The sequence below is a fragment of the Anaeromyxobacter sp. Fw109-5 genome (genome assembly GCF_000017505.1).
Taxonomy (GTDB): domain Bacteria; phylum Myxococcota; class Myxococcia; order Myxococcales; family Anaeromyxobacteraceae; genus Anaeromyxobacter.
Genome location: NC_009675.1, coordinates 3097452 through 3154486 on the forward strand (window position 1 = coordinate 3097452; position 57035 = coordinate 3154486).

General features: G+C 74.7%; 47 protein-coding genes (1 of these 47 only partly in view). 14 read left to right on the forward strand and 33 right to left on the reverse strand.

The features are described 5' to 3' along the window. The first annotated feature begins 12 nt into the window (after nt 1-12). From ANAE109_RS13715 to ANAE109_RS13735, 5 genes are all read left to right on the forward strand, one after another. Nucleotides 13-513: a hypothetical protein gene (locus ANAE109_RS13715; RefSeq protein ID WP_041448348.1), complete on the forward strand. Its 501-nt coding sequence runs from the start codon at nt 13-15 to the stop codon at nt 511-513. Between the two features lies 1 nt (nt 514). Beyond that, entirely contained in the window at nt 515-1147 is a 633-nt protein-coding gene (gene coaE, locus ANAE109_RS13720; RefSeq protein ID WP_012097474.1) for a dephospho-CoA kinase, read from the forward strand. A 7-nt stretch (nt 1148-1154) separates the two neighbouring features. After that, nucleotides 1155-2276, forward strand: coding sequence for an SDR family oxidoreductase (locus ANAE109_RS13725; protein WP_012097475.1), 1122 nt, complete (start codon nt 1155-1157; stop codon nt 2274-2276). Between the two features lie 122 nt (nt 2277-2398). After that, complete coding sequence (locus ANAE109_RS13730; RefSeq protein ID WP_012097476.1) at nt 2399-2806, forward strand: MaoC family dehydratase; 408 nt, start codon at nt 2399-2401, stop codon at nt 2804-2806. Nucleotides 2807-2808: 2 nt separating this feature from the next. After that, complete coding sequence (locus ANAE109_RS13735; protein WP_012097477.1) at nt 2809-3288, forward strand: MaoC family dehydratase N-terminal domain-containing protein; 480 nt, start codon at nt 2809-2811, stop codon at nt 3286-3288. Nucleotides 3289-3347: 59 nt separating this feature from the next. On the opposite strand, the gene ANAE109_RS13740 is transcribed toward ANAE109_RS13735, so the two are convergent. The 13 genes from ANAE109_RS13740 to trmFO all read right to left on the reverse strand — a co-directional run bounded on the left by ANAE109_RS13740 (nt 3348) and on the right by trmFO (nt 17935). Further along, nucleotides 3348-3554 (reverse strand): DUF1059 domain-containing protein, encoded by a 207-nt coding sequence (locus ANAE109_RS13740; protein ID WP_012097478.1) that lies wholly within the window; start codon nt 3552-3554, stop codon nt 3348-3350. Between the two features lie 281 nt (nt 3555-3835). Next, nucleotides 3836-5191, reverse strand: coding sequence for an argininosuccinate synthase (gene argG, locus ANAE109_RS13745; RefSeq protein ID WP_012097479.1), 1356 nt, complete (start codon nt 5189-5191; stop codon nt 3836-3838). Nucleotides 5192-5265: 74 nt separating this feature from the next. Further along, on the reverse strand, nt 5266-5901 hold the full coding sequence (locus ANAE109_RS13750; protein WP_012097481.1) for a DUF2845 domain-containing protein: 636 nt from the start codon (nt 5899-5901) through the stop codon (nt 5266-5268). Nucleotides 5902-5980: 79 nt separating this feature from the next. Then, nucleotides 5981-6781, reverse strand: a complete 801-nt coding sequence (locus ANAE109_RS13755) for a tetratricopeptide repeat protein (RefSeq protein ID WP_012097483.1) — start codon at nt 6779-6781, stop codon at nt 5981-5983. Next, nucleotides 6778-8649: a molecular chaperone DnaK gene (gene dnaK, locus ANAE109_RS13760; RefSeq protein WP_012097484.1), complete on the reverse strand. Its 1872-nt coding sequence runs from the start codon at nt 8647-8649 to the stop codon at nt 6778-6780. Before dnaK ends, ANAE109_RS13755 begins: the two co-directional genes overlap by 4 nt. Further along, nucleotides 8646-9611, reverse strand: a complete 966-nt coding sequence (locus tag ANAE109_RS13765; RefSeq protein WP_012097486.1) for a J domain-containing protein — start codon at nt 9609-9611, stop codon at nt 8646-8648. The genes dnaK and ANAE109_RS13765 overlap by 4 nt, the downstream gene beginning before the upstream one ends. Nucleotides 9612-9729: 118 nt before the next feature. Continuing rightward, a complete protein-coding gene (argF, locus tag ANAE109_RS13770) occupies nt 9730-10659 on the reverse strand; it encodes an ornithine carbamoyltransferase (RefSeq protein ID WP_012097487.1) in 930 nt (309 codons plus the stop codon). 17 nt (nt 10660-10676) lie between these two features. Next, nucleotides 10677-11885, reverse strand: a complete 1209-nt coding sequence (locus tag ANAE109_RS13775) for an acetylornithine transaminase (protein ID WP_012097488.1) — start codon at nt 11883-11885, stop codon at nt 10677-10679. 76 nt (nt 11886-11961) lie between these two features. Next, the gene (hslU, locus tag ANAE109_RS13780; protein WP_012097489.1) at nt 11962-13359 is read right to left on the reverse strand and encodes an ATP-dependent protease ATPase subunit HslU; all 1398 of its coding nucleotides are present in this window, start codon (nt 13357-13359) and stop codon (nt 11962-11964) included. Between the two features lie 2 nt (nt 13360-13361). Continuing rightward, nucleotides 13362-13907, reverse strand: coding sequence for an ATP-dependent protease subunit HslV (gene hslV / locus ANAE109_RS13785; protein WP_012097490.1), 546 nt, complete (start codon nt 13905-13907; stop codon nt 13362-13364). A 69-nt stretch (nt 13908-13976) separates the two neighbouring features. Further along, nucleotides 13977-14912 carry a tyrosine recombinase XerC gene (gene xerC, locus ANAE109_RS13790; protein ID WP_012097491.1) on the reverse strand — a complete coding sequence of 312 codons (936 nt, stop codon included), beginning with the start codon at nt 14910-14912 and terminating at the stop codon, nt 13977-13979. Nucleotides 14913-15044: 132 nt separating this feature from the next. After that, nucleotides 15045-16628 (reverse strand): hypothetical protein, encoded by a 1584-nt coding sequence (locus ANAE109_RS13795; RefSeq protein ID WP_012097492.1) that lies wholly within the window; start codon nt 16626-16628, stop codon nt 15045-15047. Continuing rightward, complete coding sequence (gene trmFO, locus ANAE109_RS13800; RefSeq protein ID WP_012097493.1) at nt 16580-17935, reverse strand: methylenetetrahydrofolate--tRNA-(uracil(54)-C(5))-methyltransferase (FADH(2)-oxidizing) TrmFO; 1356 nt, start codon at nt 17933-17935, stop codon at nt 16580-16582. The genes ANAE109_RS13795 and trmFO overlap by 49 nt, the downstream gene beginning before the upstream one ends. Before the next feature lie 203 nt (nt 17936-18138). Here trmFO and ANAE109_RS13805 point away from each other — a divergent pair, with 203 nt between their 5' ends. Further along, the gene (locus tag ANAE109_RS13805; RefSeq protein WP_012097494.1) at nt 18139-18528 is read left to right on the forward strand and encodes a TraR/DksA family transcriptional regulator; all 390 of its coding nucleotides are present in this window, start codon (nt 18139-18141) and stop codon (nt 18526-18528) included. Nucleotides 18529-18597: 69 nt separating this feature from the next. Here ANAE109_RS13805 and topA read toward each other — a convergent pair whose 3' ends face one another. From topA to pgeF, 5 genes are all read right to left on the reverse strand, one after another. Then, complete coding sequence (topA, locus tag ANAE109_RS13810) at nt 18598-21039, reverse strand: type I DNA topoisomerase (RefSeq protein ID WP_012097495.1); 2442 nt, start codon at nt 21037-21039, stop codon at nt 18598-18600. A 14-nt stretch (nt 21040-21053) separates the two neighbouring features. Next, entirely contained in the window at nt 21054-21917 is an 864-nt protein-coding gene (gene dprA, locus ANAE109_RS13815; RefSeq protein WP_012097496.1) for a DNA-processing protein DprA, read from the reverse strand. A gap of 210 nt (nt 21918-22127) precedes the next feature. Then, nucleotides 22128-23435, reverse strand: coding sequence for a LysM peptidoglycan-binding domain-containing protein (locus ANAE109_RS13820; protein WP_012097497.1), 1308 nt, complete (start codon nt 23433-23435; stop codon nt 22128-22130). Next, entirely contained in the window at nt 23432-24322 is an 891-nt protein-coding gene (locus tag ANAE109_RS13825) for a hypothetical protein (protein ID WP_012097498.1), read from the reverse strand. The genes ANAE109_RS13820 and ANAE109_RS13825 overlap by 4 nt, the downstream gene beginning before the upstream one ends. 33 nt (nt 24323-24355) lie before the next feature. Next, the gene (gene pgeF / locus ANAE109_RS13830; protein WP_012097499.1) at nt 24356-25135 is read right to left on the reverse strand and encodes a peptidoglycan editing factor PgeF; all 780 of its coding nucleotides are present in this window, start codon (nt 25133-25135) and stop codon (nt 24356-24358) included. Between the two features lie 27 nt (nt 25136-25162). Between pgeF and ANAE109_RS13835 the strand changes: the two genes are divergently transcribed. Beyond that, complete coding sequence (locus ANAE109_RS13835; RefSeq protein ID WP_012097500.1) at nt 25163-26632, forward strand: diguanylate cyclase; 1470 nt, start codon at nt 25163-25165, stop codon at nt 26630-26632. 57 nt (nt 26633-26689) lie between these two features. Here the strand turns inward: ANAE109_RS13835 and ANAE109_RS13840 are convergent, their stop codons facing one another. Further along, nucleotides 26690-30802: a response regulator gene (locus ANAE109_RS13840; protein ID WP_012097501.1), complete on the reverse strand. Its 4113-nt coding sequence runs from the start codon at nt 30800-30802 to the stop codon at nt 26690-26692. A 238-nt stretch (nt 30803-31040) separates the two neighbouring features. Here ANAE109_RS13840 and ANAE109_RS13845 point away from each other — a divergent pair, with 238 nt between their 5' ends. Then, nucleotides 31041-31598 (forward strand): hypothetical protein, encoded by a 558-nt coding sequence (locus ANAE109_RS13845; protein WP_012097502.1) that lies wholly within the window; start codon nt 31041-31043, stop codon nt 31596-31598. Between the two features lie 42 nt (nt 31599-31640). Then, the gene (locus tag ANAE109_RS13850) at nt 31641-32381 is read left to right on the forward strand and encodes a metallophosphoesterase (RefSeq protein ID WP_012097503.1); all 741 of its coding nucleotides are present in this window, start codon (nt 31641-31643) and stop codon (nt 32379-32381) included. 18 nt (nt 32382-32399) lie between these two features. Here the strand turns inward: ANAE109_RS13850 and ANAE109_RS13855 are convergent, their stop codons facing one another. The 3 genes from ANAE109_RS13855 to ANAE109_RS13865 all read right to left on the reverse strand — a co-directional run bounded on the left by ANAE109_RS13855 (nt 32400) and on the right by ANAE109_RS13865 (nt 37113). Next, the gene (locus tag ANAE109_RS13855; RefSeq protein WP_041448349.1) at nt 32400-33320 is read right to left on the reverse strand and encodes a MoxR family ATPase; all 921 of its coding nucleotides are present in this window, start codon (nt 33318-33320) and stop codon (nt 32400-32402) included. A gap of 479 nt (nt 33321-33799) precedes the next feature. Beyond that, nucleotides 33800-36055, reverse strand: coding sequence for a glycogen debranching N-terminal domain-containing protein (locus ANAE109_RS13860; protein WP_012097505.1), 2256 nt, complete (start codon nt 36053-36055; stop codon nt 33800-33802). Then, a complete protein-coding gene (locus ANAE109_RS13865; protein ID WP_041449196.1) occupies nt 36034-37113 on the reverse strand; it encodes a glycosyltransferase in 1080 nt (359 codons plus the stop codon). Before ANAE109_RS13865 ends, ANAE109_RS13860 begins: the two co-directional genes overlap by 22 nt. 215 nt (nt 37114-37328) lie before the next feature. On the opposite strand from ANAE109_RS13865, the gene ANAE109_RS13870 reads away from it, so the two are divergent. Both ANAE109_RS13870 and ANAE109_RS13875 read left to right on the forward strand, forming a co-directional pair. Further along, nucleotides 37329-38441, forward strand: a complete 1113-nt coding sequence (locus ANAE109_RS13870; RefSeq protein WP_012097507.1) for a type IV pilus twitching motility protein PilT — start codon at nt 37329-37331, stop codon at nt 38439-38441. Next, complete coding sequence (locus ANAE109_RS13875) at nt 38438-39343, forward strand: PilZ domain-containing protein (protein ID WP_012097508.1); 906 nt, start codon at nt 38438-38440, stop codon at nt 39341-39343. The genes ANAE109_RS13870 and ANAE109_RS13875 overlap by 4 nt, the downstream gene beginning before the upstream one ends. A 29-nt stretch (nt 39344-39372) precedes the next feature. On the opposite strand, the gene ANAE109_RS23500 is transcribed toward ANAE109_RS13875, so the two are convergent. The 9 genes from ANAE109_RS23500 to ANAE109_RS13920 all read right to left on the reverse strand — a co-directional run bounded on the left by ANAE109_RS23500 (nt 39373) and on the right by ANAE109_RS13920 (nt 51101). Then, on the reverse strand, nt 39373-40287 hold the full coding sequence (locus ANAE109_RS23500; RefSeq protein WP_012097509.1) for a M48 family metallopeptidase: 915 nt from the start codon (nt 40285-40287) through the stop codon (nt 39373-39375). Between the two features lie 125 nt (nt 40288-40412). Continuing rightward, a protein-coding gene (gene prfB / locus ANAE109_RS13885; RefSeq protein WP_143827970.1) for a peptide chain release factor 2 occupies nt 40413-41532 on the reverse strand; the annotation gives its coding sequence in 2 pieces (ribosomal slippage) (nt 40413-41462 and nt 41464-41532; 1119 coding nt in all). A gap of 25 nt (nt 41533-41557) precedes the next feature. Then, nucleotides 41558-43318: an apolipoprotein N-acyltransferase gene (gene lnt, locus ANAE109_RS13890; protein ID WP_083776885.1), complete on the reverse strand. Its 1761-nt coding sequence runs from the start codon at nt 43316-43318 to the stop codon at nt 41558-41560. 57 nt (nt 43319-43375) lie between these two features. Continuing rightward, nucleotides 43376-43645 (reverse strand): ribbon-helix-helix protein, CopG family, encoded by a 270-nt coding sequence (locus tag ANAE109_RS13895; protein WP_012097512.1) that lies wholly within the window; start codon nt 43643-43645, stop codon nt 43376-43378. Next, the gene (gene ybeY / locus ANAE109_RS13900; RefSeq protein WP_012097513.1) at nt 43642-44220 is read right to left on the reverse strand and encodes an rRNA maturation RNase YbeY; all 579 of its coding nucleotides are present in this window, start codon (nt 44218-44220) and stop codon (nt 43642-43644) included. Before ybeY ends, ANAE109_RS13895 begins: the two co-directional genes overlap by 4 nt. Continuing rightward, nucleotides 44217-46472, reverse strand: a complete 2256-nt coding sequence (locus tag ANAE109_RS13905; protein WP_143827971.1) for an HD family phosphohydrolase — start codon at nt 46470-46472, stop codon at nt 44217-44219. Before ANAE109_RS13905 ends, ybeY begins: the two co-directional genes overlap by 4 nt. A 182-nt stretch (nt 46473-46654) precedes the next feature. Beyond that, nucleotides 46655-47725 (reverse strand): PhoH family protein, encoded by a 1071-nt coding sequence (locus ANAE109_RS13910; protein WP_012097515.1) that lies wholly within the window; start codon nt 47723-47725, stop codon nt 46655-46657. 90 nt (nt 47726-47815) lie between these two features. Further along, the gene (locus tag ANAE109_RS13915; RefSeq protein ID WP_012097516.1) at nt 47816-49003 is read right to left on the reverse strand and encodes a DUF4388 domain-containing protein; all 1188 of its coding nucleotides are present in this window, start codon (nt 49001-49003) and stop codon (nt 47816-47818) included. Between the two features lie 10 nt (nt 49004-49013). After that, complete coding sequence (locus ANAE109_RS13920) at nt 49014-51101, reverse strand: M48 family metallopeptidase (RefSeq protein WP_143827972.1); 2088 nt, start codon at nt 51099-51101, stop codon at nt 49014-49016. A gap of 50 nt (nt 51102-51151) precedes the next feature. On the opposite strand from ANAE109_RS13920, the gene mazG reads away from it, so the two are divergent. Together mazG and rpsT are read left to right on the forward strand one after the other, a co-directional pair. Continuing rightward, on the forward strand, nt 51152-52009 hold the full coding sequence (gene mazG, locus ANAE109_RS13925; protein WP_012097518.1) for a nucleoside triphosphate pyrophosphohydrolase: 858 nt from the start codon (nt 51152-51154) through the stop codon (nt 52007-52009). A 487-nt stretch (nt 52010-52496) separates the two neighbouring features. Continuing rightward, nucleotides 52497-52769: a 30S ribosomal protein S20 gene (rpsT, locus tag ANAE109_RS13930; protein WP_012097519.1), complete on the forward strand. Its 273-nt coding sequence runs from the start codon at nt 52497-52499 to the stop codon at nt 52767-52769. A 51-nt stretch (nt 52770-52820) separates the two neighbouring features. Here the strand turns inward: rpsT and lptE are convergent, their stop codons facing one another. Both lptE and leuS read right to left on the reverse strand, forming a co-directional pair. Then, on the reverse strand, nt 52821-53270 hold the full coding sequence (gene lptE, locus ANAE109_RS13935) for an LPS assembly lipoprotein LptE (RefSeq protein ID WP_234945148.1): 450 nt from the start codon (nt 53268-53270) through the stop codon (nt 52821-52823). A gap of 102 nt (nt 53271-53372) precedes the next feature. Further along, nucleotides 53373-55889, reverse strand: coding sequence for a leucine--tRNA ligase (gene leuS / locus ANAE109_RS13940; RefSeq protein ID WP_012097521.1), 2517 nt, complete (start codon nt 55887-55889; stop codon nt 53373-53375). 135 nt (nt 55890-56024) lie between these two features. On the opposite strand from leuS, the gene asnS reads away from it, so the two are divergent. Beyond that, nucleotides 56025-57035: the 5' portion of an asparagine--tRNA ligase gene (asnS, locus tag ANAE109_RS13945; RefSeq protein WP_012097522.1), read on the forward strand. Its footprint extends 294 nt past the window's final position; the window shows 1011 of its 1305 coding nt (coding positions 1-1011); the start codon lies at nt 56025-56027; the stop codon falls past the right edge of the window.

Below are 57035 nucleotides of genomic sequence, written 5' to 3' on the forward strand. Positions count from 1 at the left end.
GTATAATGCCTCATGCGTCTCGTCCACCCTGCTCTCCTGGTCCTCGCCGCCCTGGCGCCGTCGATCGCGCAGGCGCGCCCCTGGCAAGGCATCCAGCCCGGCGTGAGCACCCAGCGCGAGGTCCTGGAGCGCTTCGGCGAGCCCGCGACGCGCGCCAAGCGCGGCGCCCGGACCGTCCTCGCCTACCACGGCGAGCGCGCGCCGGCGGGGACGCGCCAGGCGCAGTTCCACGTGGACGGCTCCGAGCGCGTCCAGGAGATCACCGTCTTCCTCACCGCCCAGCTCGACGCCGAGACCGTGGAGGGGACCTACGGGAAGCCCCCGCAGCGCACGTTCGTCGAGGACACGTTCCAGAAGGTCTGGCTCTATCCGGCGAGCGGGGTGGCCGTGTACTTCGGCAAGGACGGCAACGTCGAGGCGATCACGTATTCGGCGGGCAAGCCGGCCCGCGCGTCACCCGCTGCCGGCGCGGCCGCGGCCCCCGAGGGCGGCGCGTCGCAGGCGCGGCCGTAGCGTGCGCGTCGTCGGGCTCACCGGCGGGATCGCCACCGGCAAGAGCACCTTCGCCGCGGCGCTGCGCGCGCGGGGGGTCCCGGTGGTCGACGCGGACGCGCTCGCGCGAGCGGTGGTCGCGCCCGGCACCCCCGCGCTCGCCGAGATCGCGCGCGCCTTCGGGCCGGACGTCCTGGACGCCGCGGGTGCGCTCGATCGCCGCAAGCTCGGCGCCATCGTCTTCGCCGATGCCGGCGCCCGCCGCAGGCTGGAGGCGATCACCCACCCCGCCATCCGGGCCGCCATGGTGGACGAGACCGCGCGGCTCGCGCGCCTCGGGCACGACCTCGTCTTCTACGACGCCCCGCTCCTGTTCGAGGTCGGCCTCGACGCGGCCCTCGACTGCGTCGTGGTCGTGTGGGCCCCCCGGGACGTCCAGCGCGCGCGGGTGGTGCGGCGGGACGGGATCTCCCCCGCCGAGGCGGACGCCCGGCTCGCCGCGCAGCTCCCCGTGGACGAGAAGGCCGCGCGCGCCGACCTCGTGGTGGACAACGCCGACGAGGAGGACCTCGGTCCGAAGGCCGAGCGGCTCCTCGACGACCTCCGGCGGGGGCTCGGGCGGAGGCTTCCCAACGCCGCGCCCGTGCGTTATTGACCGCGCGATGTCCTCGCCCGAGCGCGTGCAGCTCGTCACCGGCTACCCCGGCTTCATCGGCAAGCGGCTCGTCCGCCGGCTCGTGCAGGCCGAGGCCGACGGCGCCCGGCTCGTGCTGCTCGTCCAGCCGAAGCACGCCGCGGCGGCGCGCGCCGAGCTCGCGTCGCTGGGGGCGCGCCGCGCCGAGGTCGTCGAGGGCGACGTCGAGCACATGCACCTCGGGCTCTCGGGCGCCGAGTTCAAGGCGCTCGCCGCCGGCGTGACCGAGGTCTGGCACCTCGCCGCGATCTCCTGGCTCGGCGCCGACCCGCGCTACGTGAAGCGCGTGAACGTCGAGGGCACGCGCAACGTCCTGGAGCTGGCCCAGCGCGCGCCGCGCCTCCGGCGCCTGAACCACTTCTCGACCGCCCTCGTCTCGGGCGACCGGAGCGGCGTCATCCTCGAGGACGAGCTGGCCATGGGCCAGCGCTTCCACAACGCCTACGAGGAGAGCAAGCACCAGGCCGAGCTGCTCGTGCGCCGCGCCCAGGCGGAGCTGCCCGCCACCATCTACCGGCCGAGCATCGTGGTGGGGGACTCGCGCACCGGAGAGATCGACCGCTTCGAGGGGCCGTACGCGCTCGCGATCCTGCTGGTCGCGTCCCCCCTCGCCGTCCCCCTGCCGCTCCCGGCCGGCGGCGCGGCGCCGCTGAACGTCGTGCCCATCGACTTCGTCGTCGAGGCGGCGCTGTCCCTCGCGCGGAACCCGGCGGCGGCCGGCAAGACGGTGCACCTCGTGGATCCCGCTCCGCTCTCCGCGCGCCGCGTGTACGAGCTCATCGCCGCGCGCACCGGGAAGCGGCTGGCGTCCCTGTCGCTCCCCTCCCGCGCGTTCCAGGCCTTCCTCCAGCTCCCGGGCCTGGAGCGGCTCGCGCGGGCGCAGCGGCCCGCCATCGACTACCTGAGTCACCTCGCCATCTACAACTGCCGGAACCAGCTCGACCTGCTCGACGGCACCGGCATCCGCTGCCCGCCCATCACGGGGTATCTCGAGCGGCTCATCGAGTTCGTGCAGAACACCTTCGCGCGGCGGCGCGAGGAGGCCGCGGGCGGCCGGGAGGCGGACGATCCGCTCGACCCGCGCGAGTGACCGAGACCGGGCGGCGCGCGCGAAGCGCGTCCGCAAGTCACCCAGCCCCTGACGCGCGGCGTCAGGGACGCGGGCGGGGCCCGAGACTTGTGCTGCCGGCCGCTCTCCCTTACAGGGATGGAATGAAACGCCTCCAGGACTTCACCGTGGGCGATACCTTCGAGCTCGTCCGGGAGGTCGACCCGTACCGGCCGGTCTACTACGCGGGTGCCTCCGGGGACTACAACCCGATCCACATCGACCCGGCGGTGGGGCGCGCCGCCGGGTACCAGGGCGTCATCCTCCAGGGGATGTGCACCTTCTCGTGGCTGTCCGACACGTGCGTCGGGTACCTGGGGGATCCCGCCCGGCTCCTGCGCCTGCGGGCGCGCTTCACGAAGCCGGTGCAGGTGGGCGACGTCATCCGGATCGAGGGACGCTGCGTCGCCGTGGAGGGCGCCGCGGTGAAGCTGGAGCTCTCCGCGCGCAACCAGCGCGGCGAGGACGTGCTGAAGGGCGCGGTGGCCGAGGCCCGCGTCGGGGAGAGGTGAGCGTGCCCGTCGACAGGAAGCACCTCGGCCGCCGCTACGGGCCGTTCCGGTTCCAGGTGAGCGTCGAGCAGATCCGGGACTTCGTCGCCGCCACCGGCGGCGGCGTCCCCGGCCACGCGTTCCCGAGCCCGCCCGACCGCTACCATCACCCGTGGACCTGGGACGAGGAGGCCGCGAAGGCGTCGCCCCACGGCGGCATCGTCGCCCCCCCGGCGTTCGCGACCACGTTCGCCATCGAGCCCTTCGCGCGCGCCTGCTCGGACCCGGAGCTCGCCGTGAACGTGCTCCGGCTCGTCCACGGGGAACAGGAGTTCGAGTTCCACGAGCCGGTCCGTCCGGGCGACGTGCTCGAGACCGAGGGCGAGATCACCCGCCTGCAGGAGCGTGGAAACCTCGACTTCGTCGAGGTGACCACCACCACGCGCAACCAGCACGGCCGCCTGGTCGTGAAGGGCGTCTGGACGGCCATCATCAGGAACTGAGCCCGGCTCGGCGTGGCCGCGGGCGGGAGGCGCGGCCACGGCCGGTCGCGGACCGGGGATCAGCGCCGGGCCATCGACTGGCGGTGCGCCTCGCTCGACTCGTCGTGGATGAGCCCCCTCACCGTCTCGGTGAGCTCCTGGGTGACGGTCATCCCGTGCGCCTGCTGCGCGTGGCGCCCCGCCTGCTTCACGATCTCGTTCTCGTCCTCGCCCCGCGCCACGAAGTCGCAGTTCAACCCCACGTCTCGGCAGTGTAGGTCCTTCACGGGCCACCTCCTGTGGTCGGTGGCGCATACCGGCGCCGCGCCGCGGTGGCGACCGCACGACGGGTTCCCCCGCTGTCGTGCTCGCGCGGCCGCACGGGCGCACGCCGGGGAGGTCGCCGGTGGCCGCGGCAGGCGCCGCGCGCGCGAAGCGACGGAGGCCCGCCTGGACGCGGGCGCGGCAGAGGCAACCCGCCCAGCGGCCGCGTTCGGCCCGCCGCGCTCGGGGAGCCGAGCGGGCGGTGGTGCGGGAGCTCATCGCCGGGCGGAGGATGGCGGCGACGTCACTCCTCGTCTTCGCCGGCGCCGAGCAGCGCCGAGATGCTCGGCCCGCCCTTGGCGGCGCCCAGCGCCCGCACCGCGTCGAGGTGGTGCAGGAGCAGCGCGCGGTTGTCGCCGACGTTGAGGTTCTGCAGCTCGAGCGCGCCGATCCGATCCTCCGGCGTGAACGCCGGCTCCTCGACCCGCTCCATGGAGAGCTTCTCCGGCGCGTAGCTCATGTACTGCGCCTTGGTGGCGAGGAGGGTCCAGTCGTCGCCGCGCCGCAGCTCGAGGGTGACCGAGCCGGTGACCGCCGGCGCGATCCAGCGCGACAGGGCGTCGCGGAGCATCATCGCCTCGGGGTCGAACCACTTCCCCTCGTAGAGGAGCCGGCCCAGGCGGCGGCCGAGCGAGAAGTAGAGGTCGAGGGTGTTCTCGTTGTGGATCGCGGAGAGGAGCCGCTCGTAGACGAGGTGCAGCAGCGCCATCCCGGGCGCCTCGTAGATGCCGCGGCTCTTGGCGTCGATGACGCGGTTCTCGATCTGGTCGCTCATCCCGAGGCCGTGACGCCCGCCGATGCGGTTCGCCTCGAGGAACAGCTCGTACTGCGACTCGTACCGCTTGCCGTTCAGCTCGACCGGGAGGCCGTGCTCGTAGACGACCGTGATCTCCTCCGCCTTCACGGCGACCTCGGGCTTCCAGTGCGCGACCCCCATGATCGGGTTCACGATCCGCATCCCGGTGTCGAGCCGCTCCAGATCCTTCGCCTCGTGCGTGGCGCCGAGCACGTTGGCGTCGGTCGAGTAGGCCTTCTCCGTCCCCATCTTGTAGGGGAGGTTCCGGCGCTCGAGGTACTCGCTCATCTCCTTGCGGCCGCCGAACGCGGTCACGAAGGCCTGGTCGAGCCACGGCTTGTAGATCTTCAGATCCGGGTCGACCAGGATGCCGTACCGGTAGAAGCGCTGGATGTCGTTGCCCTTGTGCGTCGAGCCGTCGCCGAAGACGTGGACGCCGTCCTCGCGCATGGCGCGCACGATCGCCGTCGTGGTGACGGCCCGGCCGAGCGGCGTGGTGTTGAAGTACTTCTTGCCGCCCGAGGAGAGGTGGAAGGCGCCGCACTGGATGGCGGCGATCCCCTCGCGGACCATGGCGTCGCGGCAGTCGATGAGCCGCGCCTTCACCGCGCCGTGCTGCAGCGCGATGGGCGGGATGTCGGCCGGGTTGGCCTCGTCCGGCTGGGCGAGGTCGGCGGTGTAGGCGTGGACGGCCATGCCCTGCTCGGAGAGCCAGGCGACGGCGCAGCGCGTGTCGAGGCCGCCGCTGAAGGCGATGCCGAGCGCGGTGCCCTTGGGCGGGAGGGACTTGTAGATGCGGCTCATGGTCCGAGCGACGTAGCAGAAAACTTCGTCCCGTTCCAGCGCCGCAGGGCCGCCGCGGCCCGGCGCTCGGCCGGCTAGCGCTGGTACCCGTATCCTCCGCGCTCGACCGATACGACCTTTCCCCCCTCGAGCGTGACGATCTGGGTGAACCGGCGCGGTCCGAGGTCGTACGTCCAGACCTCGACCTCGACGGACGGCCCGGCGGTGATCGTCTCGCCGTCCGCGTGGATCGGCTCCACCTGACGGACGTCCTTGGAGGCCGGCTCGCCACACCTCGCGAGCAGATCGAGCGCGAGGGCTCCCACCCGGAAGCTCGACGAGTCGCACGAGGCGGGCGCGCGCTCCCGGGCGGACTCGAGGCGCCCGGGGGCGTAGCCGTAGCCGCCGCGCTCGATGCCGACGACCTTGCCGCCCTCCAGGGTGACGACGTACAGGAAGCGCTGCGGCCCGAAGTCGTACGTCCAGGCGCGCACCGTGGCGGCGACGCGCACCCCCGAGCCGCCTCGATCCTCCTCGCGCGCGACCGTGGCGCGCTCCTCCGTGCGGCTGTGCCGCAGGGCGGGCTCACCGCACTTGCCGCGGAGGTCGAGCTCCGAGTCGCCGAGCGAGACGATGCCGCCGTCGCATCTCAGCGAGGTCTCCGCGGCACGCGACGCGGTCGCCACCGCGATCGACGCGGCGATCAGGGCCCGGACGGTGGAAGCTCTCATGGCCGGAGCTTATCACCCGTGGCGACGAGCGGGTTCACCTTCCGGCGAAGTCGCCTCCGCGAGCGGCCGCGCCCGGGCGCTACACCGCGATGACCCCGTCCGCGAGCAGGCGCGCGAGGATGCGCGCCGTGTCGAGCCGAGGCAGCCCGGAGAGCGCGAAGAGCGCCTCGTAGTCCACGGTCCCGTCGATCTGGGCGAGCAGGAACCCCGCGCGGTGATCGAGGTTCAGCCAGAGGACCTCCTCGGGCCGGACCGCGAGGCGCGGGACGCCCGACGTCGCGCCGAGCTTCGACTCGTACATGGCGACGAGCGTCGACTCGTTCTGCGCGAGGTACGCACGCGCCTCGGGGTGGTCCGGCTCGACCTGGAGGACCTTCTCGATGAGCTCGAGCGAGCCGGTGAAGTCTCCGAGCGCCAGCAGCTCCTTGGCCGCGGCGAGCCAGGCGCCCACCTCGTCCCGCTCGCCGGCCGCCGCGGAGGCCGCGGGGATCCCCTCGGGGACGAGCGACTGCAACCCGGACTTCTCCGAGACGGCGGCGAGGTCGAGCCCGCCGCCCGCCTCCACCACGTAGGTCGCCGACGCGGCCGGGCCTTCGTCCCACGGGGAGGGCGCGAACTCGTGCGCGGGCTCGGGCCGGAGCTGCGCCGGGAAGGGCCGCGGGGTCACCGTGCGCCCGCCGGGGGGCGGCGTCACGGCGCGGTGCGTGCCCGGGAGCGGGGTCGAGGAGGGAGTGACCGCGTGGATCCGGACGATGTAGCCACGCGCCTTGGCGTTCCCGGGGTCCAGGGTGAGGACCTCCTGGAAGGCCGCGAGCGCGTCCTTCACGCGCCCGGCGAGGTACGCCTTCACGCCGCGATCGATGAGCTCCGCCACCGTCATCGCTCGGCGCCCCCCGCAGGCCCGCCGCCCGTGGCGAGCCCCTGGTACAGCGCCAGGGTGCGCTCGAGGGGCTCGACCTCCGCGGCGAGCGCGTCGCCGTCCCGCCCTTCCATCGCCGCCCTGGCGCGGGCGAGGACCGCCTCCGCCTTGCGCAGGGCGTCGCCCCCGAAGCGGGTCCGCTCGAGCGCGCCCCGCGCCGCGGGCCCGAGCGCCTCGATCTCCCGCACCATCCGGGAGACCCACTGGCGCCGCTCCTCGATCTCGCGGGTGGAGTGCTTGCGCTGGAGCTGCTCGTCGAGCTGCTCGTCCAGGATCCGCCGCAGCTCCTCCTCCGTGAGGCCCGAGGTCGCGGTCACGGTGATCGACTGCCGCTGGCCCGTCGCGACGTCCTTCGCCGAGACGCCGACGATCCCGTCCGCGCTGATGTCGAAGGTCACCTCGATCGACACCTCGCCCCGCCGCGCGGGCCGGATGCCGTCGAGGACGAACTCGCCGAGCAGCTCGTTGTCGATGGCGCGCTCGCTGCCGCCCTGGAGCACGGCGATGCGGACCGAGGTCTGATCGTCCGTCACCGTGGTGAAGAGGTGCGTCTGCGAGGTGGGGACGGTGGTGTTCCGGGGGATGACGGTCTGGAAGTAGCCGCCCACGACCAGCAGCCCGAGGTTCTGGGGCGTGACGTCGAGGAGGAGGACCTCGTCGCCCTTCGCGGCCGCGGTGAGCGCCTGCGCCTGGATGGCCGCGCCGAGCGCCACCACCTCGTCCGGGTGGACGCCCTTGCACGGCTCGCGGCCGAAGAACTCCCGCACGGCGCGCTGCACGCGCGGCATGCGCGTCATGCCGCCCACGAGGATCACCTCGCCCACCTGCGCCGGCCGGACCCCGGCGTCCCTGAGCGTCCGCTCCGTCACCGCGATGCAGCGATCCACGAGATCCTTGGTGAGCTCCTCGAGCCCCTCGCGCGAGAGCTGCCGATCGAGGTGGAGGGCGCCCTTCCCCTCCCCTCCGCCGATCAGGAACGGCAGGTGGATGGGGGCGCTCGTCGCGGACGACAGCTCGCACTTGGCGCGCTCCGCCGCGTCGCGCACGCGCTGGAGCGCCATCTTGTCCTGGCGGAGGTCGACCCCGCCGTGCTCCTTCGCGAAGCCGAACGTGAGCCAGTCCATGACACGGCGATCGAAGTCCTCGCCGCCGAGGTAGGTGTCGCCGCCCACCGCGACGACGTCGTAGACGCTCCGGCCGACGTCGAGCACCGACACGTCGAAGGTGCCGCCGCCGAGGTCGAACACGACCACCTTGCTCCGCACCTGACGCCCGAACCCGTACGCGAGCGCCGCGGCCGTCGGCTCGTTCACGATGCGCAGCACCTCGAGCCCCGCGATCCGCCCGGCGTCCTTCGTCGCCTGCCGCTGCCCGTCGTTGAAGTAGGCGGGGACCGTGACGACCGCGCGCCGCACCGGCTTGCCCAGGAACGCCTCGGCGTCCGCCTTGAGCTCGGCGAGCACGAGGGCGGAGAGCTCCGGCATGGAGACGGCGCGCCCGCCCAGCTGAACCCGGACGTCGTTCCCCTCCGGGCCCGCCACGAGCTCGTACGGCAGCGCCTTGCGGGCGTCCTCGACCTCGCTCGATCCCCAGCGCCGGCCGATGAGCCGCTTGGCGGCGAAGACGGTGCCCTCCGGGTTCGTGATCGCCTGCCGCTTCGCGAGCGCGCCCACGAGCCGGCGGCCGTTCTTGGCGACGGCGACCACCGAGGGCGTGAGCGGCTGGCCGGTGCGGCCGGGGATGACGCGCGGCACGCCGTCCTGGACGGTCGCCACGACGGAGTTCGTCGTGCCGAGGTCGATCCCGACGACGGGCCCGTGGTCGCTCATGCGAGGAACCTCCAGCGCAGCTTCCTGAGCCGCTCCTTCGCGGAGGCGAGCCCGGGTTCCAGCTCCACCGCCCGCTCCAGCGCGCGGCGGGCCTCCTTCCGATCGCCCTGCGCCTCGAGGACGTGCGCGAGCGCCTCGTGAGCGACGCCGGCGCGCGGCCCGGCGCGCACCGCCGCGTCCGCGAGCGACCGCGCCCCCGCGACGTCGCCCGCGGCGAGCGCGGCGCGCGAGCCGGCCACGGCGGCGCGGACGTTGCCCGGCTCCGCCTCCAGCGCCTCGCGGTACGCCTCCAGGGCGGCGCCCGGGCGCCCGGAGCGCTCGGCCTCGGCGCCCTCCTCGACGAGCCGCGCGGCCCGCTGCGCGCCGGCCCGGCGACGCACCTCCGGGGCGAGCCGCAGGGCCTCGGCGTGGCGGGGGTCCGCGCCGAGCGCGAGCTGCAGCTCGTTCCAGGCCTGCCCGAACCGCCCGTCGGCCATCGCCTGCCGCGCGCGCTCGACGTGCTCCGCGACCCGCGCGGCCCGTCCCAGGATCGGGTTCTGACGCGCGAGCCGGGCCCGGCGCTCGCCGGTGCGGCGCTCGTCCTCGAGGCGGCGCGCCTCCAGCTGGGCGCGCGCCTCGGGCGGCGCCGTCGCTCGCGCGTAGGCGGCGCGTCGCTCCTCGTCCCCGAGCACGTCCCGCGCCTCGGTGATCCGGCGAAAGACGCGCTCGAGCTTCTCCCGGTAGCTGCCGAGCCGCTGCCCCGCGTAACGATCGGGATGGAACAGCCTCACCTTCTCGAGGTAAGCCGTCCGGGCGGCGTCTGCCGTGGCATTCCAGGTCAGTCCGAGCGCCTCCCAGTGGGTCCAGGTGGAGGCGCGCGCGGCGGCCGAGCGGATCTCCTCACGCCGGGCGGCGTCGAGATCGACGTCGTCGCCCTGCCCGCTGGGAGCGGCCCTGGATGTGCTGTGCCCCTCGCTGCTCAAGCCAGATGACCCCCGCCACCCGCTGGCTCAGCCGACATTACGGCCTGATCGGGGGAGGGTCAACGCGGCGCACCACGGACGGTGTGCGTCTCACGGCGCCCACCGCTCCCGGGAGACCTCAGCGGGGCGCGAGGAGCAGCTCGAGCAGGGCCTTCTGCGCGTGAAGCCGGTTCTCGGCCTCGTCGAACACCGCCGACTGCGGCCCCTCGAGCACGGACTCCGAGATCTCCTCGCCGCGGTGGGCGGGCAGGCAGTGCAGCACGATCGCGTCGGGCCTCGCGGCGCGCATCAGCGCCTCGTCCACGATGTACCCGGCGAACTTGCGCTTGCGCTCCTCCGCCTCCTGCTCCTGCCCCATGCTCGCCCACACGTCGGTGTTCACCACGTGCGCGCCGGCCGCGGCCTCCGCGGGCGAGCGGACCACGCGGCCGCGGCCGCCGGTGCGCGCCAGCAGCTGCGGGTCGGGGTCGTAGCCCTCCGGGCAGGCGAGCCGCAGGTCGAAGCCGAGCAGCACGCACGCCTCGAGCCAGCTGTTCGCCATGTTGTTGCCGTCGCCGATCCAGGCCACCGAGAGGCCGCCCTTCGCGAGCACGTCGGCGCCGAAGCGCTCCGTCACCGTGAGCAGGTCGGCGAGGAGCTGGCACGGATGCGACGAGTCGGTGAGGGCGTTCACCACCGGCACCGAGGCGAAGCGCGCCATCTCCTCGAGCTTGGAGTGCTCGAACGTGCGCACGACGAGGCAGTCGAGGTAGCGCGACAGCACCCGGGCGGTGTCGCGGATGGGCTCGCCGCGCCCGAGCTGAGTGTCGCGCGGCGACAGCATGAGGGTGTCGGCGCCGAGCTGGTGGGCGGCCACCGTGAAGGAGACGCGCGTGCGCGTCGAGGCCTTCTCGAACACGAGACCGATGGTGGAGTGCTCGAGCGGTCGCGGGCCCCGCTTGCCGAGGAGCTTCCACTCCGCGGCGCGCTCCAGGAGCTCGAGGAGCTCGGACCTGTCGAGATCGGTGAGGCGGAGGAAGTCGCGCTTCGTGCCGGTCGGGCGGGCCATGGGAGCCTCCGGAGGGTTCAGGGCTTCGCGGGCGCCGCCGCGATCGCCGCGGCGAGCCGCTCGACGGCGAGGTCTGCCTCGGCCGCCGTGAGGGTGAGAGGGGGGGCGAGGCGGAGCACGTCCTCGCCGATGGCGTTCACGATCAGGCCGCGGGCGCGGGCGGCCTTCATCACCTCGGCGGCCGACACGCCCTTCACCACCACGGCGAGCAGCATGCCCCGGCCGCGCACCGAGGCGACCCGGCCACCGGCGGCGAGCCGCTCGAGGCCCGCGCGCAGCCGGGCGCCCACCTCGCGGGAGCGCTCGAGCACGCCGCCCTTCAGCTCGGCCAGCACCGCGAGCGCCACCGCGCAGCCGAGCGGGTTGCCGCCGTAGGTGCTGCCGTGGCTCCCCGCGGAGAGGTGCTGGCCGACCTCCTCCGAGGCGAGGAGCGCGCCGATGGGGAAGCCGCCGCCGAGCGACTTCGCGCTCGACATGAGGTCGGGGGTGACGCCGGCCCACTCGTGCGCCCACAGCTTGCCGGTCCGGCCCACGCCGGTCTGGACCTCGTCGAGGCAGAGCAGCGCGCCCTTCCTCCGCGTGAGCTCGCGCGCCGACTTCAGATACCCCTCGGGCGCCGGGATCACGCCCGATTCGCCCATGATCGGCTCCACGATGAAGGCCGCCGCCGTGTCGTCGAGCGCGGCCTCGAGCGCCGCGAGGTCGCCGTACGGCACGTGCCGTACCCCGGGGACGAGCGGCGCGAACCCCTCCCGATACTTCGGCTGACCGCCCACCGTGACGGTGAACAGCGAGCGGCCGTGGAAGGAGTCGTCGCACGCCACGATGACGTTGCGCTCGGGGTGACCGAGGTCGTGGTGGTGCTTGCGCGCGAGCTTCAGCATCGCCTCGTTCGCCTCGGCGCCGCTGTTGCAGAAGAAGGCGCGGGCGGCCCACGGCGTCACCGCGAGGAGCGCCTCGGCGAGCTCCACCTGGCGCGGGATGAAGTAGTGGTTCGAGACGTGCCACACCGTGCGGGCTTGCTCCTCGAGCGCCTTCACCAGCGCGGGGTGGCAGTGCCCCAGCACGTTCACGGCCACGCCGCCCAGGAAGTCGAGGTACTCGTTTCCGTCGGCGTCCCACACGCGGACGCCCTCGCCCCGCACGAGCGCCACCGGCTGCTGCCGGTAGTTCGGGGTGAGCACCTGCTGCGCTCGCCGGGCGATGGACTCGTTGTTGCCGGTCATCCCGGGCTTATAGCAGCGCCGGGGCCGGGGTTTCCAGCACGGGGAACCGCGCGCGGCCGCCCATCCGGCGCGGCGCCTAGAGGATGTAGCGGGCGAGATCCTCGTCCTCGGCGATGCCGGCGAGCCGCTCGCGGACGTAGGCGGCGTCGACGACGATCCGCTGGCCGCGCAGGTCCGGCGCGTCGAAGGAGATGGCGTCGAGGAGCCGCTCCATCACGGTGTGCAGCCGGCGGGCGCCGATGTTCTCCATCCGCTCGTTCACGTCCGCCGCGATGCGGGCGATCTCCTCCACCGCGTCGTCCCTGAACTGGACGTCCACGCCCTCGGTGGCGAGGAGCGCGGTGTACTGGCGGACGAGGGAGCTGCGCGGCTCCCTCAGGATCCGCACGAGGTCCTCGCGCCCGAGCGGCTCGAGCTCCACGCGGATGGGGAAGCGGCCCTGCAGCTCTGGGATGAGGTCCGACACCTTCGACACGTGGAACGCGCCGGCGGCGATGAAGAGCATGTGGTCGGTCTTCACCATGCCGTACTTGGTGTTGACGTTCGAGCCCTCGACGATGGGCAAGAGGTCGCGCTGGACGCCCCCGCGCGACACGTCCGGGCCGTGCCCGGCGTCGCGGCCGGCGATCTTGTCGATCTCGTCGATGAAGATGATGCCGGCGTTCTGCGCGCGATCGAGCGCCTCGCGGACGACGCGGTCCATGTCCACGAGCCGGGCCGCCTCCTCCTGGGTGAGCAGGTCCAGCGCCTCCTTCACCTTGAGCTTGCGCTTGCGCTTCTTCGGCCCGCCCCCGAGCATCGAGACGATGGGGTTGTTCCCGAGCTGGCCCATCATGTCCTGGAGGCCCTGCGCCATGTCCTCCATGCCGGGCGCCATGAACGGCAGCGGGGGCGGCTTCTCGACCAGCTCGACCTCGACGGCGTCGTCGTCGAGCGTCCCGGCGCGCAGCTGGGCGCGGGCCCGCTCCCGGCCGCCGCCCTGGCTCGGCGGCTCCGCCTCGCTCTCCCCGCGCACGCGCGAGACCGCGCTGCGGAAGCCGAGCCCGAGCCCGCCGCCGTACCCCAGCGCGTCGAGGACCTTCTCCTCGGCCGCCTCGCGCGCGCGCTCGCGCAGCTTCTCGACCTCCTCCTCCTTCACCAGCTTCACCGCCGCCTCGACGAGGTCGCGCACCATCGCGTCCACGTCGCGCCCGACGTAGCCCACCTCGGTGAACTTGGACGCCTCGACCTTCACGAAGGGCGCGCCCGCGAGGCGGGCGAGCCGCCGCGCGATCTCGGTCTTGCCGACCCCCGTGGGCCCGATCATCACGATGTTCTTCGGGAGGATCTCGTCCTTCAGCTCCGGGCCGACCTTCTGGCGGCGCCACCGGTTGCGCAGCGCGATGGCGACGGCGCGCTTCGCCTTCCCCTGGCCGACCACGTGGCGGTCCAGCTCGGCGACGATCTCCTTCGGCGACAGATCCTGGGGCTTCACGGCTAGAGCTCCTCGAAGGTGAGGTTCGCGTTCGTGTAGATGCAGATCTCCGCCGCCAGCTTCATGGCCTCCTCCGCGACCTGCCGGGCGGGCAGCGCCGAATGGCCGAGCAGCGCCCGGGCCGCCGCGACCGCGTAGGGCGCGCCGGAGCCGATGGCGACCACCCCGCCGCCCGGCACGGGGTCGGGCTCGATGACGTCGCCCGCGCCGGAGAGGACGAGGATGTGCTCCCGGTCGGCGACGACGAGCATCGCCTCGAGCCGCCGCAGCATGCGGTCGGTGCGCCACTGCTTGGCGAGCTCCACCGCCGCCCTCGGCAGCGAGCGCGCGTGCTCCTTCAGCTTCTTCTCGAACAGCTCGAAGAGCTGGAAGGCGTCGGCGGTCGCGCCGGCGAACCCGGCGAGGACCGCGCCCTCGGCGAGCCGGCGGACCTTCCGCGCAGTGGACTTCATGACGGTCTTGTCGAGGGTGACCTGGCCGTCGCTGGCCATGACGACCTTGCCGTCGCGGCGGACGCAGAGGACGGTGGTCCCGTGGAAGGGGCGCATCGCCCGTAGGTAGCGCCGGAGCGGGCCCAGGGCAATGGCGGAGATCCCCCGGCGCAGGCGCCGGCGCGATCAGCCCCGTTCGCGTTCGCGCTTCGCGCGCGGATGGGCGGCGTCGTAGACCGCCGCCAGCCGCTTCCAGTCCACGTGCGTGTACCGCTGGGTGGTGGAGAGCGAGGCGTGGCCGAGCAGCTCCTGGATCCCGCGCAGATCGGCGCCGTTTCCGAGGAGGTGGGTCGCGAAGCAGTGTCGCAGCACGTGCGGGTGCACGTGACGCGGCAGGCCGGTCGCGAGCACCCAGCGGTCCAGGCGACGAGCGACCGAACGGGGGCTGAGCCGCCCACCGCGGTAGTTGAGGAACAGCGCCTCCTCCGCGGTGGCGTGGTCCCGGCCCGCGGCCAGGATCGGCCGCGCCTCGTCGAGGTAGCGCCGCACCGCCTCGCCCGCGCTGGCGCCGAACGGGACGATCCGCTCCTTGTTGCGCTTGCCGAGGACGCGCACGAGCCGTCCGGAGAGATCGATCGAGGCGAGGTCGAGGCCGGTCAGCTCGGAGACGCGGAGCCCGCTCGCGTAGAGGAGCTCCAGGAAGGCCCGGTCGCGCTGCTCGAGCGGCGCGGCCAGCTCCGGCGCCTCGACCAGCGCCGCCACCTCCTCCTCGGGGAGCACCTGGGGCAGCCGCATCGGGCGCTTCGGGCCGGAGACGGATCGCGCCGGGTTCCCGGCCGCGAGCCCCTCCCGCACGAGGAACCGGTACAGCGTCCGGATCGCCGAGAGCTTCCGCCCGAGGCTCGTGGCCCCCGCCTCGCCCGCCGCCCGGGCGAGGAAGGCCCGCACGAGGGCGGGGGAGGACGGCACGACGCCCTGCCCCGCGCCGGCCAGGTACGCCGCGTACTGGGAGAGGTCCGTGAGGTAGGCCTTGACGGTGTGCGGGGAGGCGCGCCGCTCGGTGCGGAGATAGACCGCGAAGCGCTGGACCTCGGGCGGGAGGGTGGCCTCGTCGACGGGCACGGCCGATCGGTAGCACCGGGACCGGGGCCGCGCGAGTTCTGGGGCGTCCGTCGACGTCGCGCCGTCATTCGACAGGCTCGGCAGGGCGCTGCGCTCGGGACGCGCGGCCTGGGTGGCCCGTCCCGGTGGAGATCACCTCGGCAGCTCGGCCACGTACACCCCCGCCCGCTTGGGATGGACGACCGCGTAGGCGACCCGGCGCGAGTCGGGGCCGAGGAAGCGGGCGCTGCCGGGGAGCACGGCGGTGTCGATCGAGACGAGCTTGCCCCGCTCCCACACCGCCACGTCGAGCGCGACCATGTCGGCGCGCTGCCAGGTGACGAGGAGGCGTTCGGGATCGCGCGGGTCGAACTCGAAGCTCTTCACCCCCTGCGCGATGGGCTCCGGCTTCGTGCCTCCGCCGAGCCCGGCGGCCGGGACGCGCTCGAGATCGCACGCCTCGCCGTTCCGCGTGCAGCGGGTCCGGTAATACAGCCAGCGCGCGTCGGGGGAGAAGGCGAACCCGAACACCCCCTGCGCGACCACCTCGGCCGGCGTGCCCTTCGGCGCGCCGAGGTGGGCGAGCGCGAGGTCCACCGAGTACCCGCCGCGGGTGCTGTGCTGCATCATCGCGACGTGCGCGCCGTCCGCGGAGAGCTCGAACTCCGAGACGTTCGCGGCGAAGGTCCGGGGCGCGAGCCCGGGGCCGCCCGCGCCGAGCTCCCCGGCCCGCACGCGCGGGTCGTACCGCTCGAGCCAGGCGAGGCGCGGCGCGCGCGCCGCCCAGCGGAACTCGCCCACCTCGCGGCCGCACAGCGCGCCGGGCTTGCCGAGCGGCGCGACGTGGAGATCGCCCTGCCGCCCGGGCTCGGCGCCCGCCACGTACGCCAGGGCGGCGCCGTCCCGGGAGAAGGCGAACGCGTGCACCTGGCGCGCGACGCGCGAGGGCGCGCCGCCGGTCGAGAGCATGAGGTCGTACCCGTTCCCTGCCTGCGCCGTGAAGGCATACGCCGCGCCGCCGGGGGCGAACGCGTACTCGCCGGTCCCCTCCGCCACCCGCGCGGGCGGCTCGCTCCGGGCGCGCACCGCGAGCAGCGTGCCGCCCGACCTCACCGCGCGCCGCACCAGCGCCGCCGGCGCGCCGCCGCGCGGCGCCGCGTCGCCCGCGACGAGCTCGAACGAGGACAGCCCTTCGGCCCCCGGCAGCCAGGCGGGGCTCTCGCCCGGGTTCACCCACAGCAGCCGGCCCGCGGCGATGGCCGCCACGCGCTCGCCCCCGGGCACGAAGCCGGTGAAGGTCACGCCGTCGGCGATCCGGGCCGGCTCGGCGCCGCCGCGCGCGACGTAGAGCGTCCCGGCGCCCGCGAGGTAGTCGTAGTCTCCGAGCGCCGCGAGCACGTCGCCCGCGGGCGCCCACCCGAAGCCGTGGGGCAACGTGGTGACGGCCCTCGCGATCCGGCGGACGTCGCCGCCCGCCGCGGGGACGACGCCCAGCTCGCAGCTCGCGGTCTGCGGCGGGAGGTACTGGCCCTTCACGTCGGCGCAGTCGCGGAGGAACGCGAGCCACGCCCCGTCCGCGGAGGCCCTGAGCGCACGCACCGGGCCCTCGACCACGGGCCGCCCGAGCCCGCGCCGCTCGCCCTCGCGCTGTCCGGTGCAGGCGGCGAGCGCGAGCGCCGCGGCGAGGGTCAGGGTGCGGCGGCTCCGCGGGCGGTGTGCGTCCAGGGGTCGATCCACGGCGCGATCTCCTTTCGCGCCCGCTCGGCGTGGGCGTCCTTGCGCGCGGCCTTGCCGCGATGACGCCCGGTGAGCGGGGGGAACAGCGCGAACACGACGTTCGTCGGCTGGTAATCGTACCCCGGCGGATGGGCCTCGCCGGTGAGATGTCGATGGAGGGCCCCCAGTGCGGTCGCCGCCGGGGGCGGCAGGAAGGGGCGCCCCGCGAGCCGATCCAGCATGGCGCGCGCCGCGAGGTGGCCGCACGCGGCGGACTCGACGTAGCCCTCCACCCCGGTGATCTGACCCGCGAAGAACAGGTGCGGCCGCTCGCGCGCGGAGAGGTCGGGCGCGAGCACGCGCGGGGCCTCGAGGAACGTGTTCCGGTGGATCTGCCCGAGCCGCACGAACTCCGCGCCGGCGAGCCCCGGCACGTACTCGCGGAGGATGCGGCGCTGCTCGGTCCAGGTGAGGCGCGTCTGGAAGCCCACGAGGTTGTACGCCGTGCCGGCGACGTCCTCCCGGCGGAGCTGCACCACGGCGAACGGCCGCCGCCCGGTGCGCGGGTCCTCGAGCCCGACCGGCTTCATCGGGCCGTAGGCCAGCACGTCCGCCCCGCGCTCCGCCATCACCTCGATCGGGAGGCAGCCCTCGAAGTAGCGCGGCTCCTCGAAGTCGTGGGCGGCCACCTTCTCGCCGGCGAGGAGGGCCCCGACGAAGGCCCGGTACTGTCCCTCGTCGAACGGGAGGTTCAGGTAGTCGTCGCCCGAGCCCTTCCCGTAGCGCGAGCGCGCGTAGGCGATGGACATGTCGATCGAGTCCGCCGCCACGATCGGCGCGATCGCGTCGTAGAAGTGGAGGCGCCCGCCGGCGAGCGCGGCGACGTCCGCCGCCAGCGCGTCCCCCGTGAGCGGCCCGGTCGCCACGAGCGTGAGCCCGGGCCCCTCGGGCAGGCGCAGCAGCTCCTCCTGCCGCACGCGCACGAGCGGGTGGCCGCGCAGGCGCCCGGTGACGAGCGCGCTGAACCGCTCGCGATCGACCGCGAGGGCATCCCCCGCCGGGACGCGCGTCGCGTCCGCGGCGGACAGCACGAGGCTGCCGAGCCGCCGGAGCTCCTCGTGCAGCAGCCCGACCGCGTTGTGCGGGTTGTCGGAGCGGAGCGAGTTCGAGCACACGAGCTCCGCGAGGCCGTCGAGCACGTGCGCCGGCGAGCGGCGTCCGGGCTTCATCTCGACCAGCTCGACCTCGACGCCGCCCTGGGCGAGCCGCCAGGCGGCCTCGCTCCCGGCGAGCCCCCCTCCGACCACCGTCACGCGCTCGCGTCCCATGTTCACCCGTCGTCCCGCCGCATGGCTGCCCGCCCGCCAGCCCGACGCCTACCGATCTCTCGATTCCCCGACGACCTGGCGGCTTCGTCGGACGGTGCGCAGGTTTCGACCCGGGCGCGCCCGCGGCCCGGGGGGCGGCGGCGAGAGAGGTTTCGGCCGGGCCGGGCGCGCTCCATCTATCGCCCCGACGAAAGGAACGCAACGTGGCCGACATCGATCTGGGGAGCCTGAGGAGCGAGCTGCAGCGCCGCCGGCGCGTGATCCTCGAGACCTTCCGTCGCGGCGGCGCCGAGCTCGAGGCGCTGCGCGCCGCGGAGCGGGATCCCGAGTTCGAGGAGGGCGCGCAGACCGAGCACGAGGCGTTCACCCTCGCCCGCCTCGGCGAGAACCAGCGGCGCGAGCTCCAGCAGATCGACGCGGCCATCGAGCGCGTCGACGCGGGCGAGTACGGCATCTGCCGGGACTGCGACGAGGAGATCGACCCTCGCAGGCTGGCCGCCCTGCCCTACGCGCTCCTGTGTACCGAGTGCGCGACGCGCGACGAGCGGGCCGCGGCGCCGATGTTCATCGCCCAGGAGCCTCCGACCCTCTAGGACCGCTGGCGCACGGAGGCCGGCGCGGGTCGCCCCGTCGCCGGCCTCGTCGCGTCCGGCGTGGACGGCCTACGCCTCGCTCGCGGCGCCGGGCGCCTTCGCCTCGGCGTCGCGCCGGTAGCCGCACTCCTTGTTCGGGCAGGCGACGTACGGCCCCGTCTTCTTGGAGTACTTGTCGAGGAGGTAGGCGCTCCCGCACTGCGGGCAGGCCTCGTTCCGCGGGCGGTCCCAGGACACGAAATCGCAGCCCGGGTAGGACGAGCAGCCGTAGAAGGTCTTCCCGCGGCGCGAGCGCTTCTCGGAGATGTAGCCGCCGCACCCCTTCGGGCAGGACACGCCGATCGAGACGGGCTTCGTGCCCTTGCACTCGGGGTAGCGCGTGCACGCGAGGAAGCGGCCGAAGCGGCCGCGCTTCATGACCATCGCGGCGCCGCACTCGGGACACTTCTCGTCGGTCGGGACGTCCTCCTCCTTCTCCGGGACGATCGTCCCGTCCTCGCCGCGCTTGAAGTTCATGGTGTTCCGGCACTCGGGGTAGCCGGAGCACGCGAGGAACTCGCCCATGCGGCCCCACTTGATGACCATGGGCTTGCCGCACTTCTCGCACGTGAGCTCGGTCGCGATCTCCTGCCGCTTCACGTCGCGCATGTTGACCTCGGCCTTCGCGAGGTCGTCCTTGAAGCTGTCGTAGAAGTCCTTCAGGACCTGCTGCCAGGCCGCGTTCCCCTCCTCGATCTCGTCGAGGCGCTCCTCCATGCCGGCCGTGAAGGCGAGGTCCATCTCGCGCGGGAAGCTCTTCACGAGCTCGTCGGTGACGACGAGGCCGAGGTGGGTCGGCTTGAAGTTCCGCTCGACCTTCTCGACGTAGCCCTTCTCCTGGATGTTCTCGAGGATGGCGGCGTACGTGGACGGCCGCCCGATGCCCCGCTGCTCCAGCTCCTTCACGAGGGACGACTCGTTGAAGCGCGGCGGCGGCTGCGTGAAGTGCTGCTCGGGGAGCAGCCGGCGGAGGTCGAGGATCATCCCGGCCTCGAGCGGCGGCAGCTGGCGCTCCTCGTTCGCCTTCTCGCGATCGCCGTTCTCCTTCGCCTCCTCCTCGGCGCCGGCCTCGTCCTCCGGCGGCTTCGCGCCGTAGACGGCGAGGTAGCCGGGGAACTTGAGGATGGAGCCCGTGGCGCGGAACGTGGCCCGGCCGGCGGTGATGTCCGCGGTCGTCTGGTCGTAGACCGCCGGGACCATCTGGCAGGCCACGAACCGGTTCCAGATGAGCTCGTACAGCCGGTACATGTCGCGCTCGCCGATCTGCTCGAAGAACGGGGCGACGCGCGCGGGCGTCCACTCGAGCGAGGTCGGGCGGACCGCCTCGTGGGCCTCCTGCGCGGCCTTCGCCTTCGTCTTGTAGACGTTCGGCGCCTCCGGCAGGTGATCCTGGCCGTACGCCTCGGCGATGTAGCCGCGCGCCGCGTCCACCGCCTCGGTGGAGAGCCGGACGGAGTCCGTGCGCATGTACGTGATGAGACCGACCGCGCCCTCGTCGCCGAGCTCGACGCCCTCGTAGAGCTTCTGCGCGAGGGTCATCGTCTTCTTCGCGGTGAAGCCGAGGCGGTTCGCCGCCTCCTGCTGCAGCTTCGCCGTGGTGAAGGGCGGCGGCGCGTTGCGGCGGCGCTCCTTCTTGTCGACGGTGGCGACGACGTAGGTCGCGCCGTCGAGGTCCTTCACGAGCGCGTGGGTGACCGCGCCTTCCTTCAGCTCCGCCTTCTGGCCGTCGACCTTCGAGAGCCGGGCCCGGAACTCCGGCGGGAGCTTCGCGGCGAGCTCCGCCTCGAGCGTCCAGTACTCCTCGGGCTTGAACGCCTCGATCTCGCGCTCGCGCTCGACGACGAGCCGCACCGCCACGGACTGGACCCGCCCGGCGGAGAGGCCGCGGCGGACCTTCTTCCAGAGGATGGGGCTGATCTGGTAGCCGACGAGCCGGTCGAGGATGCGGCGCGCCTGCTGCGAGTCGAACTTCTTGCGGTCGAGGTCGAGCGGCTTCTCGATCGCCTTCTGGATCGCGTTCTTCGTGATCTCGTTGAAGAGGACGCGGCGGACGCGGCCGTCGCCCGAGTCGCCGAGCTCCTCCGCGATGTGGAAGGCGATCGCCTCGCCCTCGCGATCGGGGTCGGTCGCGAGGTACACGCGCTCGGCGCTGCGCGCGGCGCGCTTGATCTCGGAGAGGACCTTGGCCTTGCCCTTGATGACGTCGTACTGCGGCGTGAAGCCCGCCTCGACGTCGACGCCGATCTTCGACTTCGGCAGGTCCTTCACGTGCCCGACGGAGGCGCGCACGTCGTAGCTGCGGCCGAGGTACTTCTTGATGGTCTTCGCCTTGGCGGGCGACTCGACGATGACGAGGCTGCCTCCCTGGGCGACCTTCTTCGCCGCGCGCTTCGGCGGAGCGGCCTTCTCCTTCTTCACGCCCTCTGCCTTCACGCCCTCCGCGGCGGCTGCAGCCTTCGTGGCTCTCGGCATCTCTCGGGGTCCCCCTACGTGCGGCGCAGAAAGTAATGGCCCGGTCGCTGCTCGCACAAACCCTCGAGCTCGAGGGAGAGCAGGCCGGCGAGCGCCGGGCCGGGCGCGAGGCCCGCCTGGCGCGCGAGATCGTCCGCGTGGCGCGGGCGGCGGGCGAGCGCGGCGAGCAGGGCGCTCTCCCCTGCCGCGAGCGCGGGCAACGCGAGCTGGCGCGCGGGCTCCGGCGCGCCGGAGATGCCGAGGGCCTCGAGGACGTCGTCCGCCGAGGCGGCCACGCGCGCCCCGCGGCGGAGCAGGCCGAGCGGACCGGCGGAGAGCGGCTCGCGCACGTCGCCGGGGACCGCGAACACCGGCACCCCCTGCGTCCGCGCCCAGTCCGCGGTGATGAGCGCGCCGCTCCGCTCGCCGGCCTGGACCACGACGACCGCCTCGGAGAGACCGGAGACGATCCGGTTGCGGCGCGGGAAGTTCGCGGGGTAGCCCGGCGTCCCGTCGGGCAGCTCGGACAGGATCGCGCCGCCCTGCTCGAGGACGCGCTCGAGCAGCGCCCGGTTCGAGGCGGGGTACAGGACGTCGACGCCCGTGCCGAGCACCGCCACGGTGTGTCCGCCGCAATCGAGCGCCGCGCGGTGGGCGACCGCGTCGACGCCGAGCGCGCCGCCCGAGACGACCGACACTCCCGCTCGCGCCAGCCCGGCCGCGAGCGCGCCGGCCATCTCCTCGCCGTAGGCGTCGGGACGCCGGGAGCCGACCACCGCCACCCGGCGCCGCTCGGAGAGGGTGCCGCGAACCCGTAGCTCCGCCGGACGGTCGGGCGTGAGCGCGAGCCGATCGGGGTAGTGGCCGTCGCCCGGCCGGATGGTGCGCGGCGACTCCATGGGAGCGGGGCCATATACCCACCGGGTGATGGGGCGTCAAGGTGGGGCCCCGTCGTCCAATGCACGGGACGTACCCGCAGCACGCGCCCGCCGGCGGGCGCGCCCGCGACCTCAATCGCCAGCATTTCCAGTTGCTTCGGCGCTCTCGGCGCACACGCCCGAGCGCGGGTCGGAGGTCCTCCGTCTCGCCGCGCCGTGCCCGGAGCGACGCTAGCGACCGCCCGCCCCGTCGCTCGCCGCCTGGGCGCGCATCTCGACGCGGTCGCCGATGGCGAGCTCGAGCATGCTGCGCGTGACGAGCGCGACCGAGGCGCGCTCCTTCACGTCGATGACGAGCATCTCCCCGACGTCCTCCTTGGGCAGGTTCGGGTCCCACTCGGGCATGCCGGGGGCGCGGCCGTAGGGGTCGCCGGCGCGGACGGCCGTGAAGACGTTCCCCTCCTCGACGCCGTCGGCCGCGCCGCGGTCGATGAAGACGACGTGGTGCTCGCCGAGCTGGGTCACGACCTGGACCTGGCCTCCGACGATCGTCCCCTCGAGCGCGCGCCGGTTGGCGCGGCGATCGACGCGGTGGAGGAACCGCTCCGTCCAGGGGCCCAGCATGGCGCCGCGCTCGATCGGCTCGAAGGCCTGGGTGATGACGAGCGTCGCCGCCTTCGAGTCCACCGCGACCACCTTGGCGGCGCCGAGCACCGTGGACTGCCAGCCGAAGAGCTCGCCGGTACGCGGATGGCGGATCGGGCGCTCGGTCTTGTAGACCACGTACGTCTCGCCCTCCTTCACCCCGGCCCGGGTCTCGAACCGCGCGTACGCCTTGTCGAGGTTGGCGAGGAGGAGCTTCTCCTCGAACGCGGCGGAGATGGAGCCCGACTCGGCGAGCTGGCGCGGCGTGACGAACGTGTCGTGGCGGGCGAGGAGCGCGCGCGGAGCGACGTAGCCGATCTTGTAGGGGCCGGCGACCGCCACCGTGTCGTCGTCCACGCTCTCCGGTCCCTTCATGTTCGCGCGGGAGAAGTCCTCGAGCTCCCGCGCCGGCGCAGGCTCCTCCGCCTCCGCGACCAGCTCGGCGCCGGCGGGCTCGACCCGCGTCGGCGCCTCGTCGGCGCCCGGGAAGAACCTGAGCAGGTTGCCGGGGTAGATCCAGTGCGGGTTCTCGATGTCCGGGTTGTAGGACCAGATCTTCGGCCAGTACCAGGGGTTGTTGAGGTAGCGGCCGGAGAGATCCCACAGCGTGTCGCCGGGGCGGATCGTGTACGTGTCGGGCGTCGACTCGCCCCTCGAGCCGTCCTCCAGCGCGACCACGTCCCCCGTGACGACCGGCGCGGGGGCGCCAGCCTCGGGCGCGGCCTCCGCGGACGGCGCGGCCGACTCCTCGGCCGGCGCGGCCGCCGCGGCCTCGATCCGGGCCGCGTCGGCGCCCGCCGCCTCTGCGGCGGCGCTGGCCGCGTCGAGGGCCCCGGACTGCGCGAGCGCCGCGGCGGGGACGAGGGCGAGGACGGCGACGAATCTGCGGATCATGGACCGCTCCTTGCCGGGACGCGCGGCGACGGATCGCCGCCGTGCCCGGAGATGGCTGCGAGGCGCGTCCCGGCGCGTTCCGCCGCCGGGGTCCTCGGGAACTCTGAGACGAGCCGCTCGAGGACGCGGCGCTCCGCCGCGACCTCGCCGCGCCGCGCCTCGCAGGCGGCGAGCCGCTCCAGGGCGCCGCTGAGCGCGTCTCCCGCCGGGTAGTCGTCGGCGGCGCGCCGCGCGAGGGCGCACGCCGCGTCGTCCTTCCCTGACGTCGCGTACGCCTCCGCGGCCTCGACGAGCGCGTTGTCGGCGGCGGCGTGGCGCGGGTAGCGCGCGACGAAGTCCTCGAGCGCGTGCGCCCGGCCGACGCCGGGCCGCTCCCGGGCCGAGCGCAGCTCGCGATCCGCCTCCGCCGAGAGCTCTCGACCGCGGCCGAGGGCGAGCGCCTCGACGCGGCCAGGCGCGGGATCGGCGATGGGGATGGCGGTCGGCACGGGCGGCGGCGTGCGCCGGGCGCGCGCGGTGAGGGCGGGAGTGAGGGGGAGGCTCGCCTCGGTGAGGACGATGGGCGGTGGCTCGTCGGCGGGAGCGACCTTCACGATGGCGAGGTCCGGCGGGATGACCGGCGGCAGCGGCTCGCCGAGCGCGACGCGGGGAGACCTCGCGGGCGGCGCGGCGGCGCCTCGGTCCTCGCGCGCGCCGCGGGCGGCCACGAGGTCGAGGCGGGCCGACAGCCCATCGACCTTGCGAGCGAGCGCCTCGTTGTCGGCGCGCAGCGCCCGGAGCTCTGCGCGGAGCGCGTCCGCCTCGGAGGGCGCGGCGCCGCCGCCCCCGGCGCAGCCGAGCAGCACGACGAGCGCCGCGGGGGCGATTCGCGAGAGGAGATGCCTCAAACCTCGAAAATTCTAGGGGCCGGGGGCCGCCCGTCAAGGAAGGGGACCCTCGCCTGGACGCCGCCAATGTGCGACGGACGGCCCAGCCGCGGGTGCGATGAAGCCCACCTGGCGCCCCGTGCGGCCGGCGTCGCGGCGATGCGAGAAGAACGTCTCGCGCTCGCACGCGGTGCAGCGGCCGAGCACGTCCACCCGCTCGGCGCGCACGCCGGCCTCCTCCAGGGCGAGCAGGTTCGCCCGCCAGAGATCGAGCCGGGGTGCGCCGGGGGCGCCTCGCACGACCTCGGGACCGAAACGCCGCCGGAAGCGCTCCGCGAGCTCGGGCGCGACCTCGTAGCAGCACGGCCCGATGGACGGGCCGATCGCGGCGACCAGCCGCCCGGGCTCCGCGCCCTCGCGCTCGAGGGCGCGCACGCCCTCGGCCGCCGCGAGCTCGATCGTCCCGCGCCAGCCGGCGTGGACCGCCGCCACGGCCCGCCCCTCCGGATCCGCCAGGAGCACGGGCACGCAGTCCGCGACGGAGACGCACGCCGCGACGCCCCGGGCGACCGAGACGACGCCGTCCGCCTCCTCGGCAGGCGCCGTGGCCGCCGCGACGCGGACGACGCGCGAGCCGTGGACCTGCCGGACGCGCGCGAAGCCGAGCCCCGTCGCCGCCTCCAGCCGGCGCCAGTTCTCGTCCACGCGGAGCGGCTCGTCCCCGACGGCGCCGCCCAGGTTCAGGGTGTCCCAGGGCGGAGCCGAGGCCCCTCCGGCCCGGGTCGTGAAGCCGTGGGGAAAGGCGGCGAGCCGGTCGCTCGTCAGGAGACGCATGGGCCGGGTTATAACCTTCCCTCTCCCATGCTCCGATCGATCCGGCGCTCCATCGGCCGCAAGCTGCTCGTCGCGGTGGGCGCACCCGCCCTCCTCATCTCGCTCGCTGGCGTGCTCTGGCTGCGCCACGAGACCCGGCGCCTCGCCCCCGAGGCCGAGCCGCTCCACCAGGCCGCGCTCCTCGCCCTCGTCCTCCTCGCCACCGGGCTCGCGGCGACGCACCTCGTCGCGGTGCGCCTGTTCGTGGACCGGCGCCTGCGCAGGCTCGCCGCGGGCATGCGCCGCGCGCGCGAGGGCGACTTCCTGCACCGCGTCCCGATCGACGGGGAGGACGAGATCGGGCAGGTGGCGCGCACCTACAACGACACGCTCGCCGCCATCACGGACCTCCACGTCCGCCGCATCGAGGACGCCGCGTCCATCGCGTCGATGCAGCGCGAGCTGGCGCTGAAGGCCGAGCTGGAGGCGCGCGTGCGCGAGCTGACGCTGCTCTTCGAGCTGGGGCGCACCCTCGGCGCGACCCTCGACCTCGACGAGCTGCTGCGCGCCACCGCCGCGCAGGTGGGCAGCGCGCTCGACGCGCCGGAGCTGCAGGTCCTCCTCGTGGACGAGGCCACCGGCGAGCGGGTGGTGCGCGCCGCCCACGGCTCGGGCGACGCGGCCGTCGGCGCACGCCTCGCCCCCGGCCAGGCACGGCCGGGCTGGATCGAGGTGCCGATGTCGCGCGCGGACGATGCCGTGGGGGCCATCGCCCTCCGCCCGGCTGGCGAGCTCGCCCCCGGCGGGCGGCGCCTGCTCGAGGCGATCGCGGCGCAGGCCGCGATGGCGGTCGCCAACGCACGGCTGCACCAGAAGATGGTGCGGCTGTCGCAGACCGACGCGCTCACGGCCGCCCACAACCGGCGGAGCCTCTTCGCGCGCCTCGAGGACGAGCTCGAGCGCAGCGCCCGGTTCGAGCACGCGACGGCGGTGGCGCTCGTCGACGTGGATCACTTCCGCCGCTACAACGACGCCTTCGGCCACGCCGCGGGGGACGCCGTGCTGCGGCGGGTCGCGGCCGTGCTCGGGGCCGCGGTGCGGCGCGTGGACCTCGTCGCCCGCTACGGCGGCGAGGAGTTCGCCGTGGTGCTCGCCCGCGCCGACCGGGGCGCCGCGCTGGCGGCCGCGGAGAAGCTGCGCGAGGCCGTGACGGCCGCCAGGATCCCGCACCCGGGCGTCGGCCCCGGCCACGTGACGATCTCGGTGGGGGTCGCGGTCTACCCCGACGACGCGCGCGACCTGCCCGCGCTCATCGACGCCGCGGACGGGGCCCTGTACGCGGCGAAGCGGGCGGGGCGCGACGTCGTCCGCGCGTACGCGGCGGGGATGCGCGATCACCCCGGCCGCAAGCGCGACCAGCGCAGCGCGTCCGACGCCGACGCCGGGGAGCTCAGGCCCGGCGAGGGAGCTCCCCCCGCGGCCGTGGCGCCGCCGCGGGCGAGCAGCGGAGGCATCTGACCGGCGGCCCCCCCGAGCGCAGCGCGCGCGCTGCGGGTTCGAGGTCGCGGGAGCCCGTCACTCCTCCCCCGAGTCCTCGCGCGCGCCGGCCACGGCGGACGCCCTGCCCTGGGGCGCGGAGGCCGGCGCCGGACGTGCCGGGACCGGCGGCGGCGCCGCCGGCGCGGTCGCCGGGGCACGGGCCGGCCCTCGGATCCTGGCGAGCTCGAGCTCCAGCGCCTTCTCGCGGCGCGCGCGCTCCTGCAGCGCGGCGTGGAGCCGCTGCAGCTCCTGCGCCCGCAGCTCGTCGCGGCGGGTGAGCTCGTCGCGGAAGCGTGCCTGGGCCTCCTCGACCGCGCGGATGCCACGGCCCTCGACCTCGCGGCGCTCCGCCTGGAGCTGCTCGACGCGGCGGGCCGTCTCGACCGCCCGCGCCTCCGCGGCCTGCGCGCGCGCCGTGAGCTCCCTCTCCGCCCGCGCCCGCGCCTGCCCGGCCTGCGCGAGCGCTGCCTCCAGCTCCTGGATGCGCGCGCGCGCCGCCTGCGCCACGGCCGCGTCGCGCGCGCCCTGATCGGCGCGAGCGGCGAGCTCCGCCGCGCGCGTCTCGGCCTGGCCGATCCGCGCCTGCAGCTCGGTCTCGATCCGCTGGCGGTCACGATGGGAGGACGCGAGCGCCTGCTCCACGTCGCGCACCCGCGCCTCGGCGCGGTCCGCGCGGGTCGCCGCGGCGGCGAGCTGGGCCTGGATCTCGTCGACGCGCTTGCGCGCCTCGAGCCGCGCCGCCTCGGACGCCTCCCGGGCGGAGAGCAGCTGCGCGATCCGGTCCTCCGCGTCCGCTGCTCGCCGGCGCGCCTCGTCGGCGCGCGCCGCCGCGGTCTCGGCAGCCGCGCGCTCGCGACGCTCGGCCGCGTGCAGCGCCTCCGTGCGCGCGGCGATCTCCTTCTGCAGCGCGTCCTCGCGGCGCGCGCGCTCCGCGGCGAGCTCCTCGAACCGCTCGTGGAGGGCCTCGGCGGCCTCGGTCTTCTTCGAGAGCTCCGCGAGCAGCTCCGCCTCGCGCCGGCGGTGCTCGTCCTCGAGGGCCGCCGCGTGCGCCCGCGCGCGCGCCTCGCCGTCGCCCCGCGCGGTGATCTCGGCGGTGAGCTCCGCCTCGAGCCGGACGCGCTCGGACTCCGCGGCGTCCCCGGCCGCGACGGCACGACGCAGCTCCTCCCGGAGGGCCGCCTCGTCGGCGTCGCGCGCCTCCAGCTCCGTCGCCAGCGCGTCGCGCGCGCCGCGGAGCTGCGCCCCGTCTTCCTCCGCCCCCGCCAGGCGCGCCTCGAGCTCTCCCGCCGCCTCCCTGGCGGCGTCGCGCTCCCGCGCGAGCGTCTCCGCCTGCGCGGCCCCCTCCGCCCGCGCGGCCTCGAGCGCCCCCTCGAGCCGCTCCCTGTCGGCGCGCTCGGCCTCGAGGAGCGCCGACTGCGCCTCGAGCCTCCCGGTCAGCTCCGCCTGCCTCCGCTCGCCCTCGCGGGAGAGCGCGTCGAGCGCCTCGCGCGCGCGGCGCAGCTCCTCGGAGAGCGCTTCAGCCCGGTGGAGCCGCTCCTCGGCCTTCGCCTCGAGCTCGGCCGCCCACGCCTCCGCCCTGCGGGCGGCCTCGGCGCGCGCCGCGAGCTCCACGGTGAGCTCACCCTCTCGCCGCTCCAGCCTCCGGCGCACGTCGGCGAGCGCCTCCTCCGCCTGGCCCAGCTCAGCCGTGCGCGACGCGACCGCGGCGCGCGCCTCCGCGAGCTCGGCCTCGAGGGCGCCACCCCGCGCTCGCTCCGCGGCGAGGAGCCCCTCGAGCTCGCCCTGCCGGACCGCGGCGGCGGCCTCGACGTCGCCGAGGTGCGCCGTCAGCCGGGCGATCTCGTCCCGCGCCGCGGCGACCGTGTCGGCGAGCCCCTGCGCGCCGCGCTCCGCGTCCTCACGCGCGACGGCCGCGGCGTCCCGCTCGGCCGCGACCCGCGCCGCCTCGGCGAGCGCCGCCTCGGCCGCGGCGCGCGCCTCGTCTCGCTCCGCCCCGCGCACGTCGAGCTGGGCCTCGCGCTCGGCGAGCGCGGTCCGCAGCGCGTCGCGCTCGCGCGCCGCGCCGTCGGCCGCGCCGCGCTGGCGCTCGTGCTCCTCTCGCGCCCGCGACAGCTCCCCGCGCAGCCCCTCCCGCTCCGCTGCCCAGGCCGTCTCCGCTTCCTCGAGCCGGCCGCGGGCGGCGTCCAGCTCGCTCGCGAGGGCCGCCGCGCCCGCGCGCGCCTCGGCGAGCGCCCGCTCCGCCCCCGCCAGCGTCCGCTCCGCCTCCTCCTGCCGCACCGCCGCGGCCGCCGCCGCCTCGCGGGCCGCCCGCTCCGCCGACGCGCGCTCCTCGTCCAGCGCGGCCCGCGCGGCCTCGAGCTCGGCCAGGAGCTCCGCCTCTCGCTCCGCCGACGCGCGCCCGAGCGCGTCGAGCGACCCCTCGACCTCGCCGAGCTTCTGGAGCTGCTCCTGCGTCTCGCGCTCGAGCGCCTCCTCCCGGACCCGCGCGGCGTCCCGGAACTGCCGGTACTCGTCGTCGAGCAGCCGCAGCCGCGCGTCGCCCTCGCGCGCGGTCGCCTCGCGCTCGGCCACCGCGCGCTCGAGCTCGGCGATCGCCTCGCGCGCCGCCTGGGCGTCGGTCTCCCTCGCGCGCTCACCGTCGGCGAGCGACGCCTCGAGCTCGCGGATCCTCCCCTCCAGCTCGGCGCGCCGGTTCTCCGCCTCCGCCCGGGCCTGGTCGCGCTCCGCCTCCGCGGCGCGGACGCGGCCCTCCCCCTCGACGCGCGCGGCCTCGCGCGAGCGGGCCTCCGCGTCGCGCTCGGTGCGGGTCCGCTCGAGCTCGGCCTCGAGGGCCCGGCGGCGCGCGGCCGCCTCGTCGAGCTGCTGGGCCCCCTCGCGGGCGGCGGCCTCGGCCGCCTCGCGCGCCTCCTCCAGCGCCTCCTCCGCCGCGGTGAGCTCCTCGGTGCGGCGGGAGATCTCGTCCTGCAGCTCGCGCTCGCGCGCCTCGTAGCGGTGCTCCTCGGCGCGCGCCTCGCGCCCGAGCTCCTCGACCTCCTCGCGGGCGCGGGCGAGCGCGGCGCCGCGGGACTGGAGCTCCTCGTCCCGCGCGCGCAGCTCGCGCTCGAGCTCGTGGATGCGCCGCTCGTTCGCGGCGACCACCTCGATGAGCTCCTTCTCCTGGCCGAACTTCTCGAGCAGGAGCCCGTCGATCGACGCGCCGTACTCGCGCTCCTTCTGCACGAACAGCTCGCGCGCCTCCGCCAGCCGTCGCGTGAGGTCCTCGACCTCGTCCTTCAGCGCCTGGTGCTCGACGTCCCGCTCGTGCAGGCGCTCGTCGAAGACGGACAGCTCGCGCTCGCGCGCCTCCCACACCTCGGCGAGCCGCGCGATCTGCGCCTCGCGCCAGCGCAGGTCCTCGCGGAGGAGCTGCGCGCGCCCCTCGGGCGTCTCCTTCAGCTCCCGGCGCTGCGGCGGACGGCGGTCGGCCTCCGCCGCGAGCGAGCGGCGCTCGGCGATCGACTGGAAGACACGGTCGACGAAGAGGCGGTCGTCCTCGGTGACGCTGGCCTTGCGGGCCCGGCGCGGCACCGGCGGCGGGGCGGCGCCCTCGGCGGGCGCGGGCCCGTCCGGCGAGGCCGGCTCCGGCTCCGCCGCGGAGAGCGGCTCCGGGGCGGCGCTCGGCCCGGCAGGTGCCTCCTCCTCCCGGGGCGGGACCTCGTCCTGCGCGCCGGCGAGCTCGACCCCGTCCTCGCCCTCCTCGATGACCGCGTCGTCCGCGCTCTCGATGGGCTCGGCGGCCGCCAGGATGCGCGCCGACAGCTTGCGCAGGGCGTCCGTGTCGAGCGGCATCGCGAGGTAGCCGTTCGCGGCCCACGGCGTGCGCGCGTGCTGCGCGAGGGCCTCGGGGGGCGTGTCCGACGAGTACAGCAGGATGGGCAAGCCGGCGGTCGCGCGGTCGTTGCGAAGGCGCGCGCAGAAGGAGAACCCGGACAGGTCGGGCAGCTCCGCGCGCGAGACCACGAGCTCGGGACGCCGCGTGGCGATCTCGCGCTCGGCCTCGCCCGCGCTCGCGGCGATCCGCGTGGCGCAGCCGTCCTCGCGGTACAGCGCGGAGAGCGACAGGGCGAAGGCGTTGTCCGGCTCGACGATGAGGACGCGCTTCTGTTCCATTTGGTTTGGGCGGTTCGCGAGAGGACTCCCGCGCGGCCACCGAGCATAGCCCCGGTGTCGTCCGCCAATCTAGCCATCGCTCACCGCGGCGCCGGCCGAGCGTGGGCCTCGCGCGTCACGGGCGGGCGACCACGAGGGGCGTCCGGCGGCGGGTACCCGTGCGCGGATTGCGCGCGGGGCGCGATGGACCGAAGGTGTCGTGGCGCTCCGGCGCCGCGCGCCCGGAGCGGGACGACCCATGACCACATCGGCGCTCCTGGTCGCGCTCGCGCTCACCGCCTCGCCCGGGGCTGCCGATCACGCCCGAGGCGCCCCGCGGGAGAACCTGCTGCGCGGGCCGGCGCGGGTGGTGCTCCGCTTCCTCGACGCGGTACGGCTCGCCGGTCCGCGGGGGCCGCTGCGGGCGGGCGTCGCGATCCCGGCCCGCGCCGATCACTACGCCGCCGCGACGCGCCTCGCTGCGCCGCGGACCCGGGAGGAGCTCGAGCGCATGGAGGCGGCCGGCGAGGCGCATCCCCTGGCCTTCTGGCGCGACGCCGCGCGGGCGCGCGTGCTCGACTCGTTCCAGCTGCTCGCGGTGCGGCGCGCGCCGCGCGGGACGGTGGTGGTCACGGTCGAGGAGCACCACCTCGACCCCGCGGCCGACGGGAGGCGCCTGCAGCGGACCGTCAGCGAGTACCTCGTCGCGCCCGTGGCCGGCGAGTGGCGGATCGTGGACCGGCGCGTGGGGTCCGCGTTCGACGCGCAGGCGATCGCCGGCTACGACGGTTACTGGGACGAGCGGCCGGATCGCTGATCGCCTGCCGCTGCCCCTCGCGCGCGCTACATTCTCCGCGAGATGGCCGCGCCGCGCCGCACGCTCGTCGTGGGCGACGTCCACGGGTGCTCCGCCGAGCTCGACGACCTGCTCCGGGCCGCGGGGTTCGCCCGCGGACGCGACCGGCTCGTCCTGCTGGGAGATCTGCTCGATCGCGGACCCGACCCCATCGGCGTCCTGCGGCGCGTCCGGGAGCTCCGCGCGGAGTGCGTCCTCGGGAACCACGAGGAGAAGCACCTGCGGTACGCGGCGCACGAGGCGCGCCGCCGCTGGGACCGGCGGCACGCGAACCCGGTCCGCTTCGATCCGCGCCGCGCCGCGCAGCACGCGGCGTTGCGCCGCGACGATCTCGCCTGGCTGGCGGCGCTCCCCCGGACCATCGCGCTCGGCGACGGGTGGGTCGCGGTGCACGCTGGCTTCCTGCCGGGCAGGCCGATCGCCGCGCAGCCGCCGGATTGGATGGTCCGGTTGCGCTACGTGGACGCGGAGGGCCGCCCGGTGGGACGCGTGCGCGGCGACGCGGGCGAGCCGGGGGTGCGGCGCTGGGCCGAGGTGTGGGCCGGCCCCGAGCGCGTCGTGTACGGCCACCACCCGCAGAGCCTCGTGGAGCCGATCCGCGACACGCCGGCGCCGGGCGTGTCCTGCCTGGGCATAGACACGGGCTGCGTCTACGGCGGGCGGCTCACCGCGCTCGTCCTGCCCGGCGAGGAGCTCGTGCAGGTGCCGTCGCGCATGCAGGGCGCGGCGTCCGCCAGGGGCTGAGCCGCGATCGCCGCGAGCTCAGCCGAGCTGCGCCGCGGCCAGCAGCTCACCACTGCGCTCGCGCGCCCTGGCGAGGTCCGACTCGTACTTGAGGACGAGGTTCAGGGTGTCGTCGAGCAGCGCGGGATCGAGCTCCGTCGCGTTCAGCACGGCGAGCGCCCGAATCCAGTCGAGCGTCTCGGAGATGGACGGCGCCTTCTTGAGGTCCAGGGCGCGGAGCTTGGCGACCGCCGCGACGACCGCGCGCGAGAGCGCCTCCGCCGCGTCAGGCACCTTCGCCCTCACGATCGCGAGCTCGCGCTCCTTCGAGGGGAAGTCGATGTGCAGGTGGAGGCAGCGCCGCTTGAGCGCGTCGGAGAGATCGCGCGCGGCGTTGGAGGTCAGCACCACGCGCGGCACCTGGCGCGCCCGCACGGTGCCGAGCTCCGGCACCGTCACCGTCCACTCCGAGAGCACCTCCAGCAGGAACGCCTCGAGCTCGGGATCCGCCTTGTCGATCTCGTCCACCAGCAGGAGCGCGGGCTCCGCGCTCGTGATGGCGCGCAGCACCGGGCGCGGCACGAGGAAGCGCTCGCTGAAGAAGACGTTCCCCTCCCCCGCGATCCGGTCCGCGGCCTCGGCGAGCGACCCGGCGCCGGACACCGCCTCGCCGATCCGCTCGCGCAGGAGCTGGGTGAAGAGGAGCTGCTTCGCGTACTCCCACTCGTACAGCGCCTTCGACTCGTCGAGCCCCTCGTAGCACTGGAGCCGGACGAGCGCGCGCCCGGAGGCCTGCGCGAAGGCGCGCGCCAGCTCGGTCTTCCCCACGCCCGCAGGACCCTCGACCAGGATGGGCTTCTCCAGCCGATCCGCGAGGAACACGGCGGTCGCGATGTCCCGGGACGGGAGGTAGCCGGCGCGGGCGAGCTTCTCGGAGACGTCCTCGATGTCGACGAACATGAGCCCTCGACGCGCCGCACCGGCGCTCCTGCGCCTCATTCGTAAGAGCCGGCGCCCGCGCGGTCGAGCCTCCACCGGTCGCATTCGCCCGGGTTTGCCGTACCCTGGCGTTGTCCCGCACCGTCGCTTTTACAGCGACGTCCCGGCGTGGGGCTCCGTAACATGCCGCAACCACTACACCTACGCGCTGCATCGGCTCGGCACGGGGATTGTAGTCTGGGATCCACGAGTCCCGCCGGAGGCCGGCCAAGGACCCTGCCATGAAGAATCTCCAGCCAAAGACTCGAAGCCGCAGGGCCCGCCTCCCGTATCACGTCCAAGTCGAAGCGAGGTCGGTCGCTCGACTCCTCCCCCCGCCGTTCGTCTCCTGTGAGGCGTCTGGCGGAACGTCCTAGTCGGCGCGCCCAGGGGCGCCCAAAAGCTGGAGAGGCCGCGGGGGAGACCCGGCGGCCTCTCGCTTTTCGAGCCCGGCTCCGACGTCACACCTCGATCCGCACGCGAAGCGGTCCGCCCTGCACGTCGATCACCTCGGCGTACGCCGCCCTCGGCCCTCGCAGGAAGCGCAGCGTCGCTCGCGCGGCGCCCACGCGCACCCCCTCGAGCGTGAGCTCGTCCAGCCAGGGCGGCAGCCACGGAAACCGCACGTGCAGCGTGTGGGCGTGCGCGTCGGGGAAGAGCCCGAGGACGGCGCGGACGAGCAGCATCCAGGCCGCGGACGACCAGGCCTGCGGCGAGCAGGCCACCGGATAGTGCACCGGGAAGCGGCCGCCGTCGCGCCCGAGCCCGCAGAAGAGCTCGGGGAACCGGAGGAGCCTGAAGTGCTGCGCCGCCTGCCACAGCCCGGTGAGCACCTCGCCCGCGCGCTCGACCTCGCCGTACGCGCTCATGCCCATCGCGCACAGCGCGTTGTCGTGCGGCCAGACGGTCCCGTTGTGGTAGCTCAGCGGGTTGTAGGCCGGCTGGCCCGCCGCGAGCGTCCGGATCCCCCACCCGCTCCACATGCGCTCGCCGAGCAGCGAATCGATCACGCGGTGCGCGCGGTCCGGGGAGGCGGCTCCGGAGAACAGCAGGTGCCCCGGGTTCGACGTCACGGCGTCCACCTGCCGGCCCTCGCGATCGATCGCGATGGCGTAGGTGCCCTTCTGCTCCATCCAGAAGTGGGCCTCGACGGCGTCGGCGAGGGTCCGCGCCGACGCCTGCAGCCGGTCCGCCTCCGCGTCGCGACCGAGGCGCTTGTAGAGCCCCGCCATGCGGCGGCGCGCGTCCACCGCGTAGCCCTGCACCTCCACGAGCGCGATGGGCGGCTCCGCGGGACGGCCGTCCGCGAAGGGCACGCCGTCGTGGCTGTCCTTCCAGCCCTGGTTGCGGAGCCCCTTCGGCGTGCGGCGCGCGTAGTGGACGAGGCCGCCGCGCGCGGGGTCGACGGCGCGGTCGAGCCACCCCAGGGCGCGCTCGGCGGCCGGGAGGAGCTCCTCCACGGTCGCGCGATCGGCCGTCCAGCGGTCGTACTCGTCGAGCAGCACGAGGAACAGCGGCGTCGCGTCGGCGGAGCCGTAGTACGGCGTGTGCGGCACCTCGCCCGCCGCGGCCATCTCGCCGAACCTCATCTCGTGGGGGATCTTCCCCGGCTCCTCGTCGCGCTCCGGATCCTCCACCGCGCCCTGCAGCCGCGCGAGGAAGCGGAGCGCGTCCCGCGCCACCTCCGGGACCGCCACCATCGCCTCGAACCCGGTGATGAGCGCGTCCCGCCCGAAGGGGCAGGTGTACCAGGGGATGCCGGCCGAGATCACGGGCTCGCCGAAGTGGTAGACGCGCAGCGCCTTCAGGTCCGCGACGGCCTGGCCGAGCGCGAGGTCGAAGAGGTCGTTCGACGAGCGGAAGCCGGTGGCGCCTCGCGCCCACGCGTCGTAGGCCTCGCGCGTCGCGCGGGAGCGCGCGTCGAAGGACGCGGAGGGACCGCGCGGGATCTCGCGGTCCTCGTCGCGCCCCCGGCGCCCGCCCGCCGGGCCGCGCTCGATCCCCGCCGCGACCACGAACGACAGCTCGACCTTGCCGGCGGGCTCGAGGTGGAGATCGACGCGCGCACCCCGCCCGCTCATGCGCGTGAGCCGCGCCGCACCGTCCGCGCGCAGCCCCTCCACGCGGATCTCCGTCGCGTACCCGCGCCCATCCCGCCCGTCGTAGCGGAGGATCGCCCGGTCCCGCTCGACGCGCGGCAGCTCGTAGGTGCCGCGCGCGGCACGCTGCGCGCCCCGGATCTCGAAGACGTCGGCGAAGTCCGCCGCCCAGGCCATCTCGAGCCAGAACGCCATCGGGCGATCGAGGAAGTTCGTCAGGACGATCCGCTCGACGAACACGTCGTCGATGATCTGGTCTCGCCGCAGGTGGACGTAGTTCACCGGCTCGCACCCGAGCAGGTCGCCCTCGTGCAGGCTCGTGATGGTGAAGTCGATCTGCGCCACGTAGTCGGGCGACACCTGCGAGGACAGGCACAGCGGCGGCCCTCCTCGCACGGCGAGCTTCCACGAGGACAGGTGACGCGTGTCGGTGAGGAACAGCCCCAGATCGCGCGCGCCCGCCGGCGACACGTCGCCGAGGCGGTTCGCCACCAGGAAGAGGTTGCCGCGCTTCAGGACGAGCTTGTCGACGCCGGTCGCCTCCGGCTGCGCCGAGGGGTCCGAGTAGCCGAGCAGGTCCTCCGGGCGCGCGCGGGTCACTGCGCGAGCGTCGTCCATCCGTCCTCCGCCCCGGCAGCGGCCGCCCCGGCGCGCCCGCGCGCGCGGGCGGCGATCGCGGCCCGGTACACCGCGAGATATTCGGCCGCCATCCGATCCGCACCGAAGCGGCGCCGGGCGCGCGCCTGGATCGCCGCCCGGTCGAGCCTGGCGGCGCGCCGGAAGGCTGCGGCCATGTCGTGCACGCCGCCGACGAGGAACCCCGTCCGGCCGTCCTCGACGATCTCGGGAGCCGCGCCGAGCGGGTACGCGATGACCGGGCAGCCCGCCAGCGCGGCCTCGATCATGACGAGCCCGAACGGCTCCTCCCAGCGCAACGGGACGAGCAGCGCCCGCGAGCGGGCGAAGAGCCGCCGCTTGGCGGCGAGGTCCGCCTCGTCGATCCAGCGCACGTGGCGGCGACGCAGGGCCGGCCCGAGGACCTCCTCCCTCCAGGCGCTGGGCGCCGCGTCGTCGCCGTGCACCCGCCCGGCGACGGTGATCGGCACCCCCGCGAGCCCCGCCGCCTCGATCGCGAGCTCCGGGGCCTTGCACCACGCCAGCCGCCCGAGGAAGAACGCCGCGTCGCCGCCGGGGCCGGCGAGCGGGTACAGCTCGGGCTCCAGGCCGTGGTGGACGACGTCGTGCGGCGGCGGGTCGGCGAGCTCCGCCTGCCGCGCGGAGATGGCCACGAGGCGCACATCGTCGATCCGCGCGTAGAACCGCGCGAGCGCCGGCTCGTGCGCGTGGTGAAGCGTGTAGACGAGCGGCGGGCCCAGCTCGTCGGCGAAGGCGAGCATGGCCGGCACGTTCGCGTGGACGATGTCGAAGCCGCCCGCTGCGATCTCCTGCGCCGCGAAGCGGCAGTGCAGGATCTCGGCGTAGGGGTCGGGCGGCCACACGGCCCGCTCGTACAGCGCGCGCACGCCGCGGACGCTCGAGTCGCCGGTGGCGAACACCGTCACGTCGTGGCCCGCGCGAGCGAGCGCCCGGGAGAGCGCGTGGACGACGAGCTCCGTCCCGCCGTAGGCCGGGGGAGGAACGGGGACGAAAGGGGTCGAGACGATCGCGATTCGCACCACCTCACGGTAGGGGCTGCCCCGCGACCGGGCCACGCACGCGAGCGCGCGCGGCTCCTGGGCGCGCCCGCGCGCCCGGCGGCTCGGCCCCCGGGCGCACGCGGCGACCGCCGTCCGGGGTCGGCGTAGGCGTCCGGACGACATCCACCACCGCGCGGAGCTTTCCTCGCGCGCCGGTTTGGCCCTCGCCCGCCCGGCGGTTACACTCGCGGCCCATGGAAGGCCAGGGCCCGCTCAGCGAGGAGATGTTCCATTCGTTCCTGCAGCTCGCGGTGAAGCGGCAGGCGAGCGACGTGCACTTCGAGGTCGGCTACCCTCCGACGTACCGGGTGTTCGGCGAGCTGCTCGCCGCCAAGTACCCGGCGCTCACCCACGCGGACACGGAGGCCATCGCGAACTTCGTCCTGCAGGCGCCCGGCTCCGGCTTCGCGCCGCTCGACTTCCGCGAGGTGGATCGCAGCTACTCGCTGCCCGGGGTCTCGCGCTTCCGCGCCTCCATCTTCAAGCAGCGGGGCAGCTGGGGCGCGGTGATGCGCACCATCCCCTTCCAGATCCCAGACTTCGAGACGCTGAACCTGCCGCCGGTGGTCCGCACGATCGCGGAGGCGCGGCGGGGCCTCGTGTGCGTCACCGGCGCGACCGGGAACGGGAAGTCCACCACCATCGCCGCGCTCATCAACTACATCATCCAGCAGGAGCGTCTGCACGTCGTCGCGGTGGAGGATCCGATCGAGTTCATCTTCCCGGGCGGGAAGGGGCTCGTCATCCAGCGTGAGGTGGGGTCGGACACGGCGAGCTACACCGACGCGCTGCGCGCGGCGCTGCGGCAGGACCCGGACATCATCATGGTGGGCGAGCTGCGCGACCGCGAGGCGGCCGACATCTGCCTCAAGGCCGCCGAGACGGGGCACCTCGTCATCACCTCGCTCCACACGCCCGACGTGCCCCGCGCCATCGGCCGCCTCGTCGGGCTGTTCCCCGCCGAGGAGCAGGACACGGTCCGCGCCCGGCTGGCGGACAACCTCCAGGCCGTCGTCGCGCTGCGGCTCCTCATGCGCGCCGACGCGGCCGGGCTCATGCCCGCGGTGGAGGCGCTCCTCGCGACGAGCACCGTGCGCGAGCTGATCCGCGACGGCTCGAAGGTCAACGAGCTCAAGACCTACATGGAGACGGCCGGCTCCGATCTGGGGATGAACAGCTTCGACCAGTACCTGTACCGGCTGCACGAGTCGAAGCACATCTCCCTCGACACAGCGCTCGCCAACGCCACGAACCGCGCCGACCTCGAGCGCCGCATCCTGATGGAGACGGGGGGCCGCACCGCGTGACCCTGGCCGCGCCAGCGGCGTCGCGCGTCCTCGTGGTCGGCTCGGACGCGGACGTCTCGATCGCGCTCCACCTGCACCTCGAGCGGGCGGGCTACGCGATCCATTGCATGCCGGGCCCGACCGAGCTCGAGGCGATCGTGCGCGCCGTGGCGCCGCACGTGCTCGTCCTGCTCCTGCCCGCGGCGCCCGACGGCAGCTGGGGCCCGGCCCTCACCACGGCGGCGAACGCCGCCAGGGTCGGAGTGCGCGTGGTGATGGTGGCGCCCTCCCGCGAGGTGGTCGAGCCGCTCGCGGCGGTCGCCGGCGCGGAGCGCGCGCTGGCGCGCGCCGAGGTGCTCTCGCGGCCGCTCGTCGTGGTGGAGCGCACCATCGGGGTGGCGCCGCCCGGCGCGCTGGGCACCGCCCCTCCGCCGCCCCGCCCCGCCCCGGCAGCGGCGGCCCTCGCCGCGCCGTCGCCGCAGAGCCTCCTCGACGCGGGCGGCCCGCTCGCCGCGCCGCGCCAGCGGACGAAGCCCGTCGATCTCATGGCGCTCATCGACGAGGAGCTCGTCGACGAGCCGCGCTCGCGCCCCCTGCCGACGCGCGTCGAGGTCACCGTGAGCCTCGTGTCCGAGCACAACTTCTACGTGGGGCCGACCCGGCGGGTGGACTCCGGCGGCGTGTTCATCGCGACCGCCCTCCCCCCCGCCGTGGGCACGCGCCTCCAGGTCCGGCTCGGCCTCGCCGACGGGCGCAAGATCGACCTCGAGGGCGAGGTCGCCTTCGTGCGCGAGAAGAGCGCGACCATCGGCCGCCAGCCCACCGGCTGCGGCGTGAAGCTCCTCGGCCTGCCGGGCTGGGCGGTGGACGCGATCGACCGGTTCGTGCTGGCGCGCCAGCCGATCGTGTACGCGCCGCAGTAGGGCGCGGCGGCCCGGCGCCGACCGCCGGATCACGCCGGCGAGCCGCGGGGCGCGATCGCCTGCGTCCTCTCGCCCGGATCCTCGTCGCCCGTCCGAAGCTTCGCTTCGACCGCGAGCAGCCCGTGGCGGTGGAGCTCGCGCAGCCGCTCGGCGACGTGCGGCTCCTTGCGGGCCATGGCCGCGACGCGCGCGGCGAGCGACCGCGGGGGCGGCGCGAGCGCGTCCCGCAGGAACGCGGCGACCCCCACGTGATCCAGGATCTCGCCCCCGCACGCAGAGACGATCAGCCCGCGGACGCCCTCGGGCGCGAGGCGCGCCGCGAAGAGGTCGCGGGAGTAGGTCTGGACGCGGACGAGCGGAAGGCGGAGGACGGGGATGCGCTTCAGGTATCCGGCCAGCAGCTCCGACCTCCAGCTCGCGTGCCCGAGCACGATCCGGCCGAGCTCGTGCGCGAGGACGAACGCGAAGACGTCCCGGCGCGCCTCGAGCCCGTCGAGCCCGCCGAACAGGCGGTCCCCCAGCACGATGGCGCGCGGCCCGTCCCGGCCGAGCGCGATCGCGTCGGAGAGGCCGACCGAGGACAGCGTCGTGACGTACAGCGCCGGCTCGGCGATCCCCAGGGTCCGGCACTGCCGCCGGAGCACCTCGTGGAGCTGCGGCAGCTGGTCGGGGCCGGCGCGGACGGCGTTCTCGTGGATGAGCATCCACCGGGCGAGGCGGAGGAACCCGAGCAGCGGCAGCACCAGGACCGCGGCCAGCGCGACGAGGCGCACCCGGGCCATGGCCGCCGCCGCGCGCGGGTGCGAGGAGAGCCAGCCGGGCGCCAGCAGGATCACCGCCACCGCCGCGGCGACGATCGCGAGGTTCGCCGCCACGGAGAGGATGACGACGCGACGCTCGCGCGGATGCCGAACCTGCGACAGGTCGATGGACGCGGCGCCCATCGCTCCCCCCTGCCCGCAGTCTACGCCCGCGGCGGCCAGGGAGGACGGGCGCTGCCGCCGCGTGCGCCTCGGCGCGAGCGGCCTGAGGTCGCACGCCGCCGGGGCAGGTGCCCGGGGCCGCCCGCTCAGTCCTCGACCGGGCGGTCCGTCCGGCGCACGCCGAGCAGGTACGGCTGGATGAAGCCGTCCAGGTCGCCGTCGAGCACGTCGTCCACCTTGCCGGTCTCGACCCCGGTGCGGAGGTCCTTCACCATCCGGTACGGCTGGAGCACGTAGCTGCGGATCTGGGACCCGAAGTCGATGTCCTTCTTCGTGGCCTCGACGGCGTCGCGCGCCTCGGCGCGCTTCTTCTCCTCGAGCTCGTAGAGCTTCGCGCGCAGGATCTTCCAGGCGACGCCGCGGTTCTTCTGCTGCGAGCGCTCGTTCTGCACGGCGACCACGATGCCGGTCGGGAGGTGCGTGAGGCGCACCGCCGAGTCGGTCTTGTTCACCTTCTGCCCGCCCGCTCCGGACGAGCGGTAGGTGTCGATGCGGACGTCCGCCTCCTTGATGTCGACGACGATGTCGTCCTCGATCTCGGGCGTCACGTCGACGGCCGCGAAGCTCGTCTGGCGGCGCGCGGCCTGATCGAAGGGGCTGATCCGGACCAGCCGGTGCACGCCGCGCTCGGCCTTGAGGAAGCCGTAGGCGAACTCGCCGCGGGCGATGAACGACGCCTGCGAGATGCCGGCCTCCTCGCCCGCCACCAGGTCCGCGGGCTCGACCGACCAGCCGCGGCGCTCGCAGTACCGCGTGTACATGCGGTACAGCATGGCCGCCCAGTCCATCGCCTCGACGCCGCCGGCGCCGCTCTTCACCTCGACGATGGCGCCGGCGCGATCGTGCTCGCCGGAGAGCATCTTCTGGAACTCGAGCGCCTCGAGATCCTTCGCGACCACCTCGCACTGCTGCGCGGCCTCTTGCCGGGTGGCCTCGTCGCGCGCCTCGTCGGCGAGCTCGGCGAGCGCCTCCGCGTCGTCGAGGCTGCGGCGGACGCGCGCGTAGGCCGCGGTCACCGCCTCGAGCTGGGCCTTCTCCTTGAGGAGCGCCTGCGCCTTGGCGTTGTCCGTCCAGAACGCGCCGTCCTCGGAGAGCCTGGCGATCTCCTCGACGCGCCGCTGCTTGCGGTCGACGTCAAAGGGACCCCCGGAGCGCCTCCAGGCGGTGCGCGAGCTCCGCGATCCGTTCGTTGGTGGGTCCGGCCATGGCGTGTCGTCCTCGGGTGCCGCCGCTACGTCCGCGCGGCGCGGCGGCGGCCGGCGCGGAGCGCCGCCGCGAGCGCCACGGCGGTGAAGAGCGCGCTCGCGTAGGCGAAGAGGTCGCCGACTGTAGTGTAGGGGGTGCGCCCGCGCAAGCGCGGGACCTCGGCGAGCAGCAGCCTCGCCGGCTCGTCGGGATCGGGGGCGCGATCGAGATCCACCGGGCCGATCTCGAGGGCGCCGGGCGCGAGCTCGCCGGTCGGGAGCAGCACGGCCGACACCCCGGCGTAGGCGGGCCGCACCACCGCCTTGCCCGCCTCGATCGCGCGCATCCGGACGATGGCCAGGAACTGATAGGGCCCCGACGAGTAGCCGTACCAGGCGTCGTTCGTGGAGTTCACGAGCAGCTCGGGCTCGAGCGGCTGGCGCGCGAAGGCGACGTTGATCTCGGGGAAGATGGCGTCGAAGCAGATCATCGGCGCGAGCCGCACGGACTCCCGGGCCGGCGGCTCCGCCGCGCGCGCCGGGGCGACGAGCCCGAGCGCGCCGCCGGCGCTGCGGCCGCCCGCGGGACCGGGCGGCTCCCGCCGGGCGCCCTGCGGCTCCGGGAACGCGAGCACGGCGAGCGCGGAGCCCGGCGCCGAGGGCGCGAAGCTCGGCACCACCTGCCTCAGGAACGGCAGCCACTCCTGCAGCGGCACGTACTCGCCGAACGGCACGAGGTGGTGCTTCTGGTAGGCGCCGAGGACGTCGAGGGAGGGCGTGAGGAGCAGGTTCACGTTGCCGACCCGCGAGCTCCGCCGGCCGTCCTCCCCCTGCAGCCGCTCGATGGTGGCCGCGCCCATGAGCAGGTGCGCGCGGGAGAGCTCCGGCAGGCCGTACCCGGGCGCCGCCAGCGAGCGGACGCCCGGCGAGAGGTACATCGGGTAGGACGACTCCGGCCAGGCGACGAGGTCCGCGCCGCGCCGGTCGGCCTCGAGGGTGGGCGGCACGAGCCGCTCGAGGATGTAGTCCCGGTTGTCGCGCGCCTTGTTCTTCACCGACTGGTTCACGTTCGGCTGGACCACGCCGACGGTGAGCTTCGGCGCCTCGGCCATCCGCGCCCGCACGTGCCGGAGCCGAAGCTCGCCGTGGGCCACCGCGGCGACGAGCGCGGCCGCGGTGGCGACGAGCGCCGCGCGCGGCAGGGGCCGGCCCTCCCGCCGGGCGGCGATGGCCTCGGCGAGCGCCGCGTTCACGAGCACCACGAGCGCGGCGATGGCGTAGACGCCGGCGAGCGCCGCGAGCTGCGCGACGGGCAGCGTGCGCACCTGGGTGTAGCCGAGGTTCGCCCAGGGGAAGCCGGAGAAGAGGTAGTTCCGCGAGAGCTCGAGGGCGACCCAGACGAGCGGGAGGTGGCGGTGCAGCGGCCAGCCCAGCCGCGCGCGGATGGTCCACGCCACCGCGAACGCCGCCGCCCAGTGGGCCGCCATGTAGAGCACGAGCAGCGAGAGCGCGACGAGCGAGAGCCCGAGGGAGAGCCCCCCGAACTCGGTCATCGCGTTCGAGACCCAGTAGATGGCGGCGTAGAAGTAGGCGAGCCCGGCGACGAGGCCGCGCAGGAAGGCGGCCCGCGCGGAGGGGGCGCCGCGGAGCGAGAGCAGCGCCGGGACGAGGGCGAACCAGGCCACCGGCTCGAGCCAGCCGGCGGGATCCACCTGCCGGATGGACAGGAACGGGATGACGAGCGGCAGCGCGAGCGCCATCGCGGCGCCGGAGGCCGCCGCGGCGAGGTACGGGAGGGCGCGCTTCATCGGGGTCCGTGCGAAGGAGATCTCTTGCCGATCCGGCGCTCGGCGCGCAACCACTGCCTAACGTCTCCGGGCGTCGGCGGCCGGTGCGTCCTCGGCCGGCTCCGCCTGTGCCGCGCCGTAGGCGGCCGCGGCGGCGAGGTAGTACGCGACCGCCTCGCGCACGAGGTGACCGACCGGGCGGCCGAGCCGGCTCGCGGTGGCGCCGACCGCCTCGGCGAGGTCGGAGGGCATCCGGACGGTGACGATGCGCGCCTGCGCGAGCGCCGCCTCCAGCCGCTCGAGCGCCTGGCTGGGGCGGGAGACGCGGAAGTCCCCCGCCTCGATCATCTCCCTGATCCGGCGCGCGAGCTCCTCGCGCGTGTACCACGCGCCGTCGAGCCAGACGGACTCCGAGTCGAGGTCGATGTCGGCGAACGGGTCCATGACGTCTCGGTCTCCGCGGCGCGCGCGGGCCCGCCCTCCCGGAGCGCCGCGCCGACGAGCCCCTCGGCCCGCGCGAGCTCCGCCTCCTTGCGCGCCATCCGCCTGGCGTCCGCGGGCCGCTCGTGGTCGTAGCCGAGCAGGTGCAGGAGCCCGTGCGCGAGGTACCGGTCGAGCTCCGCGCCGACCGCCCGCCGCTCCTGGCGCGCCCTGCGAGCGGCGGTGTCGAGCGAGATTACCACGTCGCCCAGGAGCGGCCCACTCCCCGGCGGCTCGGAGAGCGGGAACGACAGGACGTCCGTGGCCGCGTCCTTGCCGCGCCACTCGCGATTCAGGGCGCGGATGCGGCGATCGCCGACGAGCAGGATGGAGATCTCCGCGTCGGCGCGTCCCAGCGCGGCGAGGTAAGCGGCGGCCCGGGTCCGCAGGCGCCGGGCGGCGCTGCGCCCGCGGGGGTGCTCCGAGGAGAGACGGACCGTCACGGCTTCGCCAGGAGCTGGATGGACGGCGCCGGCGGGGGCTCCTCCCCGGGGCGCGGCGGGTAGGCCGGGCGCGTGTGGTAGATGGCCTCGAGCGCGCTCACCATCGCCCCCGCGATGGCGTTCAGATCGCGCAACGTGAGCTCGCACTCGTCGAGCTGGCCCTCGCTGAAGATCTCGTTCACCCGCCGCGAGACGAGGGCGCGGAGGGCCTCCTCGGTCGGGTCGGCGAGGGCGCGCGACGACGCCTCGCAGGAGTCGGCGATCATCACGAGGGCCGTCTCGCGGGACTGCGGCTTCGGTCCGGCGTAGCGGAACAGCGCCTCGTCCGGCGGCGCCCCCCTCCCCTCCGCCGCCTGCTTCTGGGCGCGGGCCCAGAAGTAGCCGACGAGCCGGGTGCCCTGGTGCTGCGGGATGGCGTCGGCGACGACCTTCGGGAGCCTCCACTGCCGCGCGAGCTCGAGGCCGTCGGTGACGTGCCGCTTGATGATGAGCGCGCTCATCGAGGGGGCGAGCGTGTCGTGGCGGTTCTCGCCGCGCTGGTTCTCGGCGAAGAAGGCCGGGTTCCGGATCTTCCCGAGGTCGTGGTAGTAGGCGCAGACCTTCGCGAGCAGCGGGTTCGCGCCGATCGCCTGCGCGGCCGCCTCGACCATCGATCCCATCAGGATCGCGTGGTGGTAGGTCCCGGGCGCCTGGACGATGAGCTCCTTGAGCGCGGGGTGGTTCAGGTTCGCGAGCTCGAGGAGCTTCACGTCGGTGACGTAGCCGAAGAGGCCCTCGACCGCGGGCAGGATCCCCACCACCGCGACGGGGAGGAGCAGCGCGCCGCCCGCGAGCGCGGCGCCGGCGGCGACGGAGATCTCGGCCGCGCCCTTCCCGCCGTGCAGCCCGATGGCGACGGTCACCGCCGCCCCGACCAGCCCGACCGCCAGCCCGGCGCGGAAGAGGCCCGCGCGATCGCGGCTCCCCGGCACGAGCCCGGCGGCCGCGAGGGAGGTGAGCGTCGCGTAGACCGCGAAGGACATCGACTGCCCGGCGAGCAGCCCCGCGGAGAGGCCCGCCGCGAGGGAGAAGAGCAGCGCCGTCTCGGCCGCGAGCACCTGCCGGACGATCATCGCGCCGGCCGCGAAGGGCACGAGGTACTGCAGCGACGGGGGCGGCAGGCCGGTGAACCGCTCGTGCAGCGCGTCGGCGACGGTGAAGCCGACGAACCCGAGCGCGAGCGTCCCGAGGAGCAGCGCCGCCATCAGGATCGCGTCGCGGCGTGCGGGCCGGAACCGGGGGAAGTTGCGACGCGCGTACCCCCAGAGCAGCAGCACGACGAGCCCCACCAGCGCCCCGCCGCCCAGGCGGACGTGCGCGATGTCCTCGCCGCGGCGCTGGGCGCGGATCCCGTCCAGCACGACGAGGTGCCGGGTCTCGAGCCGCTCGCCGTCGCCGATGATCTTCTCGCCGCGCTTCACGGGGATCACCACCGGCTTCACCCGCGCGGCGGCGTCCGCCTTCCGCCGCTCGGTCTCGGCCTGGTTGTGCACGAGCGTGGGCCGCACCATCGCCACGGCGAGCCGCTGGATCGCCGCGCGCACGGCCGCCGGGTACCGCTCGAGCCTGGCCGTCGCGGTCCGGGCGACCTCGTCGCGCGCCCGCTCCACGGTCCTGACGAACGAGAGATCGGCGAGGGTCCGCTCGCCCTTCAGCCGCCCGTCGCGGAACGTCCGCAGGGCGAACGCCGGATCGCGGCCGGCGGGGAGGAGCTTCGCGTCCTCGACCACCAGCCCCTCGAGCCCCTTGAGCGCGAGCGCCGCGAGATCGCGCTCGATGGCCTCGGAGAAGCGGGCCTGCGCGAGCGCGGAGAGGGCCCCGTCCTCGACGAGCACCTGGAGCCGCGCCACGAACGCGTCGCGCTGCACGGCGTAGCGCCGCTCGAGCTCGCGGCCGTCGCGTGGACCGGCAGGGGCGGCCTCCCGCAGGGCCTCCTCCTCGCCGCGCATGAGCTCGAACGCCGCGTGGACGCGCGCCACGGCCTCGTCGGCGGCGCCCGAGTCGTGGTCGTAGACCGGCCGCTCGGCGAAGGAGGCCTCGGCGCGGCGGCGCGCGGTCGCCTCCGCGTCGACGATGTCGTAGTCGCGATCGGCCTTGATGGTCGCCGGCGCGGGGAGGCCCAGCGCGTCGGGGCCCGGGAGCCGGTGCGCCGCGAACGGCGCGAGCAGCATCCCCGCGACGGCCGAGATCGCCACGACGAGCGCGAGCCTCATGGCGCGGCCGAGCCAGTCCGACCGTCGCCGTGCGCTCGGTGGGGTGGCGGCCGGGGGAGGTTGGGCCTCGTTGGTTTCGGACACGGCGCGACAGCCTCGCACCGAGGCGGGCCCCTGGCAACGGGGTCCCCCAGCTCCGGCCTGGAAACCCTCGGCGGGGCTCCACGTTCCCACGTGGGGTGCTACTCGCCCCCGCTCGGTCGCTCCGCGTCCTGGGAAGAGGTGGCCTGCACGGCCGTCCGCTCGCGCTCGGCCTTCGCGGCGTCGGCCCGCGCCCGGCGCTCCGCCTCGTACACGTCGTAGGCGCGGACGACCTCCTGCACGAGCGGGTGGCGGACCACGTCCACCTCGCTGAACTGGCAGAAGCCGACCCCCTCCACGCCGCGCAGCACCTTCTGCACCTCGATGAGCCCGGAGCCGCGGCCGGAGGGCAGGTCGACCTGCGTGACGTCGCCGGTGACGACGGCCTTCGAGCCGTAGCCGAGGCGCGTGAGGAACATCTTCATCTGCTCCTCGGTCGTGTTCTGGGCCTCGTCGAGGATGATGAACGCGTCGTTCAGGGTGCGACCCCGCATGAAGGCGAGCGGCGCGACCTCCACGGTCCCGCGCTCCATGAACGCGGTCGCCTTCTCGTAGTCCACCATGTCGAACAGCGCGTCGTGCAGCGGGCGGAGGTAGGGGTTCACCTTCTCGGCGATGTCGCCGGGGAGGAACCCGAGCTTCTCCCCCGCCTCGACCGCGGGCCGGGTGAGCACGATCCGCTTCACCTTGCGCTCGACGAGGAACGACACCGCCATCGCCATGGCGAGGTACGTCTTGCCCGTGCCGGCCGGGCCGATGCCGAACACGATGTCGTTGTCGCGGATCGCCTGGATGTAGCGCTTCTGCGCGAGCCCCTTGGGCGTGATGATCCGGTGGCGCGAGGAGACGAAGACCGTCTCGCCGAAGATCTCCTTGAGCGGCACGCCCTGGCCGGCGAGCTTCGTCGCCTGGTCGACGTCCTCGAGGTAGAGCGGGTAGCCGTCCTCGACGAGCTCGTACAGCTCCCGCACGAGCCCCTCCGCCACCGCCACGCGCGCCTCCTCAGGCGCGGCCACCACGAGCTGGCCGCCGCGGAGGCCGAGCTGCACGCCCAGGCGGCGCTCGATGAGCTTCAGGTGCTCGTTGTGCGCTCCGCAGAGCGCGCGGACCTTGTCGTTGTCGGGAAAATCGAGCCTCGCCGTCTTCAGCGGTTCCGCTGCGCTCTGGCCCAAGCGTCTCCTCCGGGACCGCGCTGCCTGCGCGCCGCGGTCCTCTCCTCGCACGATAACCGGTGTAATCCCGCGCGGCACGCGGACGCAGGCCTACTCGACGGGGGGCAGGAGCACGAATCGGCCCTCGGCCGTACGCCGGTAGTACCATTCGGCGGGCCAGGGATGGCGGAGATCCCGCGCGCTCGCGAGGTCGGCCTCGACCAGCGCGCCGAGGGACGGCGGGTACTCGCCCCGCTCCGCGCGATACACCTCGAGCGCGCCCCGCAGCCGCGCCTGGTGGCCGCGCGCCAGGAAGCGCTGACCCGCATTGTCTCCCACCGCGGCGTCGCCCCGCTCGGCGACGAGCCCGCGCTCGTCGACCCACGTCACGATCCCGGCGAGCGCGGCCGCGAGCGCCACGGTCGCCGCGACCCTCACGCCGGCGGACCGGAGGCGGGAGCCCCACCCCTCCCGGCCGTACGCGCCGACCGCGGCGGTCCGGCGCGCGGGCGCGATCGGCCGCAGGTACCCCAGGTTCACGAGGGAGAGGAGCGCCTTGCACGTCTCGAACTCGCCGAGGCGCGAGAGGTCGACGATCTTCTCGACGGGCCGGCCCGGCTCGGCCAGCGCGTGGACGCGCCGCTCGTTCGCGCCGAGCGTCGCGAACTCGCCCTTGCGCTCGACCGGCTCGTCGCCGAGGGCGTCGAAGGCCGCGTCCACGTCGTCGCCCCCGCGCGCCGCGGCCGGCTGGGCGCCCTCGAGCGGGCGGAGCCGCTCGAAGGTCATGGCCGTGGAGGTGATCCGCCCGCGGATCATCGGCCACTCGTCCACCTGCCGGAAGCCCTCCATCAGCACCGACTCGGCCCGGAGCGGCGTCACCGTCTCGCGGTCCCACTCCACCTCGCCGGGCTCGAAGGCGTACGTGCCGCTCTTCCAGTGGAAGAGGCGGTACACGGTCTCGGTGGTCTGGAGGGCGGTCATCTCCCTCAGCGCGGCCTTCGAGACCAGCGCCTCCTCCACGAGCACGTCGCCGAGACGGCGGAGGGTGCGCTTCTGGACGTCGAGCGCGTGCTCGAGCGCGTCCGGGGTGAGGAGCTCCGCCCGCACCAGCATGTTCCCGAGCCGCTCGCGCGCCTTGCGCCCGGCCGCCTCCGCCCGCACGACGGAGCCGTCGGCGATGGCGATGTGGATCTCGTCGCCCCGGCCGTGCAGGTGGAGCACGCCCGTCTTCGCCTGCTGCCCGATGAGCTGGAGGATCTCCGCGATCCCGAAGTCCTTCAGCGTGCCGGTGAGCGCCATGGCGACTCCGTCAGCGGGTGCGCCGGAAGGCGTCGCGCACCGCGAGCGCCCAGGCGAGCGCGGCGAGCGGCGCCGCGACGGCGAGCTTGCCCGCGAGCACCCACGGCGTGGGCTGCGGCGGGGGCAGCACGCCCCGCCAGAACCAGATCACGAACCCGAGGAACAGGAGGGCGACGAGGAGCGCCGCGCCGCGGACCGGGGCGCCGCTCCAGAGCTGGCCCGCGCCGCCTCCCACGATCGACAGGATGCGCGTGGAGAGGGCCCGCGCCCTCGCGTGGCGGCGGACCTGCGCCTCCTTGCGGAGCCGGTCGCGCGCGTCGACCAGGCCCCGGCGCTCGAAGGCGTTCACGCACTGGCCGCAGCGGACCTCGGACGCGGGACCGCAGCGGAGGCACGCCGGGCCGCCGCAGCCCTCGCACGCGAACGCGGGCCGCAGCCGGGTCGCGAGCCCGGCGAGCAGCCACAGGCCGGCGAGCACCGCCGCCCCGACCCACGGCAGCGCGCCGCGCGGCAGCGCCCCGGCCAGCCGCGCCTCCGTCCAGCCGCGCACCCGCTCCGCGGTCCCATCCGCGCGCGCGAGCGCGGCGAGGCGCGCCTCTGGCACCGGCAGATCGACGAGCCAGCGGTTCGGGGAGAAGTCGTCGTCGGAGCCCCGCGCGCGCAGGAACTCGCCGGCCTGCTCCTCCGCCCTGGCGCGCGAGGCCGCGCTCCGCTCCATGTCGGAGGCGCGCAGGTAGAGCTTCGAGAGGCCGTAGTTCGCCGCCCCGAGCACGAGCGGATCGCCGGCGGCGCGGTCGCTGGCGGCGAGGTACGCGGCGCGCGCTCCTTCCAGATCGCCCTCCAGCAGGAGGGCGTTCCCCTCGTTCACGGAGAGCTCCGGGAAGCGTTCGTCCGCCTCCGCGGCGGCGCGGTAGTGACGCAGGGCCGCCTCGAGATCGCCGCGCCGCTTGGCCGCCCTGCCGAGCGCGGCGTGGAGCGCGGCCGGGGGCGGCCCGGCCTCGGCGGCGGCCTCGAGCGCGGCGACGTCCGCGTCGGCCGCGGCGCCGTGCTCCACCGCGTGGATCCGCTCCGCGAGCGTGCCGCTCCAGGCGGTGAGCCGCGCCGCGGTGCCCGCGGCCCAGGGCACCGCCAGCAGCGCGGCGAGGGCCCCCGCCACCACCGCGCGCTCGGCGCGCGAGAGATACGGCGCCGACGCGAGCGCCAGCACCGCCAGCGAGACGAACGGCCCGAGGCCGAACGCGAACGGCAGCGCGAGGAGCACCACGGCGAGGAACGCCGCCTGGACGCGCGCGGTGCCGCGCACGAGCGGGAGGTGGTGGAAGTCGTGCACGAGGAGCGGCAGCCGGCGCCCGAGGAGGAGCACGACGATGGCGGCGGACGCCGTGACGAGGGCGGCCAGCGCGGCGGCGAGCACGTCCGCCACGAAGGCGCGGCGCGTCTGGGGATCGCGCGTTGCGGCGGACGCGGCGGCGCTCAGCGAGGCGAGCACCGGCCCCGGCGTACCGGGCGCCTCGGCGAGCCGGACGTGGGCGAGCCCGAGGTGCGCGTCGGGCAGATCCGGCGCGAGCGCCACGGCGAGCTCCGCGTGCGCGACCGCGGCGGCGGTGAGGCCGGCGTCGAGCGCGCGCGAGGCGGCCCGCCCCTCGACCACCGCGAGCGCGAAGAGGTTCTCGACGCCGAGCTCGCTGCGGGCGGCGAGGAGCGCCTGCGCCGCGGCGTCCGCGCGCGCGGGATCCCCGTCGCGGAGCGCGGCGCGGCGCTCCTCCCACCGGCGCACGAGCTGCGCGTAGGTGGTCGAGACCGGCACGATGCGGCGGGCCCCCTCGGCGCGCGGGAGCTCCGGCGTCCCTGGAGCTCGCTCCGCGGCGGTCGAGGTCGAGGTCCCTCGACTCGGCGTCTCCGCCGTCGCGGGGACGCTACGCTCGGGATGACCGGCCTCGGGCAGTCCGGCCGGAGGCGGAACCGGCGCCGGGGCTTCCTCGACCGGCTCCTCCCCCTCCACCACCAGGCGCGGCGCGGCGACCTGCGCGCCCGAGACGACGGGCGCGGCCAGCGAGAGGAGCGCGAGGAGGAGGGTGTGCGATCCGCGGTGGGCCACGCGAGAACGGGATGCTAGCACGCCCGCTCCTGGGCTAAGAACACGCGACCATGTCGCGCGCGACCGATGCCATCGAACGTCTCCTCGGGATCATGCAGCGGCTCCGCGGCCCCGGCGGCTGCCCGTGGGACCGCGAGCAGACGCTGCGGAGCCTGCGCCCCTACGTGCTCGAGGAGACGTACGAGGTGCTCGAGGCCATCGACGCCGGGGACGCGCGGGAGCACTGTGAGGAGCTCGGCGACCTCCTGCTCCAGATCGTGTTCCAGGCGCAGCTCACCCGGGAGGCCGGACAGTTCGACTTCGCCGACGTCGCGAACGCCATCTCGAACAAGCTCGTGTCGCGCCATCCGCACGTCTTCGGCGACGTGGAGGTCGAGGACGCGGAGCAGGTCCTCCGCCAGTGGGCGGCGCTGAAGCGCGAGGAGAAGCGCGCCAAGGGGCGCGGCGAGAGCGTCCTCGAGGGCGTGCCGAAGGAGATGCCCGCGCTCGCCCGGGCGGACCGGCTCACCGAGAAGGCGAGCCGCATCGGGTTCGACTGGCCGGACGCGAGCGGTGCGCGAGAGAAGGTGAGCGAGGAGATTGGCGAGCTCGATCGCGCCATCGCCGCCGGCGACCGCGTCGAGATCGAGCACGAGCTGGGAGACGTCCTGTTCGCCGTCGCGAACCTGTCCCGGAAGCTCGGGATACCCCCGGAGGAGGCTCTGCGTGGGACCGTGGCGCGCTTCATCGCGCGCTTTTCACACATCGAGCGAGAGCTCGCGCGCCGCGGCGTGCCTCACGGCGGGGCCTCGCTGGAGGAGATGGACGTCCTCTGGAACGAGGCGAAGGTGCTGGAGGCCAAGGCGAAATCGGGCAGCGCTCCCGCCGTCACCGAGCCGCCACGGGGTTTGGGGAAAGAGCGTGGATAACTTTGTGGGCAGCACCTTCCTGCCCGTGATTTTCGCATCATCGGTGGGTCCCGGCGCATCCTGCATCAGCCCCTCGGCACCGTGATTCCAACAGGTTGGCACGGCACACCCCGGCGCCAATCCACAACCGGCCGTCAAGTGCCCCGGGGGGATTCCCGCTTTCCCGTCGCAAGTGGATAACTCACCTGCCCCGTGTCAAATCGACCCGGACCGGAGGTGTGATCGCCGTTCGGGTCTCCCCCGAACTCCCGTGGCGGAAGGCCGCACGATATGCAGGCGAGCAACCGATCAACTCGCTCGCCAGCCGCCGGCGCCGCCGGCGCCGCCGGCGCGCGCTCCGCGGAGTCGCCGGTTCCCCTGCCGGCGCCGCCCGCACCGGCGGAAGATCCGCAACGACACGCCACCGAGCGGTCATAACCCCTTGACGTCGCTTGCGATGGACGGTAGATAGCGCGCCCTCGAACCCTCGAGACGACAAGAGGTCAGCTTGGCGAACACCGCATCGGCCGAGAAGCGCAACCGTCAGGCGCAGAAGCGCCGCGCCCGCAACGTTCAGGTCCGCACCGGCGTGAAGAGCGCCGTGAAGAAGGCCCGCGAGGCGATCACCCAGGGCGACGGCAACGCCGCCCGCGACGCCTTCAAGGCGGCCGCCCGCGCCCTCGAGAAGGCGAGCTCGAAGGGCGTCGTCCACAAGAACGCGGCTTCGCGGAAGATCTCGCGGCTCGCCAAGGCGGCCGCCAAGGTCGCGGCCGCGAAGTAGTCGGTCCCGCCGTCGCCAGCCGCGCCGAGCACGGCGCGGCCGGCGGCGCTCCTACCGCTCGAACGCGCGCAGGAGCTCGCGCGCCGCCTCCTCCGTCACCCGGCGGAGCGCGAGCGCGCGGCGCCCCTCCGTCTCGAGCGCGTCGGCGCCCACGCCTGCGAGGTAGTCGGTCTCGCGCCGGACGGTCCGCTCCGAGACGGTCGCGCCGTCCACGACGAGGCGCGCTCTCACCTCCACGCCGATGCGCCACGTGGCGCTCTCCGGCGAGGACGGCCCCGGTGCGCCCGCGCGCACCTCCCCTACGAGCTCCGCCGGTGCGCCCGGCCCCGCCGCCGCCCCGCGGCGCGCGAGCTCGGTGCGCAACGCGGACGTCAGCTCGGCGCCGAGGGACGCCTCCGTCGACAGGTTCTCGAAGGCGCGCACGTGGATGTGCTCCGCGCCCCCCTGCGCCACGTAGCGCGTCTCGAGCGCGTAGCCGCAGGCGGAGAGCGCCACCGCCACGGCGAGCGCGCCCGCGCGGACCGCACGCGAGCGCAGGGGCAGCCGGATGAGGCTGCCCCGGAGCGAGCCGGGGGGGCGTGGGGGGGTAGCCAGCCTCACCGGCTACCCCACCACGAAATTGATGAGCCGCTTCGGCACGAAGACCACCTTGCGAACGGTCTTGCCGTCGAGGTGCGCCCGCACCCGCTCCTCGCCCTCGGCGAGGGCGCGGACCTCCGCCTCGCCGGCCGCCACGGGCGCCTGCACCTCGCCGCGCAGCTTGCCGTTCACCTGGACCGCGATGGTGACGACGTCCGCGGCCACCAGCGCCGGCTCGAACGAGGGCCACGGCGCCTCGGCGAGCAGCCGCTCGCGAGCGGCCGGCCCGAGCACCTCGTGCCAGAGCTCCTCCGCCGCATGCGGCGCGAACGGGGCGAGCAGGGTCGCCACGGCGAGGAGGGCCTCGCGGACGGCGGCCTGCTCCGGCTCGCTCTTGGGCTCGAGCTGGTAGAGCGCGTTCACGAGCTCCATGAGGGCGGCGATGCTGGTGTTGAACTTCAGCTCGCCTTCGAGCCCCTCCGTCACGCGCTTGATGGTCCGGTGCGTCCTGCGGCGCAGCTCGAGGAAGTCCCCCTGCGCCTGCGCGAGCGCCGCCTCGGGGGCGCGGAAGCACTCCTGGCGCGCGTGGAAGATCCGCCAGACGCGGGCGAGGAAGCGGAACATCCCGTCGACCTGCTCGTCGGACCAGTCGATGTCCTTCTCGGGAGGCGCCGCGAAGAGCATGAAGAGCCGGACCGTGTCGGCGCCGAAGCGCGCCACCATCGGCCCCGGCGCCACCACGTTGCCCCAGCGCTTCGACATCTTGCGGCCGTCGGGGCCGTTCACGATGCCCTGGGTCACGAGCCGCTTGCACGGCTCGTCCTCGCGGACCAGCCCGAGCCGGTGCATCACCCGGTGCCAGAACCGGAAGTACAGCAGGTGCATGACGGCGTGCTCGGGCCCGCCCACGTACACGTCCACCGGAAGCCAGCGCGCCGCCTCCGCGGGGTCGAACGGGCGCGTGTCGTCCTTCGGCGAGAGGTAGCGCGCGTAGTACCAGGACGAGTCGACGAAGGTGTCCATCGTGTCCACCTCGCGCCTGGCGGGCTTGCCGCAGCGCGGGCAGGTGGTGTTCACGAACGACGGGACCTTCGCGAGGGGCGGCTCGCCGGTGCCGGTGATGATCGCCTCCTTCGGCAGCGTGACGGGGAGCTGGTCCTCGGGGACGGGCACCGCCCCGTGATCCGGGCAGTAGACGATCGGGATCGGCGTGCCCCAGTAGCGCTGCCGCGAGAAGCCCCAGTCGCGCAGGTGCCAGCGGACCGTCGGCTGGCCGAAGCCGCGCGCCTGCGCCTCCGCGGCGAGCTTCTCGCGCGCCTGCGCGCTCGCGAGGCCGGTCGCGCTGCCCGAGCCCTCGAGCACCCCGTCCTCCGTGAACGCCTGCGCCAGCGCCTCGCCGGCGGGGAGCTTCTCCCCCTTCGCCGGCTGGATGACGACGCGGATCGGCAGGCCGTACTTCCGCGCGAACTCGAAGTCGCGCTGGTCGTGGGCGGGCACGCTCATCACGGCGCCCGTGCCGTACTCGGCGAGCACGAAGTTCGCGATCCAGACCGGGACCTGCTCGCCGGTGTACGGGTTCACCGCGTGCGCGCCGGTGAAGACGCCCTCCTTGGGCGCGCTCTCGCCGGTCCGCTCCGCGGCCTCGGTCCTTCGCATGCGCTCGACGAACGCGCGCACCTCGGCCTGGCGCTCGGGGACGGTGATCCGCTCGACGAGCGGGTGCTCCGGCGCGAGCACGACGTAGGTGCAGCCGTAGATGGTGTCGACGCGCGTCGTGAAGACCTTGATCGGGAGTCCGGGGGGCGCCGCCTCACCGCGCCCTCCGGCGAGGATGAAGTCCACCTCCGCGCCGACGCTCTTGCCGATCCAGTTCCGCTGCATCGTGGTGATGCGCTCGGGCCACTCGGTGAGGCGGTCGAGCCCGTCGAGCAGGTCCTGCGCGAAGGCGGTGATCCGGAACGCCCACTCGGGGATCACCTTCTCCACCACCGGCGAGCCGCAGCGCTCGCAGGTGTCGTCGACCACCTGCTCGTTCGCGATGACGGTCGCGCAGCCGGTGCACCAGTTCGCCTTCCCCTCGCGCCGGTAGACGATGCCCAGCTCCAGCATCCTGAGGAAGAACCACTGATTCCAGCGGTAGTAGGACGGGTCGGCGGTGACGACCTCGCGGTCCCAGTCGAAGGCGTAGCCGAGCTTCTTCATCTCGGCCCGGAACGCCACGATGTTCTCGCGCGTCCGCTCCTCGGGGTGGCGCCCGTCCTTGATGGCGGCGTTCTCGGCCGGCAGCCCGAGGGCGTCGAAGCCGATGGGGTGGAGCACGTCGTGCCCGCGCATGCGCAGGTGGCGCGCCAGCGCGTCGCCGATGGTGTACACGCGCGCGTGGCCCATGTGCATCGCGCCGGAGGGATACGGGAACATCTCGAGCACGTAGCGCTTCTCTGCATCCGGACGGCGGCCGGCGCGGAAGGCGCCCGCCTCCTCCCAGCGTGACTGCCAGCGGGGCTCGATCGACTGCGGCTCGTAACGTTCGTTCATCGACATAGGGGCCGGCGATATTACCGGAGGGAGGGGGTCTCGTCTGCCCTTCCTGAGCCCTCGTCGCCGCGGACCCCGCCGCGGGGGCTTCGGCTATATTGCCGGCTCCTTCAGCGCTCGAGCGCAACGGAGCCCACGCGCATGTTCCCGCCCGTCCACGTCGCCGACATCGCCCAGCACGAGGGGAAGGAGGTCACCCTCCACGGCTGGCTGTACAACCGCCGCTCGTCGGGGAAGCTGCACTTCCTCCAGGTCCGCGACGGCACCGGTACGATCCAGTGCGTGGTCTTCAAGGGGAACGTGAGCCCGGAGGCGTTCCGCGAGGCGGACCACCTGCCTCAGGAGACGAGCCTCACCGTCACCGGGCTGGTGAAGAAGGACGAGCGGTCGCCGATCGGCTTCGAGCTCGACGTGCGCGACCTGAAGGTCGTGGCCCTGCCTTCCCAGGAGTACCCCATCGGCCACAAGGAGCACGGCGTCGCCTTCCTGATGGAGCAGCGGCACCTCTGGCTCCGCTCGCAGCGGCAGCAGGTCATCCTGCGCGTGCGGCACACGGTCGAGAAGGCCATCCGCGACTTCTTCGACGCGCGCGGCTTCACCCTCGTCGACGCGCCGATCTTCACGCCGTCCGCCTGCGAGGGGACCTCCACCCTCTTCGAGGTCCCCTACTTCGAGCTGGGCAAGGCGTACCTGACGCAGTCCGGCCAGCTCTACATGGAGGCCGCGGCCATGGCGCTCGGGAAGGTCTACTGCTTCGGGCCGACCTTCCGCGCCGAGAAGTCGAAGACGCGCCGCCACCTGACCGAGTTCTGGATGGTCGAGCCGGAGGTGGCCTACATGGACCTCGACGGCGACATGGAGCTCATGGAGCAGTTCGTCTCGCACGTCGTCCAGACCGCGCTCGAGAAGCACCGCAAGGAGCTCGTGGCCGTGCTCGAGCGCGACGTGTCGAAGCTCGAGAACGTGAAGCCGCCCTTCCCGCGCATCACCTACACCGAGGCCGTCGACGTGCTGCAGAAGGCCGGCCACCCGATGAAGTGGGGCGACGACATCGGCGGCGACGAGGAGACCGTCATCGCGAAGCAGTACGACCGGCCGGTGATGGTGCACCGCTACCCGGCGGAGATGAAGGCCTTCTACTTCAAGAAGGAC

Coding starts and splice junctions, on each gene's coding strand:
- ANAE109_RS13775 (WP_012097488.1), bottom strand. CDS start 11,885: ATGACCGGCAACAACGAGTCCATCGCCCGGCGAGCGCAGCAGGTGCTC.
- ANAE109_RS13850 (WP_012097503.1), top strand. CDS start 31,641: ATGGCCGCGCCGCGCCGCACGCTCGTCGTGGGCGACGTCCACGGGTGC.
- hslV (WP_012097490.1), bottom strand. CDS start 13,907: ATGCGCCCCTTCCACGGGACCACCGTCCTCTGCGTCCGCCGCGACGGC.
- ANAE109_RS13755 (WP_012097483.1), bottom strand. CDS start 6,781: ATGACGGTGGCGGAGCTCATCGATCGCGGCGTGAAGGCGTACCTCGCC.
- lnt (WP_083776885.1), bottom strand. CDS start 43,318: ATGAAGCGCGCCCTCCCGTACCTCGCCGCGGCGGCCTCCGGCGCCGCG.
- ANAE109_RS13820 (WP_012097497.1), bottom strand. CDS start 23,435: ATGATCCGCAGATTCGTCGCCGTCCTCGCCCTCGTCCCCGCCGCGGCG.
- dprA (WP_012097496.1), bottom strand. CDS start 21,917: ATGGAGTCGCCGCGCACCATCCGGCCGGGCGACGGCCACTACCCCGAT.
- ANAE109_RS23500 (WP_012097509.1), bottom strand. CDS start 40,287: ATGGGCGCCGCGTCCATCGACCTGTCGCAGGTTCGGCATCCGCGCGAG.
- ANAE109_RS13835 (WP_012097500.1), top strand. CDS start 25,163: ATGCTCCGATCGATCCGGCGCTCCATCGGCCGCAAGCTGCTCGTCGCG.
- ANAE109_RS13870 (WP_012097507.1), top strand. CDS start 37,329: ATGGAAGGCCAGGGCCCGCTCAGCGAGGAGATGTTCCATTCGTTCCTG.
- ANAE109_RS13840 (WP_012097501.1), bottom strand. CDS start 30,802: ATGGAACAGAAGCGCGTCCTCATCGTCGAGCCGGACAACGCCTTCGCC.
- pgeF (WP_012097499.1), bottom strand. CDS start 25,135: ATGCGTCTCCTGACGAGCGACCGGCTCGCCGCCTTTCCCCACGGCTTC.
- ANAE109_RS13860 (WP_012097505.1), bottom strand. CDS start 36,055: ATGGACGACGCTCGCGCAGTGACCCGCGCGCGCCCGGAGGACCTGCTC.
- ANAE109_RS13915 (WP_012097516.1), bottom strand. CDS start 49,003: ATGGCGCTCACCGGCACGCTGAAGGACTTCGGGATCGCGGAGATCCTC.
- dnaK (WP_012097484.1), bottom strand. CDS start 8,649: ATGAGCGACCACGGGCCCGTCGTCGGGATCGACCTCGGCACGACGAAC.
- ANAE109_RS13725 (WP_012097475.1), top strand. CDS start 1,155: ATGTCCTCGCCCGAGCGCGTGCAGCTCGTCACCGGCTACCCCGGCTTC.
- topA (WP_012097495.1), bottom strand. CDS start 21,039: ATGCCGAGAGCCACGAAGGCTGCAGCCGCCGCGGAGGGCGTGAAGGCA.
- ANAE109_RS13845 (WP_012097502.1), top strand. CDS start 31,041: ATGACCACATCGGCGCTCCTGGTCGCGCTCGCGCTCACCGCCTCGCCC.
- ANAE109_RS13715 (WP_041448348.1), top strand. CDS start 13: ATGCGTCTCGTCCACCCTGCTCTCCTGGTCCTCGCCGCCCTGGCGCCG.
- trmFO (WP_012097493.1), bottom strand. CDS start 17,935: ATGGGACGCGAGCGCGTGACGGTGGTCGGAGGGGGGCTCGCCGGGAGC.
- ANAE109_RS13750 (WP_012097481.1), bottom strand. CDS start 5,901: ATGAGAGCTTCCACCGTCCGGGCCCTGATCGCCGCGTCGATCGCGGTG.
- ANAE109_RS13730 (WP_012097476.1), top strand. CDS start 2,399: ATGAAACGCCTCCAGGACTTCACCGTGGGCGATACCTTCGAGCTCGTC.
- argG (WP_012097479.1), bottom strand. CDS start 5,191: ATGAGCCGCATCTACAAGTCCCTCCCGCCCAAGGGCACCGCGCTCGGC.
- ANAE109_RS13895 (WP_012097512.1), bottom strand. CDS start 43,645: ATGATCGAGGCGGGGGACTTCCGCGTCTCCCGCCCCAGCCAGGCGCTC.
- argF (WP_012097487.1), bottom strand. CDS start 10,659: ATGGCCCGCCCGACCGGCACGAAGCGCGACTTCCTCCGCCTCACCGAT.
- ANAE109_RS13905 (WP_143827971.1), bottom strand. CDS start 46,472: ATGAGGCTCGCGCTCGTCGTGGCGATCTCGGCCGTCGCGGGGATGCTG.
- leuS (WP_012097521.1), bottom strand. CDS start 55,889: ATGTCGATGAACGAACGTTACGAGCCGCAGTCGATCGAGCCCCGCTGG.
- mazG (WP_012097518.1), top strand. CDS start 51,152: ATGTCGCGCGCGACCGATGCCATCGAACGTCTCCTCGGGATCATGCAG.
- ANAE109_RS13855 (WP_041448349.1), bottom strand. CDS start 33,320: ATGTTCGTCGACATCGAGGACGTCTCCGAGAAGCTCGCCCGCGCCGGC.